Origin of the sequence: Pantoea sp. JGM49 (assembly GCF_018257655.1) — a bacterium.
Taxonomy (GTDB): Bacteria; Pseudomonadota; Gammaproteobacteria; order Enterobacterales; family Enterobacteriaceae; genus Pantoea; species Pantoea communis.
Genome location: NZ_JAERJM010000002.1, coordinates 173,015 through 228,447, shown reverse-complemented (window position 1 = coordinate 228,447; position 55,433 = coordinate 173,015). Strand labels below are relative to the sequence as shown.

The 55,433-nt window shown below is 55.7% G+C and carries 58 protein-coding genes, 1 other RNA gene and 1 other annotated feature (2 of these 60 running past the window's edge); of the genes, 32 read left to right on the top strand and 27 right to left on the bottom strand.

Annotated elements, in window-relative coordinates; genetic code table 11:
* Positions 1-374, top strand: partial view of a bifunctional methylenetetrahydrofolate dehydrogenase/methenyltetrahydrofolate cyclohydrolase FolD gene (gene folD / locus JK231_RS04230; RefSeq protein ID WP_211728064.1) — the 3' end only. Its footprint begins 493 nt before the window's first position; 374 of the gene's 867 nt are visible here — the last part of the coding sequence; its start codon lies off the left edge, out of view; the stop codon is at positions 372-374.
* The gene (gene ybcJ, locus JK231_RS04225) at positions 374-586 is read left to right on the top strand and encodes a ribosome-associated protein YbcJ (protein ID WP_058960844.1); all 213 of its coding nucleotides are present in this window, start codon (positions 374-376) and stop codon (positions 584-586) included. Before folD ends, ybcJ begins: the two co-directional genes overlap by 1 nt.
* A 174-nt stretch (positions 587-760) precedes the next feature.
* Here the strand turns inward: ybcJ and cysS are convergent, their stop codons facing one another.
* The gene (gene cysS, locus JK231_RS04220) at positions 761-2,146 is read right to left on the bottom strand and encodes a cysteine--tRNA ligase (RefSeq protein WP_034828229.1); all 1,386 of its coding nucleotides are present in this window, start codon (positions 2,144-2,146) and stop codon (positions 761-763) included.
* Between the two features lie 218 nt (positions 2,147-2,364).
* Between cysS and ppiB the strand changes: the two genes are divergently transcribed.
* From ppiB to purK, 4 genes are all read left to right on the top strand, one after another.
* On the top strand, positions 2,365-2,859 hold the full coding sequence (ppiB, locus tag JK231_RS04215; RefSeq protein WP_034828227.1) for a peptidylprolyl isomerase B: 495 nt from the start codon (positions 2,365-2,367) through the stop codon (positions 2,857-2,859).
* Entirely contained in the window at positions 2,859-3,575 is a 717-nt protein-coding gene (gene lpxH / locus JK231_RS04210) for a UDP-2,3-diacylglucosamine diphosphatase (protein ID WP_211728063.1), read from the top strand. The genes ppiB and lpxH overlap by 1 nt, the downstream gene beginning before the upstream one ends.
* A gap of 201 nt (positions 3,576-3,776) precedes the next feature.
* Positions 3,777-4,286 carry a 5-(carboxyamino)imidazole ribonucleotide mutase gene (gene purE, locus JK231_RS04205; protein ID WP_034828223.1) on the top strand — a complete coding sequence of 170 codons (510 nt, stop codon included), beginning with the start codon at positions 3,777-3,779 and terminating at the stop codon, positions 4,284-4,286.
* Positions 4,283-5,347, top strand: a complete 1,065-nt coding sequence (gene purK, locus JK231_RS04200; RefSeq protein WP_211728062.1) for a 5-(carboxyamino)imidazole ribonucleotide synthase — start codon at positions 4,283-4,285, stop codon at positions 5,345-5,347. Before purE ends, purK begins: the two co-directional genes overlap by 4 nt.
* A gap of 44 nt (positions 5,348-5,391) precedes the next feature.
* Here purK and ybbP read toward each other — a convergent pair whose 3' ends face one another.
* A complete protein-coding gene (ybbP, locus tag JK231_RS04195; RefSeq protein WP_211728061.1) occupies positions 5,392-7,809 on the bottom strand; it encodes a putative ABC transporter permease subunit YbbP in 2,418 nt (805 codons plus the stop codon).
* Positions 7,806-8,492: a putative ABC transporter ATP-binding protein YbbA gene (gene ybbA / locus JK231_RS04190; RefSeq protein WP_160867904.1), complete on the bottom strand. Its 687-nt coding sequence runs from the start codon at positions 8,490-8,492 to the stop codon at positions 7,806-7,808. Before ybbA ends, ybbP begins: the two co-directional genes overlap by 4 nt.
* Between ybbA and tesA the strand changes: the two genes are divergently transcribed.
* The 5 genes from tesA (at position 8,460) to JK231_RS04165 (ending at position 12,261) form a co-directional block, all read left to right on the top strand.
* Positions 8,460-9,086: a multifunctional acyl-CoA thioesterase I/protease I/lysophospholipase L1 gene (gene tesA, locus JK231_RS04185; protein WP_224934094.1), complete on the top strand. Its 627-nt coding sequence runs from the start codon at positions 8,460-8,462 to the stop codon at positions 9,084-9,086. The two genes, ybbA and tesA, sit on opposite strands and share 33 nt — an antisense overlap.
* 31 nt (positions 9,087-9,117) lie before the next feature.
* Positions 9,118-9,891, top strand: a complete 774-nt coding sequence (locus JK231_RS04180; protein ID WP_211728060.1) for an SDR family oxidoreductase — start codon at positions 9,118-9,120, stop codon at positions 9,889-9,891.
* A gap of 79 nt (positions 9,892-9,970) precedes the next feature.
* Entirely contained in the window at positions 9,971-10,825 is an 855-nt protein-coding gene (locus tag JK231_RS04175; RefSeq protein WP_211728059.1) for a co-chaperone YbbN, read from the top strand.
* A 63-nt stretch (positions 10,826-10,888) separates the two neighbouring features.
* Positions 10,889-11,803 carry an SPFH domain-containing protein gene (locus JK231_RS04170; RefSeq protein ID WP_034828210.1) on the top strand — a complete coding sequence of 305 codons (915 nt, stop codon included), beginning with the start codon at positions 10,889-10,891 and terminating at the stop codon, positions 11,801-11,803.
* Positions 11,803-12,261, top strand: coding sequence for an NfeD family protein (locus tag JK231_RS04165; protein ID WP_211728197.1), 459 nt, complete (start codon positions 11,803-11,805; stop codon positions 12,259-12,261). Before JK231_RS04170 ends, JK231_RS04165 begins: the two co-directional genes overlap by 1 nt.
* Here the strand turns inward: JK231_RS04165 and cueR are convergent.
* The gene (gene cueR, locus JK231_RS04160) at positions 12,237-12,653 is read right to left on the bottom strand and encodes a Cu(I)-responsive transcriptional regulator (protein WP_058960852.1); all 417 of its coding nucleotides are present in this window, start codon (positions 12,651-12,653) and stop codon (positions 12,237-12,239) included. The two genes, JK231_RS04165 and cueR, sit on opposite strands and share 25 nt — an antisense overlap.
* Positions 12,654-12,763: 110 nt before the next feature.
* Between cueR and copA the strand changes: the two genes are divergently transcribed.
* From copA to ybaK, 4 genes are all read left to right on the top strand, one after another.
* Positions 12,764-15,262 (top strand): copper-exporting P-type ATPase CopA, encoded by a 2,499-nt coding sequence (gene copA, locus JK231_RS04155; RefSeq protein WP_211728058.1) that lies wholly within the window; start codon positions 12,764-12,766, stop codon positions 15,260-15,262.
* A gap of 71 nt (positions 15,263-15,333) precedes the next feature.
* Positions 15,334-16,134, top strand: a complete 801-nt coding sequence (locus tag JK231_RS04150; RefSeq protein ID WP_166933757.1) for a TraB/GumN family protein — start codon at positions 15,334-15,336, stop codon at positions 16,132-16,134.
* Between the two features lie 201 nt (positions 16,135-16,335).
* Positions 16,336-16,512 (top strand): hypothetical protein, encoded by a 177-nt coding sequence (locus tag JK231_RS04145; RefSeq protein ID WP_211728057.1) that lies wholly within the window; start codon positions 16,336-16,338, stop codon positions 16,510-16,512.
* A gap of 24 nt (positions 16,513-16,536) precedes the next feature.
* Complete coding sequence (ybaK, locus tag JK231_RS04140; RefSeq protein WP_045816347.1) at positions 16,537-17,016, top strand: Cys-tRNA(Pro)/Cys-tRNA(Cys) deacylase YbaK; 480 nt, start codon at positions 16,537-16,539, stop codon at positions 17,014-17,016.
* Here the strand turns inward: ybaK and JK231_RS04135 are convergent.
* Positions 17,013-17,882, bottom strand: a complete 870-nt coding sequence (locus tag JK231_RS04135) for a LysR family transcriptional regulator (protein ID WP_034828200.1) — start codon at positions 17,880-17,882, stop codon at positions 17,013-17,015. The two genes, ybaK and JK231_RS04135, sit on opposite strands and share 4 nt — an antisense overlap.
* A gap of 90 nt (positions 17,883-17,972) precedes the next feature.
* Between JK231_RS04135 and JK231_RS04130 the strand changes: the two genes are divergently transcribed.
* Complete coding sequence (locus tag JK231_RS04130; protein WP_034828198.1) at positions 17,973-18,404, top strand: multidrug/biocide efflux PACE transporter; 432 nt, start codon at positions 17,973-17,975, stop codon at positions 18,402-18,404.
* Between the two features lie 28 nt (positions 18,405-18,432).
* Here JK231_RS04130 and ushA read toward each other — a convergent pair whose 3' ends face one another.
* Complete coding sequence (gene ushA, locus JK231_RS04125; RefSeq protein WP_211728056.1) at positions 18,433-20,184, bottom strand: bifunctional UDP-sugar hydrolase/5'-nucleotidase UshA; 1,752 nt, start codon at positions 20,182-20,184, stop codon at positions 18,433-18,435.
* A 162-nt stretch (positions 20,185-20,346) separates the two neighbouring features.
* On the opposite strand from ushA, the gene JK231_RS04120 reads away from it, so the two are divergent.
* A complete protein-coding gene (locus JK231_RS04120) occupies positions 20,347-21,543 on the top strand; it encodes an MFS transporter (RefSeq protein ID WP_211728055.1) in 1,197 nt (398 codons plus the stop codon).
* A 220-nt stretch (positions 21,544-21,763) separates the two neighbouring features.
* Positions 21,764-23,452 (top strand): YbaL family putative K(+) efflux transporter, encoded by a 1,689-nt coding sequence (gene ybaL, locus JK231_RS04115; protein ID WP_034828192.1) that lies wholly within the window; start codon positions 21,764-21,766, stop codon positions 23,450-23,452.
* A gap of 140 nt (positions 23,453-23,592) precedes the next feature.
* Here the strand turns inward: ybaL and JK231_RS04110 are convergent, their stop codons facing one another.
* From JK231_RS04110 to JK231_RS04095, 4 genes are all read right to left on the bottom strand, one after another.
* The gene (locus JK231_RS04110) at positions 23,593-24,894 is read right to left on the bottom strand and encodes an inosine/guanosine kinase (RefSeq protein ID WP_211728054.1); all 1,302 of its coding nucleotides are present in this window, start codon (positions 24,892-24,894) and stop codon (positions 23,593-23,595) included.
* 57 nt (positions 24,895-24,951) lie between these two features.
* Positions 24,952-25,911 (bottom strand): ferrochelatase, encoded by a 960-nt coding sequence (hemH, locus tag JK231_RS04105; protein WP_211728053.1) that lies wholly within the window; start codon positions 25,909-25,911, stop codon positions 24,952-24,954.
* Between the two features lie 117 nt (positions 25,912-26,028).
* A complete protein-coding gene (adk, locus tag JK231_RS04100; protein ID WP_211728052.1) occupies positions 26,029-26,673 on the bottom strand; it encodes an adenylate kinase in 645 nt (214 codons plus the stop codon).
* 151 nt (positions 26,674-26,824) lie between these two features.
* Positions 26,825-27,655 carry a DUF6024 family protein gene (locus JK231_RS04095; RefSeq protein ID WP_211728051.1) on the bottom strand — a complete coding sequence of 277 codons (831 nt, stop codon included), beginning with the start codon at positions 27,653-27,655 and terminating at the stop codon, positions 26,825-26,827.
* Between the two features lie 191 nt (positions 27,656-27,846).
* Between JK231_RS04095 and JK231_RS04090 the strand changes: the two genes are divergently transcribed.
* The gene (locus JK231_RS04090; RefSeq protein WP_038648497.1) at positions 27,847-28,716 is read left to right on the top strand and encodes a LysR substrate-binding domain-containing protein; all 870 of its coding nucleotides are present in this window, start codon (positions 27,847-27,849) and stop codon (positions 28,714-28,716) included.
* 89 nt (positions 28,717-28,805) lie between these two features.
* Here the strand turns inward: JK231_RS04090 and htpG are convergent, their stop codons facing one another.
* The 6 genes from htpG to JK231_RS04060 all read right to left on the bottom strand — a co-directional run bounded on the left by htpG (position 28,806) and on the right by JK231_RS04060 (position 35,225).
* The gene (gene htpG / locus JK231_RS04085) at positions 28,806-30,680 is read right to left on the bottom strand and encodes a molecular chaperone HtpG (RefSeq protein WP_058962244.1); all 1,875 of its coding nucleotides are present in this window, start codon (positions 30,678-30,680) and stop codon (positions 28,806-28,808) included.
* Between the two features lie 99 nt (positions 30,681-30,779).
* A complete protein-coding gene (recR, locus tag JK231_RS04080; RefSeq protein ID WP_097117474.1) occupies positions 30,780-31,385 on the bottom strand; it encodes a recombination mediator RecR in 606 nt (201 codons plus the stop codon).
* Positions 31,385-31,714: a YbaB/EbfC family nucleoid-associated protein gene (locus JK231_RS04075; RefSeq protein ID WP_031377860.1), complete on the bottom strand. Its 330-nt coding sequence runs from the start codon at positions 31,712-31,714 to the stop codon at positions 31,385-31,387. The genes recR and JK231_RS04075 overlap by 1 nt, the downstream gene beginning before the upstream one ends.
* Positions 31,715-31,766: 52 nt before the next feature.
* A complete protein-coding gene (dnaX, locus tag JK231_RS04070) occupies positions 31,767-33,854 on the bottom strand; it encodes a DNA polymerase III subunit gamma/tau (RefSeq protein WP_211728050.1) in 2,088 nt (695 codons plus the stop codon).
* Positions 32,364-32,425 (bottom strand) — a sequence feature (DnaX frameshifting element). It overlaps the preceding gene by 62 nt.
* A gap of 285 nt (positions 33,855-34,139) precedes the next feature.
* On the bottom strand, positions 34,140-34,691 hold the full coding sequence (gene apt, locus JK231_RS04065; RefSeq protein ID WP_097117476.1) for an adenine phosphoribosyltransferase: 552 nt from the start codon (positions 34,689-34,691) through the stop codon (positions 34,140-34,142).
* Between the two features lie 153 nt (positions 34,692-34,844).
* On the bottom strand, positions 34,845-35,225 hold the full coding sequence (locus JK231_RS04060; RefSeq protein ID WP_097117477.1) for a DUF454 family protein: 381 nt from the start codon (positions 35,223-35,225) through the stop codon (positions 34,845-34,847).
* A gap of 57 nt (positions 35,226-35,282) precedes the next feature.
* Between JK231_RS04060 and JK231_RS04055 the strand changes: the two genes are divergently transcribed.
* The 3 genes from JK231_RS04055 (at position 35,283) to rsmS (ending at position 36,382) form a co-directional block, all read left to right on the top strand.
* A complete protein-coding gene (locus JK231_RS04055) occupies positions 35,283-35,795 on the top strand; it encodes a primosomal replication protein (RefSeq protein WP_166933739.1) in 513 nt (170 codons plus the stop codon).
* A gap of 173 nt (positions 35,796-35,968) precedes the next feature.
* The gene (locus JK231_RS04050) at positions 35,969-36,214 is read left to right on the top strand and encodes a membrane protein (RefSeq protein ID WP_034828157.1); all 246 of its coding nucleotides are present in this window, start codon (positions 35,969-35,971) and stop codon (positions 36,212-36,214) included.
* 12 nt (positions 36,215-36,226) lie between these two features.
* Complete coding sequence (rsmS, locus tag JK231_RS04045) at positions 36,227-36,382, top strand: pleiotropic regulatory protein RsmS (RefSeq protein ID WP_064511361.1); 156 nt, start codon at positions 36,227-36,229, stop codon at positions 36,380-36,382.
* On the opposite strand, the gene acrR is transcribed toward rsmS, so the two are convergent.
* On the bottom strand, positions 36,379-37,017 hold the full coding sequence (gene acrR, locus JK231_RS04040) for a multidrug efflux transporter transcriptional repressor AcrR (RefSeq protein ID WP_034828155.1): 639 nt from the start codon (positions 37,015-37,017) through the stop codon (positions 36,379-36,381). The genes rsmS and acrR overlap by 4 nt on opposite strands.
* A gap of 142 nt (positions 37,018-37,159) precedes the next feature.
* On the opposite strand from acrR, the gene JK231_RS04035 reads away from it, so the two are divergent.
* The 4 genes from JK231_RS04035 to ykgO all read left to right on the top strand — a co-directional run bounded on the left by JK231_RS04035 (position 37,160) and on the right by ykgO (position 42,089).
* Entirely contained in the window at positions 37,160-38,350 is a 1,191-nt protein-coding gene (locus tag JK231_RS04035; protein WP_034828153.1) for an efflux RND transporter periplasmic adaptor subunit, read from the top strand.
* A 17-nt stretch (positions 38,351-38,367) separates the two neighbouring features.
* Positions 38,368-41,517, top strand: coding sequence for a multidrug efflux RND transporter permease subunit AcrB (locus tag JK231_RS04030; protein WP_034828151.1), 3,150 nt, complete (start codon positions 38,368-38,370; stop codon positions 41,515-41,517).
* Positions 41,518-41,676: 159 nt separating this feature from the next.
* The gene (locus JK231_RS04025; RefSeq protein ID WP_211728049.1) at positions 41,677-41,934 is read left to right on the top strand and encodes a type B 50S ribosomal protein L31; all 258 of its coding nucleotides are present in this window, start codon (positions 41,677-41,679) and stop codon (positions 41,932-41,934) included.
* Positions 41,935-41,948: 14 nt separating this feature from the next.
* Complete coding sequence (gene ykgO / locus JK231_RS04020) at positions 41,949-42,089, top strand: type B 50S ribosomal protein L36 (RefSeq protein ID WP_008103894.1); 141 nt, start codon at positions 41,949-41,951, stop codon at positions 42,087-42,089.
* Positions 42,090-42,133: 44 nt separating this feature from the next.
* Here the strand turns inward: ykgO and JK231_RS04015 are convergent, their stop codons facing one another.
* The 3 genes from JK231_RS04015 to JK231_RS04005 are packed head-to-tail and all read right to left on the bottom strand — an operon-like array spanning position 42,134 to position 44,526.
* The gene (locus tag JK231_RS04015) at positions 42,134-43,012 is read right to left on the bottom strand and encodes a metal ABC transporter substrate-binding protein (protein WP_058962373.1); all 879 of its coding nucleotides are present in this window, start codon (positions 43,010-43,012) and stop codon (positions 42,134-42,136) included.
* A 21-nt stretch (positions 43,013-43,033) separates the two neighbouring features.
* A complete protein-coding gene (locus JK231_RS04010; RefSeq protein WP_097117482.1) occupies positions 43,034-43,873 on the bottom strand; it encodes a metal ABC transporter permease in 840 nt (279 codons plus the stop codon).
* Positions 43,870-44,526, bottom strand: a complete 657-nt coding sequence (locus JK231_RS04005) for an ABC transporter ATP-binding protein (RefSeq protein ID WP_034828143.1) — start codon at positions 44,524-44,526, stop codon at positions 43,870-43,872. The genes JK231_RS04010 and JK231_RS04005 overlap by 4 nt, the downstream gene beginning before the upstream one ends.
* Before the next feature lie 342 nt (positions 44,527-44,868).
* Between JK231_RS04005 and JK231_RS04000 the strand changes: the two genes are divergently transcribed.
* From JK231_RS04000 to JK231_RS03990, 3 genes are all read left to right on the top strand, one after another.
* Positions 44,869-45,222, top strand: a complete 354-nt coding sequence (locus JK231_RS04000) for a hypothetical protein (protein ID WP_211728048.1) — start codon at positions 44,869-44,871, stop codon at positions 45,220-45,222.
* Positions 45,223-45,368: 146 nt separating this feature from the next.
* Positions 45,369-45,746: an Hha toxicity modulator TomB gene (tomB, locus tag JK231_RS03995; protein WP_034828139.1), complete on the top strand. Its 378-nt coding sequence runs from the start codon at positions 45,369-45,371 to the stop codon at positions 45,744-45,746.
* A 24-nt stretch (positions 45,747-45,770) separates the two neighbouring features.
* The gene (locus JK231_RS03990) at positions 45,771-45,989 is read left to right on the top strand and encodes an HHA domain-containing protein (protein ID WP_034828137.1); all 219 of its coding nucleotides are present in this window, start codon (positions 45,771-45,773) and stop codon (positions 45,987-45,989) included.
* Positions 45,990-46,117: 128 nt separating this feature from the next.
* On the opposite strand, the gene ffs is transcribed toward JK231_RS03990, so the two are convergent.
* An RNA gene (gene ffs / locus JK231_RS03985) (signal recognition particle sRNA small type) lies at positions 46,118-46,214 on the bottom strand.
* 176 nt (positions 46,215-46,390) lie between these two features.
* On the opposite strand from ffs, the gene JK231_RS03980 reads away from it, so the two are divergent.
* Complete coding sequence (locus JK231_RS03980; protein ID WP_160867924.1) at positions 46,391-46,702, top strand: MGMT family protein; 312 nt, start codon at positions 46,391-46,393, stop codon at positions 46,700-46,702.
* Between the two features lie 390 nt (positions 46,703-47,092).
* On the opposite strand, the gene JK231_RS03975 is transcribed toward JK231_RS03980, so the two are convergent.
* On the bottom strand, positions 47,093-47,650 hold the full coding sequence (locus tag JK231_RS03975) for a YbaY family lipoprotein (RefSeq protein WP_211728047.1): 558 nt from the start codon (positions 47,648-47,650) through the stop codon (positions 47,093-47,095).
* 204 nt (positions 47,651-47,854) lie between these two features.
* Here JK231_RS03975 and tesB point away from each other — a divergent pair, with 204 nt between their 5' ends.
* Entirely contained in the window at positions 47,855-48,718 is an 864-nt protein-coding gene (tesB, locus tag JK231_RS03970; protein ID WP_211728046.1) for an acyl-CoA thioesterase II, read from the top strand.
* Positions 48,719-48,789: 71 nt separating this feature from the next.
* Here tesB and amtB read toward each other — a convergent pair whose 3' ends face one another.
* From amtB to JK231_RS03945, 5 genes are all read right to left on the bottom strand, one after another.
* The gene (gene amtB, locus JK231_RS03965) at positions 48,790-50,079 is read right to left on the bottom strand and encodes an ammonium transporter AmtB (protein ID WP_038648536.1); all 1,290 of its coding nucleotides are present in this window, start codon (positions 50,077-50,079) and stop codon (positions 48,790-48,792) included.
* A 33-nt stretch (positions 50,080-50,112) separates the two neighbouring features.
* Positions 50,113-50,451: a P-II family nitrogen regulator gene (gene glnK / locus JK231_RS03960; protein WP_007886947.1), complete on the bottom strand. Its 339-nt coding sequence runs from the start codon at positions 50,449-50,451 to the stop codon at positions 50,113-50,115.
* A gap of 259 nt (positions 50,452-50,710) precedes the next feature.
* Positions 50,711-52,486: a SmdB family multidrug efflux ABC transporter permease/ATP-binding protein gene (locus JK231_RS03955; protein WP_211728045.1), complete on the bottom strand. Its 1,776-nt coding sequence runs from the start codon at positions 52,484-52,486 to the stop codon at positions 50,711-50,713.
* Complete coding sequence (locus JK231_RS03950; RefSeq protein ID WP_211728044.1) at positions 52,479-54,248, bottom strand: SmdA family multidrug ABC transporter permease/ATP-binding protein; 1,770 nt, start codon at positions 54,246-54,248, stop codon at positions 52,479-52,481. The genes JK231_RS03955 and JK231_RS03950 overlap by 8 nt, the downstream gene beginning before the upstream one ends.
* Before the next feature lie 24 nt (positions 54,249-54,272).
* Complete coding sequence (locus JK231_RS03945; protein ID WP_034828126.1) at positions 54,273-54,734, bottom strand: Lrp/AsnC family transcriptional regulator; 462 nt, start codon at positions 54,732-54,734, stop codon at positions 54,273-54,275.
* A gap of 115 nt (positions 54,735-54,849) precedes the next feature.
* Here JK231_RS03945 and JK231_RS03940 point away from each other — a divergent pair, with 115 nt between their 5' ends.
* Positions 54,850-55,433, top strand: partial view of a PLP-dependent cysteine synthase family protein gene (locus JK231_RS03940; protein WP_211728043.1) — the 5' portion only. 457 nt of this gene lie beyond the right edge of the window; only the first 584 of its 1,041 coding nucleotides appear in the window; the start codon lies at positions 54,850-54,852; the stop codon falls past the right edge of the window.

Sequence of the window (55,433 nt, the reverse complement as noted above, 5' to 3'; positions counted from 1 at the left end):
TTGGCGCATCCAATATCGTCGGTCGTCCGATGAGCATGGAGCTGCTGCTGGCGGGCTGCACTACCACCGTCACGCACCGTTTCACCAAAGACCTGCGTCATCACGTTGAGCATGCCGATCTGCTGGTGGTGGCGGTCGGTAAACCGGGCTTTATTCCGGGTGACTGGATCAAGCCAGGCGCGGTGGTGATTGATGTTGGCATCAATCGTCTGGAGAGCGGTAAAGTGGTGGGCGATGTGGATTTTGCGAGCGCGTCTGAGCGTGCGTCTTATATCACCCCGGTTCCCGGCGGCGTTGGTCCCATGACCGTTGCGACCCTGATTCAAAATACATTAGTCGCGTGCGAAGAGTATCACGACGTGGAGGAGGCATAATGGCCAGTTTTTCTTTGGGCGAACATGCCCACGTTGATTTGTGTGACCTGCTGAAACTTGAAGGTTGGGTGCAGAGCGGTGCGCAGGCAAAAGTGGCTATCGCGGATGGCGAAGTGCGCGTGGATGGCGCAATCGAAACGCGTAAGCGCTGCAAGATTGTGGCAGGCCAGAAAGTTGAGTTCGCCGGTTATGAAATTACCGTTGTAGCTTAAGCATTCAGGCAAATAATAAAGGGGCGAACTGCGGTTCGCCCCTTTTGCTATTCTGTGGCTGGTAAATTCAGGTACGCATCAACGTGAACTCTGCGACTTGAGAATTCGAGTGCTGATGACAGCGCACCCTTCAATCTGCCTATTCGGGTGCCGATAACCGCGCACCCGACAATATTACTTACGACGCCAGCTCGAACCCTGCGGACCATCTTCGACAATCACGCCCAGCTCATTCAGCTTGTCACGCGCCACATCCGCCTGTGCCCAATCTTTTGCGGCACGCGCATCAGAACGCGCTTTGACCCAATGCTCGATCTCTGCCACTTCGTCATCATTCACCTGCGCACTGCTCTGCAGGAACTGCTCTGGATCCTGTTGCAGGATGCCGAGCACGTTCGCCAGCTGACGCAGTTTCGCGGCCAGTGCATCAGAGGCGGCTTTGTCTTCAGTTTTCAGGCGATTAACTTCACGCGCCATGTCGAAGAACACCGAATAGGCTTCCGGCGTGTTGAAGTCGTCATCCATTGCGGTGCGGAAGCGCGCTTCAAACTCTTCGCCGCCTGCTGGCGTAGCGCTGGCATCGGTGTGACGCAGCGCGGTATAGAGACGCTCCAGCGCCGCACGTGCCTGATTGAGGTTATCTTCGCCGTAATTAAGCTGGCTGCGATAGTGGCCCGACATCAGGAAGTAACGCACGGTTTCCGCATCGTAATGCGCCAGTACATCGCGCACGGTGAAGAAGTTGCCCAGTGATTTCGACATCTTCTCGCGGTCGACCATCACCATGCCGGAGTGCATCCAGTAGTTGACGTAATCGCCGTCGTGCGCACAGGTTGACTGCGCCACTTCGTTTTCATGGTGCGGGAACATCAGATCCGATCCACCGCCATGGATATCGAAGTGGGTGCCGAGCTGTTTGCAGTTCATCGCGGAACACTCAATGTGCCAGCCCGGACGACCGTTGCCCCACGGCGAATTCCACGCGGGCTCGTTAGGTTTGGACATTTTCCACAACACGAAGTCCATCGGGTTGCGTTTGATCTCGGTGATTTCAACGCGCGCGCCCGCCTGCAGCTGAGTCAGATCCTGACGCGACAGCACGCCGTAACCTTTGTCGCTCAGCACATCGAACATCACGTCGCCGTTATCGGCCACATAAGCGTGTTTGCGTTCGATTAAACGCTCAACCAGTTCGATGATTTCAGGGATATGGCGCGTGGCACGCGGTTCCAGATCCGGCGGCAGGATGCCCAGTGCGTCAAAATCTTTGTGCATTTCAGCGATCATACGGTTGGTCAGCGTTTCGATGCTCTCACCGTTTTCGTTGGCACGTTTGATGATCTTGTCTTCAATATCGGTAATGTTACGCACATATTTGAGCTGATAGCCCACATAGCGCAGATAACGTGACACCACATCAAATGCAACGAAGGTACGCCCATGACCGATATGACAAAGGTCATAAACCGTAATTCCACAGACGTACATGCCGATCTGACCAGCGTGGATCGGTTTGAATTCCTCTTTCTGACGGCTCAGGGTGTTATAGATCTTCAGCATTGAACGATTCCGTTATTAACGTTTGCGGGATACGCCTTTCCAGCGTAGCTGGGTATTGTGCCGTATTTTTCTCAGTTGTGCATCGCTCGCTTACCTTCTGTGGCTGCCTTACTGACGAGCCATCGGAATTTGTGATATAAGAGGCGTCTACAAAAATGCCCCGCCGCTTAGCAGGCGCGGCAGTTGATACTGACGACACCCGTAACAGGACGAATATAATGGTCACTTTCCAGACGAACCATGGCGACATCGTAATCAAAACCTTCGATGACAAAGCGCCGGCTACCGTGAAAAACTTCCTGGACTACTGCCGTGAAGGTTTCTACGACAACACCATCTTCCACCGTGTTATCAACGGTTTCATGATCCAGGGCGGCGGTTTTGAGCCTGGCATGAAGCAGAAAGACACCAAAGAAGACATTCGTAACGAAGCCAACAACGGCCTGAAGAACACCAAAGGTACGCTGGCAATGGCCCGTACTCAGGCGCCACACTCAGCGACTGCACAGTTCTTCATCAACGTAGCAGACAACGACTTCCTGAACTTCCGTGACGAAAGCCTGCAGGGCTGGGGTTACTGCGTGTTCGCTGAAGTGGTTGAAGGCATGGACGTGGTTGAGAAAATCAAAGCGGTGAAAACGGGCCGCAGCGGCATGCACCAGGACGTTCCGGTTGACGACGTTGTCATCCAGAAAGTGACTGTTAGCGAGTAATGTCGCGCACGCTGTTTATCGCAGATTTGCATCTGTGCACAGAAGAACCGGCAATGACTGCCGGTTTTCTGCATTTTTTGCAGGGTGAAGCGCGCGATTGCGATGCGCTTTACATCCTCGGCGATCTTTTTGAAGCCTGGATTGGCGATGACGATCCCAATCCGCTTCACCGCGAAATCGCCGCGGCACTGAAAGCCCTGCCGATCCCCACATTCTTCATCCATGGCAATCGAGACTTCCTGCTCGGTAAGCGTTTTGCACGCGCCAGCGGGATGACGTTGCTGCCGGAAGAGCAAGTGCTCAGCCTGTACGGCCATCGCGTGCTGATTATGCACGGCGATACCTTGTGTACTGACGATGAAGGCTACTTACGCTTCCGCGCCAAAGTGCATCAGCGCTGGCTACAATGCTTGTTCCTCGCCCTGCCGTTGCGCATCCGCATGCGCATTGCCGCACGTATGCGCGCCGACAGCAAGCAAGCCAATCAGCACAAGTCGATGAGCATCATGGATGTCAATCAGCAAGCCGTGATCGATACGATGACGCGCCAGCAGGTGCGGATTCTGATTCACGGGCATACCCACCGTCCGGCGGTGCATGAGCTGTTGGTGCAAGGTGAAAGCGCCCAGCGCGTGGTGCTCGGTGCCTGGCACGAAAATGGCTCAATGATTCAGGTCGATGCCGATGGCGTGCAGCTGGTCGAATTCCCGTTTTAAAATCGCATCCTAAATAGTCGGGCGCACCCGTGCTCGACACTCAGCGGGATGAAGATTCATCATCTGCCCATCCTGACGCATCATTGCCCGTTTTCCGGCTACGCAACCGTTTTCCTTGCTCTCTTCTCATGCTATTCTCTGTGCCCTTCTTTACCTGCCCGCCCGGCCAGGTTCGTTTGACTATTCACAGGAGTTGACCGCATGTCATCCAACGCCACCCCGGCTCGTATCGCCATCGTCATGGGTTCTAAAAGTGACTGGGCTACCATGCAGTTCGCCGAGGAAATTCTTAACAGCCTGGATGTTCCGTTCCACGTTGAAGTGGTCTCTGCTCACCGTACGCCAGACAAACTGTTCAGCTTTGCCGAAACCGCCGCAGATAACGGTTTCCATGTGATTATTGCCGGAGCGGGCGGTGCTGCGCATCTGCCGGGCATGATTGCTGCCAAAACACTGGTGCCGGTGCTGGGCGTGCCGGTACAAAGCGCCGCGCTGAGCGGTGTGGATAGCCTCTACTCCATCGTGCAGATGCCGCGCGGCATTCCTGTCGGCACATTGGCGATCGGTAAAGCCGGTGCGGCTAACGCTGCGCTGCTGGCGGCACAGATTCTGGCGGTGCATGACAAAGACCTGGCGGCGCGTCTCGCCACCTGGCGTCAAACCCAGACTGACGAAGTGCTGAACAACCCAGATCCGCGGGTGGATGCATGAAACCGGTTTGCGTACTCGGCAACGGTCAGTTAGGCCGTATGCTGCGCCAGGCGGGTGAACCGCTGGGCATCGCGGTGTATCCGGTAGGTCTGGATGCTGAACCTTCTGCCCTGCCGATAGCCGAAAGCGTGATCACCGCAGAGATCGAGCGCTGGCCGGAAACTGCGTTAACGCGCGAGCTGGCGTTGCATCCGGCATTTGTGAACCGCGATATCTTCCCGCGTCTGGCCGATCGCCTGACGCAGAAACAGCTGCTCGATCAGCTGAACCTGGCGACGGCGCCCTGGCAGTTTCTGGCGGATAAAAGCGAGTGGCCGCAGGTATTCAGCTCGCTGGGCGAACTGGCGATTGTGAAACGTCGCACCGGCGGTTATGACGGTCGTGGTCAGTGGCGTCTGCGCGCCAATGAAACCGATTCGCTGCCGGATGAGTGCTACGGCGAGTGCATCGTTGAGCAAGGCATCAACTTCAGCGGTGAAGTGTCGCTGGTCGGTGCGCGCGGTCAGGATGGCACCACGGTGTTCTATCCACTGACGCATAACCTGCATCAGGACGGCATTCTGCGCACCAGCGTGGCGTTTCCGCAGGCCGATGCTGCGCAACAGCAGCAGGCGGAAGCGATGCTTAGCGCGATCATGCATGAGCTGAAGTACGTGGGTGTGATGGCGATGGAGTGTTTCATCACGCCAGAAGGCCTGCTGATCAACGAACTGGCGCCGCGCGTGCACAACAGCGGTCACTGGACGCAGAACGGCGCGTCGATCAGCCAGTTTGAGCTGCATCTGCGTGCGGTGCTGGGTTTGGCGCTGCCGAAGCCGGTGGTGTTTGCGCCGTCGGTGATGGTGAATCTGATTGGCACCGACGTGAATGTCGACTGGCTGCAACAGCCGCTGGTGCATCTGCACTGGTATGACAAAGAAGTGCGTCCGGGCCGTAAGGTTGGGCACTTAAATCTCACCGATAGCGATCAGGCACGCCTCGCGGCGGCGCTGAACGCGCTGGTGCCGCTGCTACCGAAAGAGTACGCCAGCGGAATTGCCTGGGCGGTTGAGAAGCTGTAAATGAAAAAGGCCGCGCAAGCGGCCTTTGATTTTTGTGCACTAGATTAAGCCGCTTCAAACCGCCTGAACAGCGCCTTCCCTTTCAGCAGTCGCACGCCCAGCCAGCCACCGCACACTGACAACAGCAGCGCGCCACTAATCGGTAATGCCATCCACAGCGTCCAGTCCGGCTCCCAGGGGAAATCGAAGATCTTGCGCTGTAATCCCCACAGCGCCGCTTCTGCACCCAGTGCCGCTGCAATACCCGACACCACGCCGAGCAAGGCAAACTCGCACCACAGCGTGCCGCGCAACAGGCGTTTACTCGCGCCCAGCGTGCGATACACCACCAGCTCTTGCCTGCGCTGTCGCATACCGACCTGAATCTGCGCCAGCAGCAGCAGCACACCGCACACCGTCACCAATACCACCATGATCTCCAGCGCCTGACTGACCTGCGCCAGCACCAGACCGATCTGCTTCAGCATGCTGCCGACGTCCAGCAAGCTCAGCGTCGGGAAGGCGCGATTGAGCTGCGCCAGCAGCGCCGGATTGCTGTCCATGCGGAAGCTGGTGAGCCAGGTTTGCGGCTGTTGGTCCAGTGCACCCGGCGGGAAGATAAAGAAGAAGTTCGGCCGCAGGCTTTCCCAATCCACTTTGCGCAGGCTGGTGACTTTGGCGCTGAACTGTTGGGTATCACCGCTGAAGGTCAGCGTATCGCCAAGCTTCAGCCCAAGGCGATCCGCCAGCTCCACTTCCATCGACACTTCACCCGCTTTCGGTGGCCAGCTTCCGGCCAACAGCGGATTGTGATCCGGACGCTCTGCTTGCCACGTCAGATTCAGCTCGCGGTTCAGCGCGTTATCCATCTTCGGATCGGCTTCTTTGCCGTTCAGCTCCGTCAGACGCGCACGCACAATCGGATAGTAGGATTCAGGTTTAACATGATGCTGATTGAGGAAGTCGCGCACCTGCGGCACCTGTTCCTGCGTCATGTTAAGCAGGAAGTAGTTCGGCGCATCCGGCGGTAACTGCTGCTGCCAGCGATCCAGCAGATCGCCGCGCATCACCAACAGTAACGCCAGCAGCATAAAGGAGAGCGAAAATGCCGCCAGCTGACTCAGCGTCATCACCGGCTGTCGCAGCAGACGGTTGATTGCCAGACGCATCGCCAGATTGCGCACCACCAGCTTACGCAGCAGCAACAGCGTGCCCCAGCCGAGCAGTGACAGCAGCAGCGCCAGCATCACCACGCCCGCCAACAGCGCCCACAGCATTTTGCTGCCGCCCATCAATAAAGCCAGCAGGCCAACCACCACCAGCGCCATCGCAGGCAGATAAAACCGCAGCGGCCAGACGTTCGCCACCGCATCACGCCGGAGCACACGCAGCGGCTGCGTCGCCATCAGCAGCCGATAGGGGCGCAATCCCACCAGCAGCGAAATCACAAACATCGCGCCAATCGCCCACAGCCACGGCCAGAAGCTGGCGGCAGGCAAGGCGGCAGGCAGCACTGGTTTGAGCATCGCCAGCAGGATGACCTCAATCCCCTGCCCCAGCACGCTGCCCGCTATCGCCGCCAGCAGCAACACCGCCAGCCACTGGCCGATGATCAACCGTTGCAAGGCTTTGCGCGTCGCGCCCAGCGTTTTCAGCACTGCCACCAGATCGTAGCGGCTGCGGCAGTAATGGCTCATCGCCACCGCCACGGCGGCAATCGCCAGCATCAGCGTCAGCAGTGCCGATAACAGGAGAAATTGCTGGGCGCGTTGCATCGAGCGACCCAGCGCATCTTCGGAGTTCTCGACGCTGATCCAGCGCTCACCGGCTTTTAACTGCGGCTGGATCCAGCTGTCATAACGCGCCAGCGGAGCCGGATCGCCGGAGAACTTGTAGCGCCAGCTGAGTCGACTGCCGGGTTGGATGGCACCGGTTTTATCGACATCCGCGAGGTTCATCAGCAGGCGCGGCGCCGTCTGGAACGGATTAAAGCCGCCATCCGGCTCCTGAATCACTTCACCGGCAATGCGCAGCGTGGTGTCACCGACATCAACATTGTCGCCAACTTTCAGATTCAGCAGCGCAAGCAAGCGTGGCGCGGCCAGCACCGTGCCCGCCTGCGGTTTTAATCCCGGCGGATCGGTCTGCAAGGTGCCGAACATCGGATAGGCATCATCCACCGCTTTCACGTCCGCCAGCTGCGGCGTCTGATCGGCGAAGGTCATGGTCATAAAGCTGAGCTGACGACTGACAGAGAGCCCTTCATCGCGCGCTTTGTTCAGCCAGGCTTCCGGCGCGGGCGCGCTGCTGCGCAGGGTACGATCGCCCGCCATAAAATCACGGCTCTGCTGGCTCAGCCCTTTCTCCATGCGATCGCTGATCGAGCCCAGCGCCAGCACGCACGCCACCGCCAGCGTCAAAGCCAGCCAGACAATCAGCAGTGACGGCGAGCGCCATTCACGCCAGAACCAGCGCCAAATCATGTCTCCTCCCACAGCTTGCCGTCGCGCAGGCGCAGCCGACGATCGCAGCGCGCCGCCAGTTGCTCATCATGCGTCACCAGAATCAGCGTGGTGGCGAAATCGCGGTTGAGAGAGAAAAGTAAGTCGGCGATGCGATCGCCGGTTTTGCGGTCCAGGTTGCCGGTCGGTTCATCGGCGAACAGCAAACCGGGACGGCCGCTAAACGCGCGTGCCAGCGCCACACGCTGTTGTTCCCCGCCCGAAAGCTGCGCGGGCAGGTGATGCAGACGATCTTTCAGGCCAAGTTGCGTTAAGAGATCCACCGCCTGGGCGCGGCTATCGCGATCGCTGTCACCGCGCAGCAAGGCAGGCAGCTGCACGTTCTCCAGCGCATTGAGTGTTGGCACCAGCATAAAGGACTGGAACACAAAGCCGACTTCCCGCGCGCGCAACGCGGCACGTTGCTCTTCGTTCATATGATGCAGCGGCTGGCCGAGCAGATTGACCTCGCCGCTGCTGCCATCGTCCAGCCCGGCCAGAATGCCCAGTAATGTGGATTTGCCGGAACCCGATTCGCCAATCAGCGCAATGGTCTCAGCTGGTTTGACAACCAGCTCAACTCCGGTAAGGATGGTCAGCTGATGCTCTCCCTGACCGACGGACTTAGTAAGATGATGAACTGCAACAATGTTTTCCGCTGGCATTATCCCTTCCTGTTGTTATTGCTTCTGCTGGTGTCCCGCATCGCCGCCGCCGATACCTTGCTGGTACTGGGCGACAGCCTGAGCGCCGGGTATCGCATGTCCGCCACTGCGGCATGGCCCAGCCTGCTCAATAAAACCTGGCAACAGCAGCCCCAGATTATTAACGCCAGCATCAGCGGAGATACCGCCGGACAAGGGCTGGCGCGTTTGCCTGGCCTATTAAAACAGCATCAACCCCGTTGGGTGTTAATCGAATTGGGCGGTAACGATGGCCTGCGCGGCTTCCCGCCTGCCAATATCGCGCAGGATCTGAGTAAAGTGATCGACGAAGTCAAAGCGGCTAAAGCGCAGCCGCTGCTGATGCAAATTCGTTTACCCGCTAATTATGGACGTCGTTATACCGAAGCGTTTAGCGCGATTTATCCGCAGCTGGCACAGCAGTACAACATTCCTCTGGTGCCCTTCTTTATGGAGCAGGTCTATCTGAAGCCGGAATGGATGCAGCAGGACGGTATTCACCCCAATCCGGATGCGCAGCCATTTATCGCCAATCTGATGGCCAACGAACTGGCTCCGCTAGTAAAGCAGAATTAAAGCAGGCGTGTGATTTTTAACAGGTAAAGAAATGCAAAAAACAATTGTAATCACTGGCTGCTCCAGCGGCATCGGCTTAGCGGCCGCCAGCGATTTGCAGTCTCGCGGTTATCGCGTGATTGCGGCCTGCCGTCGCGCAGATGATGTGGCGCGCATGGAGGCGCTGGGCTTTATTGGCGTGCTGCTCGATCTTGATGATGAAGCCAGCGTGGATGCCGCAGCCGACCATATTCTGGAATTGTGCGAGCATCGCCTGCATGGCCTGTTCAACAACGGCGGCTTTGGTCAGTATGGTCCGTTGAGTAGCGTGTCACGCGCGCAGCTGGAAAAACAATTCTCCACCAACCTGTTTGGCACCCATCAACTGACGATGCGCCTGCTGCCTGCCCTGCAAGCCAGCGGCAATGGGCGTATTATCAATACCAGCTCGGTGCTGGGGTTGATCTCCACACCCGGACGCGGTGCCTATGCCGCCAGCAAATGGGCGCTGGAAGCCTGGAGCGATGCGCTGCGTATGGAAGTCCGCGCTTCTGGCGTGCGTGTGAGTTTGATCGAGCCCGGCCCGATTGCCACGCGCTTCACCGATAATGTGCATCAGGGCGAGCAGGATAAACCGGTGCGTAATCCGGGCATTGCCGCACGCTTTACGCTGCCGCCGGAAGCCATTTTACCCAAGCTGCGCCACGCGCTGGAAAGCAAACATCCGCGGCTGCGCTATCCGGTGACGCTGGTCGCATGGGTAATGAGCCTGCTGAAACGCCTGTTACCGGGCTGGATGCTGGATCGCATCTTGCGCAGCAACTGATCGACAAGCTAGATTTGAACTTGAAGCGGGGCAGCTTGCCCCCATATTCTCAACACACTTTCTGCAAAGAGACGTATTCATGTCACACGCTTTGATTATCGACATCAACGAATCCAATCTGCACCAGACGCTGGAACAATCCACGCAGATGCCGGTGCTGTTCTATTTCTGGTCCGATCGCAGCCAACACTGTCAGGAGCTGACGCCGGTGCTGGAGCGTCTGGCACAGGAGTATGCGGGTCAGTTCATTTTGGCCAAACTGGATTGTGATAAAGAGCAGATGGTGGCATCGCAGTTTGGTCTGCGCTCGATTCCAACCGTGTACCTGTTCCAGAACGGGCAGCCGGTGGATGGCTTCCAGGGCCCGCAGCCGGAAGAGGCGATCCGCGCGCTGCTGCAAAAAGTGCTGCCGCGTGAAGAAGAGATCAAAACCCATCAAGCGATGCAGCTGATGGAAGAAGGCAAACCGCTGGATGCGCTGCCGTTGCTGAAAGATGCCTGGGCGCTGAGCAACCAGAACAGTGAAATTGGTTTCCTGTTGGCAGAAGTGTTGATGACTTTGAACCGCAGCGATGAAGCCGAAGCCGTGCTGGCGGTGGTGCCATTGCAGGATCAGGACACCCGTTATCAAAGCCTGGTATCGCAAATCGATCTGCTGAAACAAGCTGCGGATACCCCTGAAATTCAGCAACTGCAGGAACAACTGGCAGCCGAGCCCGCGAATGCGGAACTGGCTGCTAAACTTGCATTACAGCTGCACCAGGTGGGCCGTAACGAAGAAGCGCTGGATCTGCTGTTCAGCTTCCTGAAGAGCGATCTCAGTGCCGGAGAAGGTCAGGTACGTAAGATGTTCCAGGAGATTTTGGCCGCGCTCGGCACGGGCGATGCTCTCGCCACACGCTATCGCCGCCAGCTGTACTCGCTGCTGTACTGATCGGTACCGCGCGTGCAACGGGCCGAACGACTCGGCCCGATAATCTGACAACCAGGAGGTTATATGTTGACTGTGATTCCCGTCATTATCGTGCTCGCACTCGTTACGGTATGGGCCGGTGTAAAAATTGTGCCACAAGGCTATCAGTGGACGGTGGAACGTTTTGGCCGTTACACCAAAACCCTGCCCCCCGGCCTGAGTTTAATTGTCCCGTTCATGGATCGTATTGGTCGCAAGATCAATATGATGGAACAAGTCCTCGATATCCCCTCGCAAGAAATCATCTCCAAAGATAACGCCAACGTCACCATTGATGCCGTGTGCTTTATTCAGGTGGTTGATCCTGCGCGCGCGGCCTATGAAGTCAGCAATCTTGAGCTGTCGATCCTCAATCTGACCATGACCAACATCCGTACGGTACTGGGTAGCATGGAATTGGATGAGATGCTGTCGCAGCGCGATAATATCAATACCCGCCTACTGCATATCGTCGATGAAGCCACCAATCCGTGGGGCGTGAAGATCACCCGTATCGAAATTCGTGACGTGCGTCCACCGCAGGAATTAATCGCGGCAATGAATGCGCAGATGAAAGCCGAACGTACCAAGCGTGCTGACATCCTTACCGCAGAAGGCGTGCGCCAGGCGGCGATACTGCGTGCTGAAGGTGACAAGCAGTCGCAGATTCTGAAAGCCGAAGGGGAACGTACCTCCGCCTTCCTGCAGGCCGAAGCGCGTGAACGTCAGGCGCAGGCCGAAGCAAACGCCACGCGTGCCGTATCGGAAGCGATTGCCGCAGGCGATATTCAGGCGGTGAACTACTTTGTGGCACAGAAATATACCGATGCGTTGCAGAAGATCGGTGAATCACATAACAGCAAAGTCGTGATGATGCCGCTGGATGCCAGCAGTTTGCTGGGTTCTATTGCCGGGATCGGCGAATTGCTGAAGGAGAGCCGTCAGGAGCGTAAACCGTGATCCTGATGGAACTGATTGCCCATCCGCACTGGTTCTGGCTGACGCTGGGCGGCCTGCTGCTGGCGGCTGAAATGCTCGGCACCAGCGGTTATCTGCTGTGGAGTGGATTAGCGGCGGTGCTGGTCGGTCTCATTGAATGGCTTTTCCCGTTCTCGTGGACGCATCAGGGCATTTTGTTCGCGGTGCTGACGTTGCTGTGTGTCTACTTCTGGTATCGCTGGATGCGCTACCGCGAGGTTGCTCAGCAGCACAACACCCTGAATCAACGTGGATCGCAGCTGATCGGGATGCACCTGACCCTTGATAACACCCTTAAGGATGGGTTAGGCCATGTGCGCATAGGCGACAGCAGTTGGCGAGTGCAGGCGACAGAAGATTTGCCCGCCGGAACGTCCGTGATCGTCACCGGTGTGATCGGTATCACGCTGCAGATTCAACCGCGTTTCCCTTCGCCCTGATGGCAGCAGCCCGCCAGATGATTGATGATCGGGCACTCGGCACTGTCATCGCCGGGGCAGGCTTCAGCAAGTTCCAGCAGTCGCGCGCGCATTGCATGCAATTCTTCGATGTGCGCAGCGATTTCATCCGCTTTCTGCAAGGTGCGCGCTTTGACATCCGCGCTGTGGCGTGCGGGATCGTTGAACAGCGTCACCAGCTCGCGGCATTCATCCAGCGTAAACCCGACCTGACGCGCCTGACGCAGCAGATTCAGCTCATCAATATGATGCGCGGCATAGCTGCGATAGCCATTGTCACTGCGTAACGGCGGCGTCACCACGCCCTTCTCTTCATAAAAACGGATCGCCTTGCTGGTTAGCCCGGTTTTTTTTGCCACATCGCTGATGTTCATCTTTTGTCTTCACCTCATGACCGCTTGACCTTCCCCTGAATGGAAGGTTTAGGCTCTATAACTAATGCAAAGTTTGCAGACAGTCAAACCTCTCGTTTAAGGAGTTTAAGATGTCACACACACAATTACTGGCGCTGGACGGTTTATCCTGTGGCCACTGCGTCAAACGGGTGAAAGAAGCGCTGGAGCAACGCGACGATGTAGAACAAGCGGAAGTTACCCAGCAGGAAGCGCGCGTTACCGGTGCGGCCAGCGTTAGCGATCTGATTGCGACCGTTGAACAGGCCGGCTATCACGCGGCGGTGAAAGACAGCCCAAAGCCTGAGCCGTTGACAGCAACAGAGCCGCCGCCGGAGGCGCTGACAACGGTGTCGCAACCGGCAGAAGAAAACCTTCCTGTTCACCATTTGCTGATCGGCGGCATGAGCTGCGCCAGCTGTGTGAGCCGCGTGGAACAGGCGTTGCAGAAAGTGCCTGGTGTCAGTCAGGCCCGCGTCAACCTCGGAGAGCGCAGTGCGCTGGTGTTAGGCGATGCGCAAGCCGAGGCGCTGATTGGCGCAGTGGATCAGGCGGGCTATTCCGCTGAAGTGATCGACGATGAACAGACGCGCCGTGAACGCCAGCAGGTCAGCGCACAGCAGGCGATGCGCCGCTTTAGCTGGCAGGCGGCATTGGCGCTGCTGCTCGGCGTGCCCATGATGATCTGGGGCATGCTCGGCGACAACATGATGTTGAGTGACGCCAACCAAACGTTATGGCGCTCGCTCGGCGTGATCACTTTGCTGGTAATGGTGATCGCCGGCGGCCATTTCTATCGCAGTGCGTGGCGCAGCCTACAGCACGGCACCGCCACCATGGATACGCTGGTGGCCTTAGGCACTGGCGCCGCCTGGCTCTATTCGATGAGCGTGGCGCTGTGGCCAGAATTTTTCCCGATGCAGGCGCGACATCTCTATTTTGAAGCCAGCGTGATGATCGTCGGTTTGATTAACCTCGGCCATGCGCTGGAGCAGCGGGCTCGCCAGCGGGCCTCCAAAGCCCTCGAACGGTTACTGGATCTCACCCCGGCGCAAGCCTGTGTCATCGGCGAACAGGGCGAAACGTTAATGCCGCTGAGCGAAGTGCAGCCCGGCATGCTGCTGAAACTGGTGACGGGCGATCGCGTGCCGGTGGACGGCGAAGTCGACAGCGGTGAAGCCTGGTTTGATGAAGCGATGTTGACCGGTGAAGCGGTGCCGCAGGCGAAACAGCCGGGCGATAAAGTCTATGCCGGGACACTGGTGCAGGATGGCACGCTGCGCTTCGTGGCACGCGCCACCGGCAGCCACACCACGCTGGCGCGGATCATCAATTTGGTACGCCAGGCACAAAGCAGCAAACCGGACATTGGCCGCCTGGCCGATCGCATCTCAGCGGTGTTTGTGCCGGTGGTGGTGGCAATTGCCCTGCTGGCGGGTCTGGTGTGGTATCTGGTCGGCCCGCAGCCGCAGTTGGCCTACACGCTGGTGATCGTCACCACGGTGCTGATTATCGCCTGCCCGTGCGCACTGGGACTGGCGACGCCAATGTCGGTGATTGCCGGCGTCGGTCGCGCGGCAGAACTGGGCGTGCTGGTGCGCGATGCTGATGCGCTGCAGCGTGCCAGCGAAGTCGATACCATCGTGTTGGATAAAACCGGCACGCTGACACGCGGCACCCCGCAGGTGAGCGATGTGCTGGTCTATGGCGACTGGAATCGCCAGCAGGTGCTGATTGCTGCGGCACAACTGGAACAAGGCTCGAATCATCCGCTGGCGAAAGCGATTCTGGCGGCAGCACCCGATCTCAGCGATGAGCCGACTAAGCAATTTCGTACAATACGCGGCAAAGGCGTGAGCGCTAAAGTGGCGGGCAGAACGCTGCTGCTCGGCAATCAGGCACTGCTGGATGAACAACAGATTGATTACCGCGCCGCACAACAAGATATCGACCGTTTCGCCGCGCAAGGCACTACGCCAGTGCTGCTGGCCGATCATCGTCAGTTGCTCGGCCTGATCGCCCTGCGTGACAGCCTGCGCCCGGAAAGCACGGAGGCGTTACAGCGCCTGCACCAGTTGGGCTATCGGTTAATCATGCTGACCGGCGATCACCAAAAAACCGCGCAGGTGATTGCTGCCGAAGCCGGTATTGATGAAGTGATCGCGGGCGTGCTGCCCGAAGGCAAAGCGCAGGCGATTGCGCAGTTGCAGCAGCAGGGGCGCAAAGTGGTGATGGTCGGCGATGGCATCAACGATGCACCCGCGCTGGCGCAGGCCGATGTGGGGATTGCCATGGGTGGCGGCAGCGATGTAGCCGTCGAAACCGCCGCCATGACGTTGATGCGTAACGATTTGCACTGCGTTGCCGATGCGCTGGCGATGGCAGGCGCAACACTGCGCAACATGCGTCAGAATTTGCTCGGTGCTTTTATTTATAACAGCCTGGGAATTCCGATTGCGGCGGGTGTGCTTTATCCGTTCACCGGCTTACTGCTCAGCCCGATTGTGGCAGGTGCAGCGATGGCGCTGTCATCAATTACCGTGGTGAGTAACGCGAATCGTTTGTTGCGCTTTAAGCCGGCAAAACGTTAATCGCCCTCTCTGCCCTGTTTTTCAGTGACTGAAATCGCTAGCATGGATTTTTGACTTCAAAAGGACAGGGCATGAGACGCAGTCTGTGGCACAGCTTCCAGCAGATGGCCGCCAGCCTCTTCCCGGCACGCTATACCTGGCCGGCAATGGATATCAAATTGGGCGATCGACGCCTGCATCTGGCGGGCAGTATTCATATGGGCACGCGCGATATGCAGCCTTTGCCCGCCGGTCTGTTGCGTCAGCTGAGCAAGGCCGACGCACTGATTGTCGAAGCGGATATTACCCAGGGTGCATCGCCCTTCAGCAATGATGATGCCTGTGCACCGCTGGCAATGCGTCTGGATGCCGAGGTGTTGCAGCGACTGGATGTGCTGTGCGATGAGCTTTCGCTTTCCATGGCAGTGTTCGACACGCTGCCGTTCTGGCAAATCGCCTTGATGCTGCAGGCACAACAGGCGCAGCGTCTGGGGTTACGGCCGCAATATGGCATTGATTACCAACTGCTGATGGCGGCGAAATCGGCTAATAAGCGCATTATTGAACTTGAAGGCCCGGAGACCCAGATCGCACTGCTGAAGTCGCTACCGCAAGAGGGTTTATCGCTGTTACTGGACACGCTGGAGCATTGGCACACCAACGCCCGCCTGCTGCAAACCATGATCAGCTGGTGGCTGGATGCACCGCCCACGCAGCAACCGGTGGCCCTGCCGACCACCTTTAGCAGCGATCTCAATGACACGCTGATGCGCAATCGTAATCAGCACTGGCGCGAGTTATTGCAGGCGCTGCCGAAAGGCCGCTATGTGGTGGCTGTCGGTGCACTCCATCTATATGGCGAGGATAACCTGCCAGGATTGTTGAAATCGTAACAAATGCCGTCACCGCAAGACCTTATGCATCCTCATGTCCTGAAAGCGATCAGATCGATGACGTGCGTCTCTCTGATTGTACGGAAATGTGCTTTGCCGGATGCGCGGCGGAGGGTTGGCACAGCGGATGAGCAGTGAGCCGTTGAGCCGTTGAGCCGTTGAGCCGTTGAGCCGTTGAGCCGTTGAGCCGTTGAGCAGCAGATGGCAAACAAAGCGGATGCGCGGCGAATTGCAGGCAAAAAAGAAGGCCAATATCGCTATCGGCCCGTCAAAGAGGAATTTGTTTATGATTTTGGTTATCACCAGCATTGCTGGCGCGGGCCAATTTTCGCGCAAAGTTCAGAATTTCGCCAGTATTATTCACCAAAACTGAAATAAGAATTTTCGTAGCAAGGACAGAACATGACACCCGCCGTAAAACTGCTGGAAAAACAAAAGGTCGCCTTTACCCTTCATCCTTATGAGCATGACAGCCACGAAACAAATTTTGGTGATGAGGCGGTGCGTAAACTCAATCTCGATGCACGCCAGGTGTTCAAAACCCTGCTCGTGGCGCTTAACGGCGATGCCAAAGCGCTGGCGGTAGCCGTGACGCCAGTTTCCTCGCAGCTCGATTTGAAAAAAGTGGCAAAGGCGCTGGGCGCCAAAAAAGCGGATATGGCCGACCCGCAACTGGCACAGCGCGTCACCGGCTATCTGGTGGGTGGCATCAGCCCGCTGGGGCAGAAAAAACGTCTGCCAACGGTGATCGATCAGCAGGCTGCAGAATTTGCCACCATCTTTGTCTCCGGCGGTAAGCGCGGGCTGGATATAGAACTGGCGGCGCAGGACCTGGCACGACTGCTGGATGCCACACTGGCCGACGTGGCGCGCCGCGATTAATCCGGCTGCTGGGCGCAGAGTTGATCAATCATCCAGCGCCCGGCAGGACCTGGCGGATTGCGTCGCGACCAGATTACATCCACCGCGATGCGCTGTGGCCAGCCTGGCACCGGCAACTCTTTCAACACCTGATGACCAAACTGCTCCACCAGCCAGCGCGGTAATACGCTCCAGCCAAAGCCCTGCTCCGCCATTTCCAGTAGCAATAAATAAGAAGGCGCCGACCACACTCGGCCAGCAGGCAAGGGTTCACGGTTTTGCACCCAGGTATTAAGCCGTAAATGACGCAATTCACCGAGTTGAGCTTCACTCACCTGTTTTGACTGCGCCAGCACATGCTCCTGATGCAGATAGATCGCCATTTCCGCCCCCACCTGTAAACGCGCCACCGCTAAATCAGGCGGCAGTTGCGGCTGCGCACGCACCACGCCGAGATGCACGCGACCGGCCTGCAGCAGGTCCAGCGCGTCCGCGTCCTCAGCAATCATGCATTCAAATTCAATATCCGGATAACGCGCTTCAAAGCGGTTGAGCAGATTTTCATGATGATCGGCCTGCCAGAAATCAGAAATCGCCAGACTGAGTCGCGGTTCCACGCCCTGTGACAGCCGCACCGCCAGCTCATCCAACCGCTGGCTGGCCGCCAGAATCTGCTGTACCTGCGCCAGTGCGCGCTGTCCTTGCTCGGTTAGTACCGGCTGGCGACCGCTGCGATCGAACAGGGTGAAACCGAGATCGTCTTCCAGATTCGCCACGGCGCTGCTGATGGTGGACTGGCTTTTGGCCAGCGCACGCGCCGCCGCAGAAAACGAGCCGCTGGCGACGGTCTGGACAAAAGCCTCAAGGGATTCCGGGGAGTATTTCATGGTGAACCATCGCTTTTATCGATAGGTGATCATTTTATCTTAGCATTTTGCGGTGAGAAAATGTGTCGCGTTACCTAAAAGGAGGTTTATATGCGTACCCGTTCGCTGAAAGAACGTTTTTATCATGCTGCAGGATTTGAAGTGCTGGCGATTCTCACTGTGGCTCCGCTGGCCGCCTGGATTATGGAAAAGCCGCTGTTTCAGATGGGCGCGCTGGCGATTATGTTGTCAACGGTCGCCATGCTGTGGAACATGATCTATAACACCGGTTTTGATCGCATCTGGCCGCCGCAGAGAAAACGCGGCCTCGGCCTGCGCGCCATCCACGCGCTGGGCTTTGAAGGGGGCTTTATCGTTATCGGTTTGCCGATTGCCGCCTGGATGCTGAAGATCACGCTGCTGGAAGCCTTCATGCTGGAAGTGGCGTTCTTCCTGTTCTTCCTGCCCTATACCATGGCTTATAACTGGATGTGGGATAAATTGCGCCAGCGCTGGCTGACGCAGAAATCCTGTCAGGCATAAAACAACGGCGCCCAATCGGGCGCCGTTTTTAATTGTGCAGCGCACGCGGCCAGATCCACGCCAAAATGGCTTGCGGGTAGCTGCGCTTCCTGGGTTTTTCCTGCGCTTTATCGCGCTCCTGTACCTGCTGCTCCGTTAAATGCACGATGCCGGTTGGCGCATAGTCGGCGATTTTCAGCGGTGAGTGCGCCGTGACAAAATCGCGCAGCACATCTGCATCGCGCAGTCCGGTATTGCTGAAGCCCGCATGCGCTTCGATGTTGGGATAACCATCACCGCCGCTGGCATTAAAGCTGTTGGTGGCCATGCGATAGGTTTTGTCTTTTTGCAGCGGCTCGCCATTGATCTTCACCTCACTCACCGCTTTGCCATCCGCCACCAGACTGATATTGCTGAATTGCGCGAAACCACCGGAGTTGGTCTTGATATTGGCAACCGTGGCAAGATACTTCAGCAACTCGTCCCCGCTCAGCGTGACTGACACTACCTGATTACCAAACGGCTGCACCTGCAACAGATCGCGCCAGCTCAGTTTGCCTGCGGCCAGTGAAGTGCGAATGCCACCGCCACTGATCACCGCGAAATCCGCTTGGGTCGCTGCCATCTGCGCGCGCAGAATCAGCTGCCCTAGGTTGGTTTGTTCAAAGCGCACTTTGTCGCGTTCGCCCACGAACACGCCATCACTGCTGCCAACCGTGACGTCGAGTTTCTTTGCCGCGCGCAGTTGATACGGCGTCAACAATTTCATCATTGCGCTGTTGGGTGGGATCTCTTCCTGCCAGGTAAGCCAGGAAACGCTGCCATCCAGATTCTTCACTTCGTGCTTGAGATTCACCGGGATCAGCTGATAGCTGTCCAGCGTCAATTCGCCGTTGCGGAAGGTGAAATCGCCGCGCCCGACGTATTTGCCCCACTCTTTTGCCTGCATGATCCACACGCCATTTTGGCGATCGGGCTGACAAGGCTGGCCGGGCTGATAATCTTTCACGCTGACGTTATCTTTTTCCATGCACACCGCATCCTGCGAGTGGCCGCCGATAATCACATTGATAGTGCCCGGCGGCAGGCTGCGCGCCAGTTCCACATCACCCGGCGCGTTGCTACCGTGCTGTCCATCGTCGTAATGGCCCATGTGCGTCAGCGCCACAATCACATCGGGTTTTTCACTGGCACGCAGTTCCGCCACCGCTTTTTCCGTCTCTTTCACCGGATCGCGGATGTCGATATTGGCAATATTTTCCGGATTGGAAATTTTCAGCGTATCGGTGGTGGTCAGGCCAATCACCGCGATCTTCAGCCCCATGCGATTAAAGATCGCCCACGGCTTGAACAGACGCTGGTCGCTGCCCTTTTGATAGATATTGGCAGAGAGGAAGGGAAATTTGGCCCACTTCTGTTGCTGTTGTAGCACGCTGAGCGGCTTATCAAATTCGTGATTGCCGAGCGCCATGGCATCGTAGCCGATGAGGTTCATGCCACGAATATCGGGTTCGGCATTGAGCAGATCCGATTCCGGCACGCCTGTATTCACGTCTCCGGCGGAAAGGATCAAGGCACCACCGCCTTTGGCCTGCACATCATAACGCTGTTTATCCATCAGCGTTTTCTGCGCCGCCAGACCGTATTCGCCCTGCGCATTGGTCCAGTAGCGACCGTGATGATCATTGGTGTGCAGAATACTGAATCGATAACTGCGATCCGTCTGCCATGCCTGCGCCAGCATCGGCAGCAACAGCATGATCAGCGCCAGCCAGCGCCCTCTCCGCGGGAATAACAACAAAGCCGATCTCCTTATTCTGCGTCTTTCCACTTTGCCGTGGACTTAATGTGCTTTATCACCCTTCTGTGTCGCACAGATGGCACTTTAACTCAAGACTAAAGGCTTATAGAGTCATGCGGTAGTAACAAACTGATAACGATAACCGCACTCTTCAGGATTTTTATGGCAAGTGACATCGCAACCCCGGCACGCGCACCGGGACGGACCGCTTTTGGCATTTTAGGTGCCATCAGCCTCGCGCATCTGCTCAACGATATGCTGCAATCGCTGCTGCTGGCGATCTACCCGATACTGCAAAAAGATTTTAGCCTTAACTTCGTCCAGATAGGTCTGATAACGCTAACCTTTCAGGTCACCGCTTCGCTGCTACAGCCGATCATCGGTCATTACACCGACAAATACCCAAAACCCTGGTCTTTGCCGGTGGGGATGGGCTTTACGCTGTGTGGTCTGGTGCTGCTGACGTTCTCCAGCACCTATCCGCAGGTGCTGCTCGCTGCCGCGCTGGTGGGCAGTGGTTCCTCGGTGTTTCATCCGGAATCTTCGCGCGTGGCGCGTATGGCCTCCGGTGGACGTCATGGCCTGGCTCAATCCCTGTTCCAGGTGGGCGGCAACTTTGGTAGCGCGTTAGGCCCGCTGTTGGCAGCGATGATTGTTGCCCCTTACGGCAAAGGGCATCTTGCCTGGTTCGTGCTGGCGGCACTGCTCGGCATTATCGTGCTGCTGCAGGTCAGCCGCTGGTATAGCCACCAGCAGCGCGCCAGTAAGGCAAAGGCAACGGTTGCGCCGGTTAACCCGCTGCCGCGTAAGAAAGTGGCGTTGGCGATCAGCATTTTGCTGCTGTTGATCTTCTCTAAATACTTCTATCTCACCAGCCTGAGCAGCTACTACACCTTCTATTTAATCCAGAAGTTCGGACTTTCTGTTCAGGCCTCGCAATTCCATCTGTTTGCCTTCCTCGGCGCGGTGGCTGCGGGCACCATTATTGGCGGGCCGATTGGCGATAAAATCGGCCGTAAATACGTGATTTGGGTATCGATTCTTGGCGTTGCGCCCTTCACTTTGTTGTTGCCCCACGCCAACTTAATGTGGACCAGCGTGTTGAGCGTGATCATCGGGTTGATTCTCGCCTCGGCGTTTTCTGCCATTTTGGTGTATGCGCAGGAGCTGATGCCAGGGCGTATTGGTATGGTTTCCGGGCTGTTTTTCGGTTTTGCCTTTGGTATGGGTGGGCTCGGTGCCGCCGTGTTGGGCGTAGTGGCAGACCACACCAGCATCGAATGGGTATATCAAATCTGTGCCTGGCTGCCTTTAATCGGCCTTTTAACCGCTTTCTTACCTGATAACCGCCACGCGTAAGCCACTTTTGGGGGGCAACGCTTTTTCCTCGCCCCCCTCCATTCTGCGTAAAACCTGCCGATAGTATGAGATAACTGAGGAAAATGCTGCTTAAGCTGCGTTTTCTTCTTAATTTTTCAATTTAATCGCTTTTCACCGCTCAAATGTTTAAACGTGGTTAGCGATTGTGCATTACACTAGGTTGTTACAAGCGGATACATTTGCACACAAGGAGACAGGCATGCATCACACCACACCGTTGATCACCACCATTGTCGGGGGCCTGGTCCTCGCCTTTATCCTTGGAATGATTGCCAACCGTCTGCGAATCTCCCCGCTGGTCGGTTATCTGCTGGCTGGCGTGCTCGCCGGTCCCTTTACCCCGGGCTTCGTCGCCGATACTAACCTCGCGCCTGAGCTCGCCGAACTCGGCGTTATCCTGCTAATGTTTGGCGTGGGTTTGCACTTCTCGCTGAAGGATTTGATGTCGGTAAAGTCGATCGCCATTCCCGGCGCCATCGCGCAAATCGCGGTGGCCACGCTGCTGGGAATGGGCCTGTCGTGGGCGATGGGCTGGTCGTGGATGACCGGTCTGGTGTTTGGCCTCTGTCTTTCCACCGCCAGTACCGTGGTGTTACTGCGCGCGCTGGAAGAGCGTCAACTGATTGATAGCCAGCGGGGGCAGATCGCCATTGGCTGGCTGATTGTTGAAGATTTGGTGATGGTCCTGACGCTGGTGCTGCTGCCCGCCATTGCCGGAATGCTGGAAGAAGGCAATGCCAGCCCCTCTCTGCTGTTCTGGGACCTGATGCTGACCATCGGCAAAGTCGTCGCCTTTATGGTGCTGATGATGGTGGTCGGTCGTCGCGTGGTGCCGTGGATCCTGGCGAAAAGTGCCGCCACTGGATCGCGTGAACTCTTTACCTTATCCGTACTGGCCCTGGCGCTGGGTATCGCTTTCGGTGCGGTTGAATTCTTCGATGTCTCCTTCGCCCTCGGCGCCTTCTTTGCCGGTATGGTGCTTAACGAATCCGAACTCAGCCACCGTGCCGCGCACGATACCCTGCCACTGCGCGATGCGTTTGCGGTGCTGTTCTTTGTCTCGGTCGGTATGTTGTTTGACCCGATGATTTTGATCGAGCAGCCGCTGGCGGTGCTGGGCGCGCTGGCGATCATCGTGCTCGGGAAATCCATCGCCGCCTGGCTGCTGGTGACGCTGCTCGGCCACTCGCGCCGCACCGCCATGACCATTTCAGTGAGTCTGGCGCAGATTGGGGAATTTGCTTTTATCCTTGCCGGATTAGGTATTTCACTCGGCATGTTGAGTGATGAAGGACGCAATCTGGTGCTGGCGGCTGCGATCCTCTCGATTATGCTCAACCCGATTCTGTTTACCCTTCTGGAGCGCTACCTCGATAAGACTGAAACCATCGAAGAACAGACGCTGGAAGAGGCGATTGAAGAAGAGAAGCAGATTCCGCTGGATATCTGTAATCACGCGGTCATTGTGGGTTATGGCCGCGTTGGCAGCTTGCTGGGCCAGCAGCTGATGGAAGCCGATGTGCCGCTGGTAGTGGTGGAAAATTCCCGTCCGCGCGTTGAAGCGCTGCGTGAGCAAGGGATCAAGGCGGTGCTGGGCAATGCGGCTCGCGTCGATACCATGGAGTTAGCCCGACTCGACTGTGCACGCTGGCTGCTGCTGACCATTCCAAACGGTTACGAAGCCGGGGAAATTGTCACCGCCGCGCGTGAGAAGCGTCCGGATATCGAAATTATTGCCCGCGCGCATTACGACGATGAAGTGAATTACATCATGGAACGCGGTGCCAATCGCGTGGTGATGGGCGAGCGTGAGATCGCCAACAGCATGTTGAACGTGCTGCAGGAAGAGATTGCGCAGAACCCGATTGTGCGGGAGTGCCCGATATAACAGACACCGTAGCGCCATAATTCAACTGATACCGTAGCGCCGCTATTCAACAGACACCGTAGCGGCGGGATTAATCGCGCAATTCAAGCAGCACCGCTGCCAACAAACGCGCGATAAATCGCGCCGTTACGGGTTCACTGTTACCTGTCCCAGTACGACTCTTCTAAACTGTCTTCCCGCTCAGGCAGCCCGCGCATCAGACGCGGTGAATGCTGATTCAGCACCTGATAACTCACCCGGTTGGCATACTTACACACCTGCGCCAGCGACGAATAGGTGAGATAACCGCGTGCGTGTTTACTGGAGTTCGGCACTTTCTGGCGGTGGAAATTATTGGCAGTGATGTCGTGCAGCAGCGCGGCCAGAGCACCATCGCCCGCGCCGTTGGTGTTCATGATCTTCTCAGGGCCGCCCATATAAGGCGCGATGTGCGAGAAGATGCGCAGCGGCTGCTGGCAATCCTGATGACGCATAGCGCGGCTGAACTCATATTGGTTGAACTCGGCAATTGCGCCCGGCAGCAGCGGATGATTGGTTTTGCGCTTGAATTCATCTTCGGTGAAGCCAGCCATATACAAACCGGTAGGGCCAGCAGTGCACAGCACCAGATCCACCCAGTCCAGCGCAATATTCGACGCCAGCAGCGGATCCTGCTCACCCGTCAGCGCCAGCGCCTCTTCTTCGTTCATCGCCACGATCGACACATGATCACGCAGGAAATCGCGCCAGAACTGCGGATCGTCCTGAATCACGTATTTGGTTCCCAGCGTCAGCACCACCGGCACGTTATGTTTTTTCGCGTAGTCGATGGCACGCAGCGTGGCCGCTGGCATCGGTTCACCCGGCTGGCAGCGCACCAGATAGGAAGTCAGCACCAGCGCCGACGCCCCGGCAATCACCTCTTCCGGAATGCTGTCCGCCTGCAGTTGGTTCATTAAACCCGGGCTGATGGCAAAGGTGCGTTCGCCCTGCTCACCAATCAGAGTGAAGCAGCGGCCAATCGCGCCATCCACGCCCTGCAGGAAGTTGAGATCCATACGGCTGGAGGTGTTGCACAGATAGCGATAAGCGTAGCCGCCAATCTGGATGTTGTTGCACATCACGCCGAGCAATACGGAACGGTCATCGGCCAGCACGGAATAGTTGTGCAGCGTATTACCGATGGTGCCGCCGGCAAATTGATGGCTGATCAGCGCATCGCGCATTAGCTCGTCATACAAAGCTTCTGCGGTAGCATCGTCGATCACCAGCGAGTTGCCGGCGCTCAGCCCGTAGCGTTGCAGAAAGTCATCATCAACTTTGGCCTCAATATCCACCAGCGTCTGGTCGATACCCACCACCCAACTGCCCTCTTCCTGCTCTTGAGGTGTGGCTTGCAGCAGCGGATCGCGCGCGTTAACGGGGAAATAGTGTTTGGATTTGCGTTTGCCGGGAAATTTCATCGTGGCTGCCGTAAGGGAAATCTGACAGAGAATGATATCACACTCTCTGCCAGCACTTTATCGGCGTGCGTTGACCAGCTGAACCATCATCTCGATGTGCTCGTCATCGGCGTTGAGCGCGGGAATGTATTCGAACTTCTCGCCACCGGCGTGCAGGAAGAACTCACAGTTCTGCTCGCTGATCTCTTCCAGGGTTTCCAGGCAGTCTGCGGAGAAGCCGGGACTCATCACCTGCACATGTTTGATGCCCTTGGCCGGTAAACCTTGCATGGTTTCGTCGGTGTACGGTGTCAACCATGGCTCGCGACCAAAGCGTGACTGGAAGGTCATCATGATTTTGTGCGGCGCGATGCCCAACGCGGCAGCCAGCGCCTCGGTGGTGTCTTTGCAGCGCTGCGGATAATCATCACCTTCGTCGGCAAAGCGCTGTGGGATGCCGTGATACGACAGCACCAGCAGGTCCGGTTCGCCATGCTGCGCAAACGAACGCTCAACCGAAGCCTTCAGTGCTGCGATATAGGCAGGATGCTCGGCATAATCGCGAATGAAAGCCACTTCAGGCAGGGAGCGCAGCGGTTTAAAGCTGGCGGATAATCCGTCCCAAACGGCAGCCACCGTCGAGCACGAGAATTGCGGATAGAGCGGCAACACAATCAGTTTGGTGACACCCTGGTCCAGCAAACGCTGTACCGCCCCGTCGAGGCTTGGCTGGCCGTAGCTCATGCCCAGCTCAACCGGCATATCCACGCGCTGCGCCAGCGCATCGCGCTGCTGCTTGCTGAACACCATCAGCGGAGAGCCTTCTTTCATCCACACCGAGGCGTACAGTTTCGACACGCGCGGCGAACGGAACGGCAAAATGGCGAAATTGAGAATCGGCCACCACAACCGACGCGGTGTATCCACCACGCGCGGGTCGCCAAGGAACTGTTTTAGATAGCGCTTAACGGCAGGTGTTGTAGGCGCATCAGGTGTGCCTAAATTGACCAGCAAAACCCCAGGCTTTTCTTGCCTCATTGGTATTTCCTTGATGTCAAAACGAATGGATCAAAATCAGGGGGAAATTGTAGCGGAAATCGTGGGAGGGGAAAGCAATTGCTGCAAAAGGGCCGGACAACCGGCCCCTGATCCGCATTAACCGAGAATACCGGCCAGCTGCGTGCTCACTTCAGCCACCTTACGGGTGCCGTCGATCTTGTGATACTGAGTGTTGCCGGTTTCCGCTTCTTTGCTGTAGTAAGCAATCAGCGGTGCTGTCAGCTGATGGTATTCCACCAGACGCTTACGCACGGTTTCTTCCTGGTCGTCTTTACGCGTGGTCAGCTCTTCGCCGGTCACGTCATCTTTGCCTTCCACTTTTGGAGGATTATAGGTGACGTGATACACGCGGCCAGACGGCGCATGCACGCGACGACCAACAATACGATCCACAATCAGTTCGTCCGGTACGGCAAACTCCAGCACGAAGTCCACATTGATGCCCGCGTCTTTCATGGCATCAGCTTGTGGGATAGTGCGTGGGAAGCCATCGAGCAGGAAACCGTTTTTGCAGTCTTCCTGCGCGATACGCTCTTTAACCAGCGCAATCACCAGCTCGTCTGTCACCAGTTTACCGGCATCCATGATGGCTTTCGCCTGTTGGCCCAGTTCGGTGCCTGCTTTAACTGCCGCACGCAACATGTCACCGGTGGAGATTTGCGGAATACCGTATTTCTCCATGATGAATTGAGCCTGAGTGCCTTTACCTGCGCCCGGTGCCCCGAGCAGAATAATACGCATTGCGTAATTCCCCTTGCGAATCGCATTGATCAATCTGAGAAGGCCAAGAACATACCATTATGACCCGCGCACCACAAGGAAACGGGCGCGCTTCCGGTGAAAGCTTTACTTTGACTTGCTTTAGCGCAAAACACCAGCAGAGTGCCCGTTTTTAAGAATCAAGGCTAACGCTTAACACGTCTTTCAGACGTCTCTTCAGGATCGGCGTGACGTTTTGATTTTTGTTCACACCGCCGCGCACGTTGGCATGCAGGCGCAATAGGTGAGGGGCGGGAAGCAGATGCATATCCTGCGGTAAGTCGGGCAAGGTAAGACTGACCGGCATGGGGAACAGGGCGAACGGTAAGCCGTGCTGCTGAATCGATTGCAGCTGAACCGGGGCCTCAAGCGTAATATTATCCACGCTAGCGATATTAAACGGCCGCCAGTCGCTGTTTTCCATCATTTCAAGGGTTTGATCCAGTGACGAGCCAAAGGCCAGTCCCTGCTCAAATAACCGCAATTCGCTGCGCACCAGCGTGCTGAAATCGCAGGTTTTCAATGCAATTAACACCAGGTCACTGCTTAACGCCGCATGACGATCGAGCCGCGCCACAAACAATCGCGCATCACTGATTAATCGTTTATGCAACAAGGTGGCAAAGGATTCCGAGGCGTCGGTCACGCCCTGACTTTGACACTCCGCCAGCGGACGCACCCGACCCTGCAGCATGTCGACATGCTCCACCAGCGCAATGTTACCAGCCATCATCGGCACTGCGGGTAACACACTCAGTTCACTGACCGGATATTGCGAAGCGTAACGCGTTTGATTGCGCGCCTGTTCCTGACGTAAAAACAGTTGTGAGAGCAGCACCCGCGAAATATGCAAAGAAGGTGCAAAGAAGAGGTCGTAATTTTCCAGCCGATAGTGACGTGAAAGCAAGCCGCGAAGTCGATCGCGCGCTGCCGCCGCCCTGGCAGAAGCATGTTGGTGATCCATCGCGTGAGATTTCTCTAATTATAAAGATGCTGTGTGTGTCGCAGATTGAGGGGGAACATTAGCCGCGTTAAACACAGACAACGCCATCCGTCAACCCGCCATAATCTGGGGGAAAGGTTAGGCCAATGCGGCTGGACATTAAAATGATATAAACTGACAATCCCTGTTAGGTTTTTACACAGGGGATGAGTATGACCGCGCTTCCGTCGTTACGTGCACTGCACTATTTTCATCAGGCAGCACTGCACAGCAGTTTTAGCGTGGCGGCCGAGCGTCTTCATGTGACACACAGCGCCATTAGCCATCAGATTCGACAGCTGGAAAGCTGGATGGGAAAGCCCTTATTCGTCCGTACCAATGGGCGCGTCAAATTAACCTCACACGGCGAGCGCTTGCTGGTGAGTTGTCAGAAGGCGTTTAGCGAACTCTCCACCACCTGCGAAAGCATTCGCACCGGCATGCGTCATCACCTCAGCGTCTCTTGCGCGCCCAGTTTTCTCTCGCAATGGCTGATTCCACGTATTAGCAGTTTTTATCAACGCTATCCCGATATTGAAGTGCAGTTTCAGCCGCTGGTGGAGATCGACCAGTTGCGCAGTGAACACACCGATGTGCTGATTCTCAGCTATGAGCAGTCACCGGATGAGGATATTGATGCTACGCTGATCAGCGATGACTACATCGGCCCGCTGTGCGCGCCTCAATACGCGGCACGTTTTCACAATGAGCAGGATTTAGCGTCATTGCCGCTGCTGCATGCCGATACACGACTGCACGCCTGGGCCGAGTGGGCGAAAACCAGCGGTGCGCGTGGCAATTATTGGGTCGGTAAGCATTTCGATAATCTCACTCTGGGCATTCAGGCGGCGAGAAATGGCTTAGGGGTGATCATGGCCCCGCGCTTACTGGTCAGGCAGGAGTTAAGCGACGGTACGCTTATCGCCCCATTGGGATTTGTGCGTGTGGACCGCGCCACCTGGATGATGACGAAAATGTCACGTCAGCATGATGCGGAGATAACGTTATTCCGGGATTGGCTGCGCGATCAGGCGCTGCATTAAAAAAAGGTCGGCATTCAATGCCGACCTTTTTTGTCTCTTGCCAACCCTGCCGCCGGTATTGATGCCAACCGGCGCGGGCGCTGAATGGCTTATGCCGTCAGCAGTTGGTTCATACGACGGATAAACTGGTTAGGATCGTCCAGCGTGCCGCGCTCAGCCAGCAGCGCCTGATCCAGCAGCAGCTCAACCCATTCAGCAAAATGCGCTTCGTCATGGGTATCCGCCACGCGTTTCACCAGCGTATGCTCCGGGTTGATTTCGAAGATGTACTTCACATCCGGCACTTCCTGGCCCGCAGCAGCAAACAGCTTCGCCATCTGGGTGGTCATTTCGTTGGCGTCGGTGGTGACAATCGCCGGGGTGTCGGTCAGACGATGAGTCAGACGCACCTCTTTCACACGCTCGCCCAGCAGCGTTTTCACGCGCTCAACAAACGGCTCCAGCGCTTTTTCCGCTTCCTTCTGCTCTTCGGTCTCTTCATCGGCCAGTTTGCTCAGCGACTCATCCGCTTTGCTCACTGACTGGAAGGTTTTACCGTCGAACTCGGTCAGGTAGCTCATCATCCACTCGTCGATACGATCGGACAGCAGCAGCACCTCGATACCTTTTTTGCGGAACAGTTCCAGATGCGGGCTGCTCTTCGCGGCGGCATAGCTGTCAGCAGTGATGTAGTAAATCTTATCCTGCCCTTCCACCATGCGGCTCAGGTAATCGTCCAGCGAAATGGTCTGCTCAGCGCCTTCACTCTGCGTGGTGGCAAAGCGCAGCAGTTTAGCAATCGCCTGCTGATTGGTGTTGTCTTCGGCGGGGCCTTCTTTCAGGACCAGACCAAACTCTTTCCAGAACTGCTGGTATTTTTCGGCGTCGTCTTTAGCCAGTTTTTCCAGCATCTGCAGGCTACGCTTGGTCAGCGCGGCACGCAGGCTCTGGGTGACACGGCTGTCCTGCAGGATTTCACGCGAGACGTTCAGCGGCAGATCGTTGGAATCTATCAGGCCACGTACGAAGCGCAGGTAGTTCGGCATGAACTGCTCGGCATCGTCCATGATGAACACGCGCTGCACATACAGCTTCAGGCCGTGTTTGCTGTCGCGGTTGAACATGTCGAATGGCGCACGCTGCGGGATGTACAGCAGGCTGGTGTACTCCTGCTTGCCTTCCACACGGTTGTGGCTCCAGATCGCCGGATCGCTGTAATCATGGGCGATGTGTTTATAGAACTCGTTGTACTCTTCGTCGCTGATTTCAGACTTGTTGCGCGTCCACAGCGCCTGAGCTTTGTTGATCTTCTCCCAGGTAGTGGTGTCGTTCTCTTCGTCTTTGGTCTCAATCTCAACCGGCAGCGCAATGTGATCGGAGTATTTGCTGATCACGTTGCGTACGCGCCACGCATCGAGGAAATCATCCTCGCCTTCGCGGAAGTGCAGCGTGATTTCGGTACCGCGATCGGCTTTCTCGATTTCTGCCAGAGTGTATTCACCCTCGCCCGCCGATTCCCAGAACACAGCTTCATCGGCTTTCGCACCCGCAGCACGGGTACGCACGGTGACTTTATCTGCAACGATAAACGCCGAGTAGAAGCCCACGCCAAACTGACCGATCAGCTGACTGTCTTTCGCCTGGTCTGAGCCCATGGATTCAAGGAAGGATTTGGTGCCGGACTTCGCGATGGTACCGAGGTTCTCAATCACCTCATCACGGCGCATACCGATACCGTTATCGCTCAAGGTCAGCGTACGATTATCCTTATCGACCGAGATACGCACGCGCAGGTCGCCATCGCCTTCATACAGATCCGGCGTGGACAGGGCGCGGAAGCGCAGTTTGTCGGCGGCATCCGAAGCGTTGGAGATCAGTTCACGCAGGAAAATCTCTTTGTTTGAATAGAGGGAGTGAATCATCAGGTGCAGAAGTTGTTTTACCTCTGACTGGAAGCCACGCGTCTCTTGTCCTTTCATGGTCATTGCTACCTCAACTAAATCGGGGTTGATCATAGGTTGAGAGAGAAATGGGGATGATGATGGGAATTTCAAGCCGATGTCGGTGAAGACATCGGCAAGTGATTAGAATTTAAACTTGTGGCGTCCAGCGAGCGAGTGCGACAGCGTGGTGCCATCGACCATTTCCAGCTCACCACCGACCGGCACACCGTGTGCAATGCGGCTGGCATCAACGCCATATTGCCCGCACAGCTCAGCGATGTAATTGGCCGTGGCTTCACCTTCCACCGTTGGGTTGGTGGCGAGGATCACTTCGGTCAGCGTTTCACGCTCCAGGCGCTGCTCTAACCGATCCAGACCGATATCTTGCGGACCGATGCCATCCAGCGGTGACAAGTGGCCCATCAGCACAAAGTAACGGCCGCCAAACTGGCCGGTTTGCTCAATGGCGTGGATATCGGCAGGACTCTCCACCACGCAAATCTGGCCGTTTTGTTGACGACGCGGATTGGCGCAGATGGTGCAAATTTCCTGCTCGGTGAAAGTGCGGCAATCGGCACAGTGGCCGATTTCCGACATCGCGCGGGTCAATGCCTGCGCCAGACGCATGCCACCGCTACGATCGCGCTGTAACAGCTGAAAAGCCATGCGCTGCGCCGATTTCGGGCCCACGCCCGGCAGGCAACGCAGCGACTCCATCAAAGATTCAAGCAGTGGACTGGTTTGCATCAGAACGGCATCTTGAAGCCAGGTGGCAGCTGCATACCAGATGACACAGAGGCCATTTTCTCTTTCTGCGTTTCATCAATGCGACGTGCTGCATCGTTGAAGGCTGCAGCAATCAGATCTTCCAGCATGTCTTTGTCGTCTTCCAGCAAGCTTGGATCAACTTCAACACGACGGCAGTTGTGTGCACCGTTGATGGTGACTTTGACCAGGCCAGCGCCTGATTCACCGGTCACTTCCAGCGCGGCGATCTCTTCCTGAACTTTGGCCATTTTGTCTTGCATCTGCTGGGCCTGTTTCATCAGGTTGCCCAATCCGCCTTTACCAAACATAGTCTTCTCTCTCTGCTGGGGCTGTACGCAAACGCGTTGCGACAGCGGGTGTTCAAACGGGTCGAATACTCTCTTCATCCAGATCGGCATCGAAGAATCGACGCAATGTCTGAATGTGAGTATCGCTTTCAATCGACTGGCGCGCCTGCACCAGTTTCTCTTCATAAATGGCCTGACGCCATTCCAGTGGCGTCAACACCGCAGGATTATCGTCTTCAACGATGGTCAGTTCAACCGTTTGTCCGGCTGCCTGACTGAGCGCTTCCGTCAACGCCTGTTTTGCCGACGCTGAATTCAGGTGGCGTTGACTGCTGCGCAAATGCAGCGTGACGGCGTTCTCGCCCACCTCTTTCCACGCGTTTAACGCCACCTGCTGCACCAGTTTTGGCAACGTCAGTGCGGCTATTTCGGCGGCCCACGCATCGCGCTGCTGGGCTTCTTCGGCCAGACGAAGCGCCAGCTCAGGCGTTTTCTCATGCTCCAGAGCGGAACGCAAGGCTTTTGGCGTTGCGATGGGCTCCGCTTTTACCTCGACCGTTTGCTGGGCTTTCCAGCGATAGGCTTCTGGCTTCGCGGGCGTTTTTACCGCGGGTTCAGACGCACGCTGCTGCACGCGTTCGGTGACACTGGCAAGACGTTCCAGCGCCGGGTTCGCCGGCCGCGCGGGACGCGCTGCCGGCTCACTCTTTTTTGCTTTGCCGGCTCCCTGACGCAGCAACTGCGTTCGCGCCTGTAACAGTTGGCTGGTGGAGTCGGACATATGTTCTGGCGCCGGTTGCATATCGGCGTAGTCATCAGCCATCGGCGGCGCGTCCTGCATTGGCGGCGCCATCTGCGGCTGCGCGGCAGAGGCGGTGCGAGGTGCCGAAGAAGTGGCTGCAGGTCCGGGAGCGGAAGCCGCTGGCGTTGCTGACGCTGCAGTGTTGGCTGACGAAGCTGGAGCAGTAACCTGAGCGGAAGAGGCCGGCGCAGCAACGCCTGCGGATGCAGCAGACGCTTGCGGTGCCGCCTGCGGGATCAGACTGGGCCGCGCAACCGGCTCGGCAATGGTCGCCTGCGGATGGAACGCCAGCGCGCGCAGCAGCGTCATCTCGACGCCGAGGCGACGATCCGGTGCCAGCGGCAGATCTTTACGTCCCATCAACAAAGTTTGGTAGTAGAGCTGCACATCGGCGGGCGGTAAGACGCGCGCTAAATCGCGCAAGCGATGTGCCTGATTTACATCATCCTCACCCAGCGAAGCCGGCAGCAGTTGCACCATTGCCACGCGATGCAGTAATCGCAGCATCTCGACCAGCAGCGCTTCCCACTCGACACCACGCGATGCCGCCTGATTCAGCAGTGCCATCACCTGTTCACCCTGGCCCTCCGCCAGCGCTTCAATCAGCGCCAGCGGCTGTTCGTCATCCAGCGTGCCCAGCATTTGCGCCACGGTTTCACGCGTCACGCTGCCCTGCCCCATGGCAATCGCCTGATCGGTGAGACTCAGGGCATCACGCATACTGCCATCAGCGGCACGCGCCAGCAGATGCAGTGCACGCGGCTCGGCGGCAATCTGCTCCTGCTGCAATATATGCACTAACTGCTGCTGAATTTGCTCGACGTCGAGCGCTTTAAGATGGAACTGCAGGCAACGCGACAGAATAGTGACCGGCAATTTTTGCGGGTCGGTGGTCGCCAGCAGGAATTTGACGTGCGACGGCGGCTCTTCCAGCGTTTTCAACAGCGCATTAAAGCTGTGACGCGAGAGCATGTGCACTTCATCGATCAGATAAACCTTGAAGCGACCGCGCGCCGGGGCGTACTGCACGTTATCCAGCAAATCGCGCGTGTCTTCGACTTTGGTGCGTGACGCGGCATCGATCTCAATAAGATCGACAAAGCGCCCCTGCTCGATTTCACGGCAGTTATCACACTGACCACATGGCGTGGAGGTGATACCGGTTTCGCAGTTAAGACCTTTCGCCAGCAAACGGGCGATCGAGGTTTTCCCCACGCCGCGTGTACCGGAGAAGAGATAAGCATGATGGATTCGTCCCAGTGACAATCCGTTGGCCAGCGCAGTCAGCACATGTTCCTGACCGACTACGTCAGCGAAAGCCTGGGGACGCCATTTTCGCGCAAGTACCTGATAGCTCATGTGGATTCAATCACTGGAATTTATTGAGTTGGCACAGCGGTGCGGCTAAGTGAACCGGGTTCCGCCACAAGACAAAGAGGAAAAATGCAGCTTCGCAACCCCTGTTTATATGGGCAGTAGTCTAACAGCCACAACAGGATATGCCTATACCCGCGCTGCAGGCGCTGAATTTCATCGCGCATCCGCTTGAGCGGTACGATTTATCAGATATTGATACCAAGGTACGACGGCAGGAACGCGCAATGAAATGCGCCGCGATGGCCAAGGCCAGCGGCGCACAGGGCCTTAGTGGCCGGGGAAATTCACGAGGCTGTAGCAATCAATGCCGATCGCGTTAAGGCGCGCTTCACCGCTCAGATCAAACAGGTTGATCACGAACGCAGCATCTTTCACTTCGCCACCGGCACGGCGGATCAGTTTCACTGTGGCTTCCAGCGTACCGCCGGTGGCCAGCAGATCGTCCACCACCAGCACCACATCACCTGGCTTAATGGCATCTTTGTGCAGCTCCAGCGCATCAGAACCGTACTCCAGCTCATAGCTCTCGCTGTAGGTTTCACGCGGCAGCTTGCCCGGCTTACGCACCGGCACAAAACCGACACCCAGACCCAGTGCCACCGGTGCACCAAACAGGAAGCCACGTGCTTCGGTGCCCACCACTTTGGTGATACCTTTGTTACGATAGCGTTCAACCAGAATGGCAATCGACGCGGCATAGGCCTGCGGATCTTCCATCAAACTGGTGACGTCACGGAACAGGATGCCCGGCTTAGGGTAGTCAGGGATGCTTTTGATGCTGTTTTTGATGAGTTCAAGCTGCTGAGCAGTTGCGGTCATAAGTGTTACGCCTGGAAAAATATCTAATACGCGCAGCATCCGACAGCGCCAATACCCGGAAACCGGGTTAAGCGAAGACGTTTAAAAAGGGAAGCCACGCACGAAGATGCCCAAATCTATGCAAATACCTGTCTAAATGCAACCCTGCCGCACTTAATCGCCGCTGTCAGCATTTTCTGCCACTACCGGGATACGCCACATAAACAAAAGCAGCGCGCACAACATGATGCCCAGCATAATCCGCACCCACAGCATGTTAACCAGATAAATAGAAGCGGCAAAGGTGATGACAATCAGCAACATGGCGCGGCCTTTGGCGCCGGGCGGCATGGCGCGATGCTGTTGCCAGTGGCGGATATAGCGACCAAACGGCGAGCGCCACAGCAGCCAGTGGTGAAAACGCGGTGACGAACGGGCAAAGCACCAGGCGGCCAGCAACACAAATGGCGTGGTCGGTAACAAAGGTAATACAATGCCCAGCGTGCCCAGCACAATCGCCAGCCAGCCAAGACACAGAAGAAAAATTCGTTGCATGCCTGATGCCTGATAAAATCGGAACTGCGCTACGTTAACACAGTCGGAATCAGAGTGATGCCCCAACCGCCCGCACATCAACGTCTGCTCGCCATTGTCGATCAGCTACGACAGCAAATCGCACAGCAACGCGATGGTGCCTGCCGACAGCCCCGTTTTGACGCCCAACTGTTCCATTGCAAAGGCACGCGGCTCGCTGATTATCTTGCTGAGCTGGAACAGAATTTAACCCAGCTCATCGCTGCTGATACCAACGTCATACGCCGTCAGTGGCTGGCGGAGAAAGTGCTGGACCAGATTGCCGCCCTGCAACGCGAATGCCAGAGCCAGCAACTGCGCACCCCGCGTGAGCGTCCTCGCGTTGATCCGCGCCAGTCGAAGCGCGAAGAGTATCAGGGATATGAAACGCGCTTGCTGGCGATGATCGAACAACGTGAGCAACATCTGGCGCGCGCCGAAACCCTCAGCGTGCAGCAGCAGTTGATCCGCGATATCGAAGTGCTGCACGAGCGGCTGGCACGCTGTCGCCATGCGATGCACAAACTGGAAATGTCAGGCCCGGCACGGTAATCACCGCCCACTTTCCTTTATACCCGTCATACTTCACAGGGCAGGTGCGTTGGCTACGCTCATTCCCCCCGTGTCTGCATGAGTAAGCCCCTGCGGGTTCATTCCTTTGCCACTTGCCTGCACCTGAAATTATTTAGGATATATACTCCCCCTATGAATGAAGGAGGAAAATCATGACCCTAATTATGTGGATAGCGATTGGCGTGGTGGCTGGCTGCATCAAGCGCATGGTTTTTCCCGGTCGGCCGGGTGGGTTTGTTCCGACGCTGGTGCTGGCCGTGATTGGTGCGTTAATTGGGGGTTACATCGCGACTTATTTTACAACGGGTGATTTAGCGACGTTGCATCCCGCTGGCTTTGGGGTGGCACTGCTGGGTTCCATTTTGATGCTGCTGGTGGCAGCAAAATTACGTATTTAACAAGGAGAAATCATGTCACTGGAAACTGCATCCGATGAGATCAAACTGGCAGTGGATTTGATACAACTGCTGGAAGAGAACCAGGTGCCTACCGCAACCGTGTTAGCCGCGCTGGCGATTGTCCAACGCGATTATCAGCAGAAACAGGCGGCAGAGGGCGTTAATTAACGCGCCGAAGAGAGAGTGGGACTGAGCCGCAGCATATCAATAAAGGCATCCACCAACTGCGGCGCATCTGCCGCCAGATCAAACGCCTGCGGGTTAAACAGCCAGTTTTCCATCATACCGTTGATATAACCGCACATCAGACGCGCCGATTGCAACGTGTTCAATCCCGCAGGCAACTGGCCCACTTCGATACACTCACGTAGCACCAATTCAATTCGGTCGTAACACTCAAGCAGTAAACTTTGACGCATATCCTGTAATGTCGACATTTCGCCAACGAATTCACATTTATGGAAGATAATCTCCATTAATGCGCGTCTTTGTGGATCCTTTGCTGTGGCGTCAAGGATATAGATCAACATTGAACGGATAACAGAAAGTGGATCGCCCGGGTATTTTGTCTGATACTCAAGTTCCACATCGTCAAGCCCAGCGTCACACCGAAGCCAGATTTCATGCAGAACATCGGCTTTATTTTTGAAATGCCAGTAGATGGCACCGCGCGTGACGCCGGCCGCTGTTGCGATATCTGCCAGGGATGTGGCAGCCACACCGTGTTCAGAGAAGTGTGCTAAAGCGGCATCCAGAATTTGGTTCCGCGTTTCAAGTGCTTGCGCTTTGGTTTTTCGTGCCATAGAGGACTTTTTTTACAAACTGGCAAGTTTACATACATTTGTGAATGTATGTACCATAGCACGACCCGTGTTTTAACGCAGCAATGGGTTTATCGGTTTGTGATCCATTGATCATTTGATATCGGACACTAGAGGTTTATTTATGAATAAAAACAGAGGATTAGCGCCTCTGGCGGCCGTCCTGATGCTTTCAGGCAGCTTTGTGTTAACAGGATGTGATGATAATAAATCCCAGCAAGCCGCCCAGCAGCAGCCCCCAGAAGTGGGTGTTGTGACGTTAAAAAACGAGCCTTTGAAAATTACCACCGAACTGCCAGGACGTACTTCGGCATTCCGCGTGGCAGAAGTGCGCCCTCAGGTGTCAGGCATTATTCTGAAGCGTAATTTTGAGGAAGGAACGGATATCAAAGCAGGCGTGTCCCTGTATCAGATCGATCCGGCAACTTACCAGGCGGCTTATGACAGCGCCAAAGGCGATTTAGCACAGGCGCAAGCCAATGCACACGTCGCGCAGTTAACCATCAAACGTTATAAGCCGCTGCTGGGTACTAAGTACATTAGTCAGCAGGACTATGACACCGCTGCGGCCACCGCTGCACAGACGGCTGCAGCCGTTCAGGCAGCCCAGGCTAACGTGGAAACCGCACGCATCAATCTGGCTTACACCAAAGTGACGTCGCCGATCAGCGGTCGCATTGGTAAATCGTCAGTCACTGAGGGTGCTCTGGTCTCCAGCGGTCAAACCACTGCGCTGGCAACCGTGCAGCAGCTCGATCCGATGTATGTCGATGTGACCCAATCCAGTGATGATTTCCTGCGTTTGCGCGCAGAACTGGAATCCGGTCAACTGAAACAAAATGACGGCAAAGCCAACGTCACGCTCTTGATGCAAAACGGTAACGCATACACGCAGACAGGCACATTGGAATTCTCTGATGTGACCGTGGATGAAACCACCGGCTCCATCACGCTGCGCGCCATCTTCCCGAACCCGGACCACCGCCTGCTGCCAGGGATGTTTGTGCGTGCGCGTCTGGATGAAGGCACCAACCCAACCGCACTGCTGGTACCGCAACAGGGCGTAACCCGTACCCCAACCGGTCAGGCAACCGCGATGGTGGTGGGCGCAGATAATAAAGTGGAAGTCCGTAATATCACCGCTAATCAGGCATTTGGCGACAAATGGCTGGTAACGGATGGCCTGAAAGAAGGCGATCGCGTGATCACCGTCGGTCTTCAGCGTGCCAAGCCAGGTGCGCAGGTGACACCACAAGAAGTCAAAGATGATGCCAAAGCAGCACCGGAATCACAGTCTGCTAAATCATCGTCCTAAACAGGAGCCACTGATACATGGCTAAGTTCTTTATCGATCGCCCCATTTTTGCCTGGGTGCTTGCCATCATCATTATGCTGGCAGGTACTCTTGCGATTATCAGCTTGCCGATTGAGCAATATCCCAATGTTGCGCCGCCGGCCGTTGAAATCCAGGCAACCTACCCGGGTGCTGATGCGAAAACGCTGCAGGATTCGGTAACCCAGGTTATCGAACAAAACATGAACGGCATCGATGGCCTGATGTATATGGCCTCGAGCAGTGACTCGTCCGGTACTTTAACCCTGACGCTGACCTTCCAGTCCGGTACCAACGCCGATATCGCGCAGGTACAGGTACAGAACAAGCTGCAGCTGGCGATGCCACTGCTGCCGCAGGAAGTACAGCAGCAAGGTATTCAGGTTAAAAAATCCTCCAGCAGCTTCCTGATGGTAGCGGGCTTTGTCAGTGATGACGGCAGCATGACGCAGAATGATATCTCTGACTATGTTGCTTCAAACATCAAAGACCCGATCAGCCGTACGCCTGGCGTCGGTGATACTCAGGTGTTTGGTGCGCAGTACGCGATGCGCATCTGGCTCGACCCGCACAAACTGAACAACTACCAGCTGACGCCGGTCGATGTCATCAGTGCGTTGGGCACCCAGAACACCCAGGTCGCCGCCGGTCAGTTAGGGGGTACACCGCCCGTGCCTGGCCAGCAGTTGAACGCCTCGATCATTGCCCAGACCCGTCTGACCAATACTGAAGAGTTCGGCAACATCATGCTGAAAGTGAACCAGGATGGCTCACAGGTGCGCTTGCGTGACGTGGCGAAGATTGAACTCGGTGGTGAAAACTACGAGATCATCGCCCGCTACAACGGCAAACCGGCTTCGGGTATCGGTGTGAAACTGGCAACCGGTGCGAATGCATTGGATACCGCCAAAGCGGTGAAAGATGAGCTGGCCAAACTGCAGCCGTTCTTCCCGGCTGGCATGAAAACCGTTTACCCGTACGACACCACGCCGTTCGTGAAGATCTCGATCTTCGAAGTGGTGAAAACGCTGTTTGAAGCGATCGTGCTGGTGTTCCTGGTGATGTACCTGTTCCTGCAGAACTTCCGCGCCACGCTGATTCCGACCATTGCGGTGCCGGTGGTGCTGTTGGGTACGTTTGCGATTATCAGTGCCTTTGGTTACTCGATAAACACTCTGACGATGTTCGGGATGGTACTCGCCATCGGCCTGTTGGTGGATGACGCCATCGTGGTGGTTGAGAACGTTGAGCGTGTGATGGCGGAAGAAGGCTTACCGCCGAAAGAAGCGACGAAACGTTCGATGGAGCAGATTCAGGGTGCGCTGGTGGGTATTGCCCTGGTGCTGTCCGCGGTATTTATCCCGATGGCCTTCTTCGGCGGCTCTACCGGGGTTATTTATCGTCAGTTCTCGATCACCATCGTTTCCGCAATGGCACTGTCAGTACTGGTGGCGTTGATTCTGACGCCGGCACTCTGTGCCACCATGCTGAAACCGATCAAGAAAGGCGATCACGGTAAAACCACTGGCTTCTTCGGCTGGTTCAACCGCTTGTTCGATAAGAGCACCAACCACTACGTGGATAGCGTGGGTCACATCGTGCGTAGCACCGGTCGTTATCTGGTGATCTACCTGGTGATCGTGGTCGGCATGGCGTATCTGTTCCTGAAACTGCCTACCTCCTTCCTGCCGGAAGAGGATCAGGGTCTGTTACTGGCGCAGGCGCAGTTGCCAGCCGGTGCAACCCAGGAACGTACACAGAAAGTGCTGGATCAGGTGACTGATTACTTCCTGAACAAAGAGAAAGACAGCGTTAACTCGGTATTTACCGTTAACGGCTTTGGCTTTGCGGGTCGTGGTCAGAACACCGGTATTGCCTTCGTCAGCCTGAAACCGTGGGATGAGCGTGGCGATGCCAGCCTGAAAGTGCCAGCGATTGCCGGACGCGCCATGCAGGCGTTGGGTCAGATCAAAGATGCGATGGTCTTCCCGTTCAACCTGCCAGCGATTATCGAGCTGGGTAACGCCACCGGCTTCGACTTCATGCTGACGGACCAGGGTAACCTGGGTCACGAGAAGTTAACCGCCGCGCGTAACCAGCTGTTTGGCATGATTGCCCAGCATCCGGATACGCTGGTGGGCGTGCGTCCAAACGGTATGGAAGATACGCCACAGTACAAACTGATCATCGATCAGGAAAAAGCGCAGGCGTTGGGTGTGTCGCTGTCTGACATCAACACCACGCTGGGCGCGGGCTGGGGTGGTTCGTACGTCAATGACTTCATCGACCGTGGTCGTGTGAAGAAAGTGTACGTCATGGGCCAGGCTGACTCGCGTATGTTGCCAGATGACATCAGCAAATGGTTTGTGCGTAACAGCTCCGGCACTATGGTTCCGTTCTCAGCCTTCTCTTCGGCGAAGTGGCAGTACGGTTCACCACGTCTGGAACGTTACAACGGCTTACCATCAATGGAGATTCTGGGTCAGGCTGCACCAGGCAAGAGCTCCGGCGATGCTATGAACCTGATGGAAGAGCTGGCGGGCAAACTGCCTGCGGGTATCGGCTATGACTGGACCGGTATGTCTTACCAGGAACGTCTGTCCGGTAACCAGGCCCCTGCCCTGTACGCCATCTCGCTGATTGTGGTGTTCCTGTGTCTGGCCGCATTGTATGAGAGCTGGTCGATTCCGTTCTCCGTTATGCTGGTGGTGCCGCTGGGTGTGGTCGGTGCATTGATCTTCACCACCCTGCGCGGACTCAGTAACGACGTCTACTTCGTGGTGGGGCTGCTGACAACCATTGGCTTGTCGGCGAAGAACGCCATCCTGATCGTTGAATTCGCCAAGGATTTGATGGAGAAGGAAGGGAAAGGTTTGGTGGAATCAACTCTGGAAGCAGCACGTATGCGTCTGCGTCCAATTCTGATGACCTCACTGGCCTTTATCCTCGGTGTTCTGCCGCTGGCCATCAGTACCGGTGCTGGTTCCGGCGCACAGAACGCCGTAGGTACTGGCGTAATGGGCGGCATGGTAACCGCAACTGCGTTGGCGATCTTCTTCGTGCCGGTGTTCTTTGTGGTGGTACGTCGCCGCTTTGGTAAAAACAAAGCGGAGATTGAGCAAGGCCATCCGGTCGAGCACAAACACTAAGTTGTCACCTGTTGAAAAGGCCGCGCAAGCGGCCTTTTTTATTGCCTGAACACCGCCTTCCACCCGACCGTTCAATACCCTTACTGCGATCGCGGTTGCAATCAATTCTCTGCAGGTTCATACTATTGTTATATTATAACATTACATGAGGGTGCAGTTATGAAAGCCAATATCCATCCTCATTACCGTCCCGTGGTGTTCCACGACACCTCTGTCGATGAGTATTTCAAAATCGGTTCCACCATTAAAACCGAACGCACCATTGAGTTCGAAGGTGAAGTGCTGCCGTACGTGACGCTGGATGTCTCGTCTAAATCCCACATCCACTACACCGGCAAGCAAAAAGATCTCACCAAAGAAGGCAGCGCCGCACGCTTCAACAAGCGTTTCGGCAGCTTCCTGACGCGCGGCAATTAATCAGGAGTTAACGCATGCAGGTTTTAAGTTCATTACGGTCTGCCAAGACCCGTCACAAGGATTGCAAAGTCGTGCGTCGTAAAGGTCGCATTTACGTGATCTGCAAAACAAATCCGCGCTTTAAGGCGGTTCAGGGAAGAAAAAAGAAAAGGTAGGAAAGTGTCGTGATAATTGGCCGGGATGCTCCCCGGCCTTTTTTTTACTTCATGCTCTGCAACATGATATCGACGTTGTGCTTGAACGCAGCAACATAAGTCGCAGCAGGACCGTTCGCCTCGGACAACGCTTCAGGATAGAGTTCACCACCTGGCTGTGCGCCGGTTTCGCTGGCAATCTGTTTCACCAAACGCGGATCGGTCTGATTCTCCATGAAGTAAGTCTTGATGTGCTCAGCCTTCAGCTGCTTGATAATCGATGCCACATCGCTGGCACTGGCTTCGGCTTCCGTGGAGAAACCGACTGGCGCAAGGAAACTCACACCGTAACGCTGGCCAAAGTAACCAAAGGCATCATGGCTGGTCAGCACTTTACGCTTGCTTTTCGGCACTGCAGCAAACTCCGTTTTTGCCCAGCTATCCAGTTTTTCCAACTGCTGAATGTAGCTTTCACCGCTCTTGCGGATATCCGCCGCATCTTCCGGGTCGGCTTTAATCAGCGCATTCATCACGTTGGTGGCATAAATCACGCCATTGTGCATGCTATTCCACGCGTGTGGGTCAGTCACGGTTTTGCCGTCTTCTTCCATTTTGCGTGTGTTAACGCCGTTGGAGGCGACCACAATCGTGCCTTTATAACCGGAGGCGCTGATCAGGCGATCCATCCACCCTTCCATCCCCAAACCACTCACAAATACCACATTGGCTTTAGCCAATGCCTGGCTATCCTGTGGCGTCGGTTCGAAGGTATGAGGATCGCCGTTAGGCTGCACCAGCGACTTCACGTTAACGTGATCGCCGCCCACCTGCTTAACGATATCCGCCAGCACGGTGAAACTCGCTACCACATCCACGGTTTTCGCCATGGTCAGTGGGCTAATCAACATGGCGCCAATCGCCAGACTCAACGGTAACTTCTTCATTCGTATCCCCTAATTGTATAGTTATCGACGGCGCAGCAGGCCGCCACACGGTCCTGTTAAAACAGAAAGCAAAAACAGTACGGCCGCACTCAGCACCACCGCAGGTCCGGCTGGCAGTGAGAAGTGCCAGGAAAGAATTAAACCTACCAGCGCGGCGATCATCGCCAGCAGCATGGCGATGCCGAGCATGCAGGCGAGATGGCGACTCCAGAAACGCGCGCTGGTCGCCGGTAACATCATCAATCCCACCGACATCAACGTGCCGAGCACCTGAAAACCCGCAACCAGATTCAGCACCACCAGCATCAGGAAGATGCCGTGGACGATCGGCGCGCTCCACTTGCCTTGCGCACGCAGGAAATCCGGATCGAACGCATCGATCACCAGCGGACGAAAAATCACTGCCAGCATCATTAAAGTGAACGCCGCAATGCCGCCCACCAGCAGGATGGCCGCGTTATCGACGGCCAGCAGTGAACCGAACAGCACGTGCAGCAGATCGACGCTCGATCCACGCAATGACACCAGCGTGACGCCCAGCGCCAGCGAGCCGAGATAGAAGCCAGAGAAACTGGCGTCTTCCTTTAAGGGGGTATATCGACTGACCGCACCGGAGAGCAGCGCAACGGCTAACCCCGCAATCAGCCCGCCGATGCCCATCGCCACCAGCGATAAGCCGGAAACCAGATAGCCAATCGCCGCGCCAGGCAGCACCGCGTGGGAGAGCGCATCGCCCACCAGACTCATACGACGCAGTGAAAGGAATACACCCAGCGGCGTGGCGCTCAGCGCTAATGCCACACAAGCCACTAGTGCACGGCGCATAAAACCAAATTCGATAAACGGTTGAATCAATGTCACGAAGCCACCCTGCGCAGCAGAGGAGTTTGAGCGGAGTCAGCATCGTCGAGTGACAACACATCTTTGAAGTAACGCGCGACCAGTGGGCGATCGTGCAACACCACTAATAAGGTGGTGCCGGCCTGCTGCTGCTGCTCGAGGATTGACATCAACAGCGTGACGGTTTGCGTATCGATGCCATTAAAGGGTTCATCCAGCAGCCAGACTTTACTTTGCTGCAGCATCAGGCGCGCAAACAGCACCCGTTGCAACTGACCGCCGGAAAGCATAGAAGGCTGCGCATCAGCAAAATCACGCATCTGCACGGCATCCAGTGCGGCATCGATCTCCTGTCGCATCGCACGATTGATGCCACCAAACCAGCCGCAGCGCGGCCAGCATCCCATCGCAACCAGCTCATAAACGGTAAGCGGGAAACGGGTTTCTAACTCACTACGCTGCGGTAACCAGCCAAGCGCCTTAGGCGAAATTTTTAATTCGCAAGTCCCTGCAATCGGCGGCAACAGACCGGCGATGGTTTTCAGTAGCGTGGATTTTCCGGTGCCGTTCGCGCCGATTAATGCCGTCATGCTGCCTGCCGCCAGTTCTCCGGTAACTATCGGCGTCACCGCTTGTCCCTGATAGCCGCCCTGCAAGCGGTTGAAATGCATCATTTCTGCATTCCCCAATAGATAGCCAGCGCCAGGAACGCGATAAGCAGCAGCGCGACCAGCAGGCGGCCGCTAAGTGAGAGGAGTAAACCACTGTGATTCATGGAGGGAGACCAAAAACGTTATAACATAACAATTATACTACCTGATTTTCCCCGCGCGATACCCGAGAGAAAGTGTTTCAAAAGTTAACTATTTGGCGCTTACTCTGTGGCTATCACTGGATCTGAATCGATTGAGCGATAAATCCCATCGCAACGATTACGTATTCTGCACAGAGTTAACTTGCAATATTTGGCCAGAACCCCAATGATAGATTCATCCTCCTTTTTTACCGGAAGCGAAATGCAGTCTATTATTCATTGTGATATTGCTGTGGATGAGGACGATTGCGAGAAGTTGCAGGCTATTATCCAGGGGAATATTCTCAAAATAGCCGAAGCCCTGGCAGGTGATTTACAGTGGTATTCTCAAAACGCGCAATTAGTTCCCGACAGTTTTAAGATTATTTCCATTCAACCGCACGATAACAATCGATTTAAAATGCTTTACGATTTTAAGTGGGATTTATTTAATCCTTGCCTGGATTTAAACGAAACATCTACCCAGCATGAAGAGATTTTGTTCCAGATAGTACCGGGCGCACTGGTGTTTTCAGTGATAGACAATACCCGCCCCTCGCCAGCCGACGAATTGTAATATTTAGTAATCGAGGTGAGCAAAGCTAATGAATGTGGATTATATTTAAAAAGTCGCTGAATTCTTAATATTCGTGATCGCTTCCTGATAGCTTTTCCAAATCTCGCCGCGCTGCGGTCACTGTGCAAGCTCTGGAGGGGAAAAAGATGGACGAATACTCACCAAAACGGCATGATATTGCCCAGCTTAAATTCCTGTGTGAGAACCTGTTTGACGAAAGTATGGCGACACTGACTGACAGCCATCACGGCTGGGTGAATGACCCTACTGCGGAAAGCAATTTACAGCTCAACGATTTGATTGAGCATATCGCGTCTTTCACGATGAATTACAAAATTAAGCACGTTGAAGATGAAGCGCTGATTACGCAAATCGATGAATATCTTGACGATACCTTTATGCTGTTTAGCAGTTATGGAATCAATACTCAGGATCTTCAACGGTGGCAACGTTCAGCAAGACGCTTATTTAATCTGTTTGCCGAAGAGTGCGCTTTTCTCCAACAACCCAGCCATTCCTTTTAGCATCAGAGTGAGACCGGTTTATTTATGAGCAACCAAGCCTTAACCAAAACAGACTATTTGATGCGACTGCGTCGTTGTCGCTCAATTGACACCCTTGAACGGGTGATTGAAAAAAACAAGTACGAATTATCTGACAACGAACTCGCGGTATTTTATTCTGCGGCCGATCATCGTCTCGCTGAACTGACGATGAATAAGCTTTACGACAAAGTACCGGTTTCTGTCTGGAAGTTCGTCCGCTAACTATTTTTACCCGCTGTTCGTTACGCCATCTTTTCCCTTCAGGGAATGATTCACAGGCAAAGGAGTGCCAGCGTTTCGCTGTGTACTGATTTCTTGAGGATTTTTTCGGGGAGTAGAAATGGTGGAGGCCCTGCCAGCTACATCCCGGCACACGCGTCGCCTGCTGCGGCTGCTTCCTTCCGGACCTGACCGAGTTCACAAGTTAGCGTTGCGGGAGAACCAACAGGGCCCCCATTGACGAGCTCTCTTTCGAAAGCGCAGGCATTATCAAGTAACCCCCTGGCAATTGCAAGCGCAGGCCGGGTGACCGTTGTTTTCTTGAACAGCTAGCCAGTAAAACCCTGATTCTCGCCCTCTCTGCATGCTAAAGTCAGCATTTACTCGCTGAATCAGGTGCGTGTATGAACGACACAAGTAATTTCTCCGAGCGCGTCTGGCAAATTATTGCCGCGATCCCTAAAGGCAAAGTCACCACCTACGGCGATATCGCCCTGCTTGCCGGTTCACCGCGCGCAGCCCGACAAGTCGGCGGCGTATTACGTCGCTTACCCGAGGGCAGCAAATTACCGTGGTTCCGCGTCATCAATCGCCATGGCCGCATTTCACTGCAAGGCGATGATCTCTTCCGCCAGCGTGATGCGCTGGAAGCCGAAGGCATCGAAGTCAGTGATGCCGGTGAGATTGAATTAGAGAAGTATCGCTGGGAGTACTAAGCGCAGCCATGCTGAAGTACGGGAGGGCAACACTGTGCAGCAAAGCTTCCCCGCCAAAGATGAAAGTAACGAGCAATCTGGGACAATCCGCCGATGCCACTCCACAAATTCGCGCCCATGCTGAGGTACGGGCAGTCAACACTGTGAAGTAAAACATCCCCGCCAAAGATGAAAGTGACGAGCAATCTGGAACAATCCGCCGATGTCATTCCACAAATTCGCACCCATGCTGAGGTGCGGGTAGGCAACACTGTGGAGTAAAGCGTCACACGCCAGGGATGGCGTGTGCCGAGCGATCAGGGACGAGGCAGCGACTTTACGCAACAGTGTTGCCTACCCGCACACTCCCCCGCCCTGTTTTTAAGCGTAAACTCCCCGCCCCTGCTTTTATCACATACTCGTCGGCGCAGGCACCGAAGCAGAAGGCACCACCTGCGTTGGCGACGTTGACGGCACCGTTGTCGCCGCGCCTGGCGTGGTCTGCATCGCCATATTGGTCACAGGTACCAACAGCAGTTCCGCTTTCGTACCGCCATGATTGATCACCGGCTTCACCGTATCGGTAATGAACGCCAGTTTGCCATCAATAGCGATAGCCGCACTCAACAGAATCCGCGCATTCGGCTGAATATCGGCCGGGTTAAACGGCAGCACAAACTGGAATGGCGCCTGTTTCCCTTCGGTGCGCACCACATGCTGCGCCAGCACTTTAGATGGTGCATCGGCCAGTGAAGCGTCAGACAGCGTAACGGTCAGCACCGCATCCGGCGGCAACGCAATGCGCTGGCGAATATACACCGAACCACTAACATTTGGCTGCGTAATCGCGGCCTGCTGTCCTGCAACGGCGGAACCTAACGTTGGGGTGGCTACCGGCTTACTGTGATCGGCACAGCCAGCCAATGCTGCCGCCAGCGTCACACCGCTAATAACATGCCAGAGTTTCATCGATGTCGTCTCCTTATGAACACTATGATTGTCGGCGGACAAATTGTTGGGTAGCTTTTCAACCGCCGAATGCCCTTAATTCTGGCACAAAAAACCGGATTGCGCCCAAAAGCACTGCCAGCTCGCTGAAATCACGGCAAAATCATTGACGGAAACTGGTCGGATCTTTCACACTGACGCGATTGCCCCCCAGAGGAATCTGCTATGAGCCAGGCACTGCAAAACCTGCTTAAATTACTCGATCTCGAAAAACTCGAAGAAGGCCTATTTCGCGGCCAAAGTGAAGATCTCGGCCTGCGCCAGGTGTTTGGCGGCCAGGTCGTCGGTCAGGCGTTATACGCAGCAAAACAAACCGTGCCGGAAGAGCGCATCATCCACTCGTTCCACAGCTACTTCCTGCGTCCTGGTGATAGCGAAAAAGCCATCATTTACGATGTCGAAACCCTGCGCGATGGCAAAAGCTTCAGCGCGCGTCGTGTCAGCGCGGTGCAAAATGGTCACCCCATTTTCTACATGACAGCCTCATTCCAGGCACCCGAAAGCGGATTTGAGCACCAGAACACTATGCCTCAAGTACCGGGGCCGGATAACCTCCCCTCGGAGCAGGATCTGGCACAAAAACTGGCAGCCCATTTGCCGCTCAAACTCAAAGAAAAGTTTCTCGCTGAACGTCCACTGGATATCCGGCCGGTGCAAATCCATAACCCGCTCAAGGGCCGTGTTGATGAGCCGATGCGCCAGGTGTGGATTCGTGCCAACGGTAAGCTGCCGGACGATCGCCGCATTCATCAATACCTGCTGGGTTACGCCTCGGATCTCAACTTCCTGCCCGTGGCGCTCCAACCGCACGGTAAAGGCTTTTTGGAACCTGACATGCAGGTTGCGACGATTGACCACTCCATGTGGTTCCACCGCCCGTTCGACCTCTCAGAGTGGTTGCTATACAGCGTAGTGAGCACCTCAGCTTCAGGTGCACGTGGGTTTGTACGTGGGGAGTTCTACACGCAGGATGGGACACTGGTCGCAACCACCGTTCAGGAAGGCGTCATGCGCCAACGCGACGCATAAAAAAAGGGGCGATATTATCGCCCCCTCGTCTTTTTATAATTTTAGCGCACTGCTCTTCTACCGCTCATTTCTTACTGGTTGTAAGCGTTCTCGCCGTGGCTGTTCACATCCAGACCTTCACGTTCCTGATCTTCTGGAACACGCAGGCCAACGATCATATCCGCCAGTTTGAAGCCGATGAAGGCGACAACACCTGACCAGACAATGGTCACGCCGCAGCTGAACAGCTGAACCCAAACCTGATGGCCCATGGTCACGCCTTCTGCGTAGCCCACGCCGCCCAGTGAAGAGGAGGCGAACACACCGGTCAGAATACAACCCAGGATACCGCACACGCCGTGCACACCGAACACATCACACGGGTCATCCACACGCAGCCATTTCTTCAGGGTGGTCACACCCCAGATACCTGCCAGGCCACCGGCCAGACCGATAATCAGCGCGCCGCCGACACCGACATAACCACAAGCCGGGGTGATAGCAACCAAACCGGCGATAAAGCCAGAACACGCACCCAGCAGAGAAGGTTTGCCACGCATTGCCCACTCACCGAACACCCATGACAGCACCGCACCTGCAGTCGCCACAACAGTATTCAGGAAAGCCAATGCTGCGATTTCGTTAGCTGAAGAAGCAGAACCGGCGTTGAAACCGAACCAGCCCACATACAGAATCGCAGTACCGGTGAAGACCATTGGCAGGTTGTGCGGCTTGAACGCTTCTTTACCGAAGCCAGCACGTTTGCCCACCAGATAAGCACCCACCAGACCCGCAACGGCTGCGTTGATATGAACAACGGTACCGCCAGCGAAGTCCAGCGCGCCGTCTTGCGCCAGCAGACCGCCAGCCCACACCATGTGTGCGATTGGCAGATAAGAGAGCGTCAACCAGACCACCACAAAAATCAGTACTGCTGAGAAGCGAATACGTTCAGCAATCGCGCCCACAATCAGGCCCACGGTGATACAGGCGAAGGAAGCCTGGAACGCGACGTGAATATACTGATAGAAGCTGCCCATCACTGCTTTCAGCTCGATATTTTTCAGCATCGCCCACTGGAAATTACCGAAGAAGGCGTTGCCCTCGCTGAAGGCCAGTGAATAACCGTAAATCACCCACAGCACGCAGACTAATGCGAAGGTCACGGCAACCTGGGTCAGCATCGACAGGACGTTTTTACCGCGAATCAAACCGCCGTAAAACAGGGCGATGCCCGGAATCGTCATAAACAGTACCAGAGCGGTACAGATCATCATAAAGGCGTTATCCGCTTTGTCCGCAACGGCAGGTGCTGCCGCCATGGCCAGAGACGGTAACAGTGCCAGGCTGGTGAGGCCCAACTTAGTCATCATTTTATTCATTTCTTTCCATCCCATCACAATTCAGAGCCCCAGTTACAGTGCTGCTTCGTCGGTCTCGCCGGTACGAATACGAATAACGCGCTGCAGTTCTGCGACGAAGATTTTGCCGTCGCCAATTTTGCCGGTGTAAGCGGCTTTGCTGATGACATCCACCACTTCATCGAGTTGATCGTCCGCAATCGCGATATCAATTTTAACTTTTGGCAGGAAGTTCACGCTGTACTCGGCACCGCGGTAAAGCTCTGCGTGACCTTTCTGGCGACCAAACCCCTTCACTTCGGTAACAGTCAGTCCCTGAATGCCAATGGAGGATAAAGCTTCACGCACGTCCTCCAGCTTAAATGGTTTGATTACCACGGTAACCAGCTTCATACGTTCCCCTCCAGATAATAAATTGAGTGAGTCTCGCGGACACGAGGAGATATAAGCAAACGCTGTGCCATAAATGAAAAAAGGTGAGCAGTCAGTGGCCTGGACGCGCTGTATCGCGCTTCGTTATGTAATGGGTGGCTCAGTTTGGAAACAGGACAAAAGAAAGGTGTTGCAATATTGCACCCCTTTGGTGCTTTCAGCCTCAAAGGAGTGCATCAATACAGAACAATCCGATAAATCTGCGCAAAAAAGGTGCAATTCACCCTTCTGCTTGTGCGGGGATGCTCGCCGCGAGTTCATCACCCGCCTGCTGTAGCTGATACATCTGCCAGTAACGACCCTGTTGAGCCAGCAACTGTGCATGCGTGCCACGCTCGGCAACCTTACCACGGTGCAATACCAGAATCTGATCCGCTTCGGTGATGGTAGAAAGGCGGTGTGCAATCACCACCAGCGTGCTGTGCTGGCGTAGTGCACGCAGCGCATGCTGAATCGCCTGCTCGGTGCCGGAATCGATATTGGCGGTCGCTTCGTCAAGAATCAAAATCTGTGGCAGCGAAACCAGCACCCGCGCCAGCGCCAGTAACTGTTTTTGCCCGACCGACAAATTGTTGCCCTGCTCGCCCAATCGCGTGTGGATGCCCTCCGACATCGAGCGAGCCAGCGGCGCGAGCTGCACCTTTTCCAGTGCCTGCCACACCTGCTCTTCCGGGATATCGCGTCCCAGCCGCACGTTGGCTAACAAGGTATCAGCCAGCACCACCGGATCCTGCTGCACCATCGCGACGCTTTGCCGCAACGCTTCATGCGTCAGCTGCGGTAAGGGGCGACCATCCAGCTCGATGCTACCGCGTGTCACCGGGTAATATCCCATCAGTAAATTCGCCAGCGTACTTTTGCCACTGCCTGTATGCCCCACCAGCGCCACAAAACCGCGCGCCGGCACTTCGAGGCTGATATGGCTCAGTACATCCCGATTGTCGCGGTAAGCAAAACTGACATCGTGTAAGGTAATGCGCCCAGAAGCCAACGGCTGGTTATCGCCACCGTAGCCCTGCTGTGTGGCATCCATCAGTTCAAAAATACGCTCGCCGGAAACCACCGCCTGTTGCAGCATCGATTGCTGCGTGGTGAGCTCAATCAAGGGTTCGTTCAGTCGTCCCAGGTAGGTAATAAAGGCGTAAAGCACGCCGACCTCAAACACCCCGGGCGTGGCAAAGCTGAACAGCATCAGCAGCCCACAGAGGATCATCGCCGAAAACAGACTCAACAGCGGACGCAACAAGAAACCGTCCAGTCGCAGAGTTTCCATGCGCGCCAGATAGTGTGAGCGGCTGGCCTCGCCCATGCGTTCACCAAAGCGCGCCTGCTGGCGAAACTGCTGGATCACGCTCATGCCGTTGATCACTTCATTGAAACCATTATTGATATCCGCCAGATAGCTACGCACACGACGTGCAATCGGCGTGCTGTAACGCTGATAAATCAGCATCACCGTGAGTACCAGCGGGAAGATGACAATCGCCACCAGCGCCATGCGCCAGTCGAGCGAGAACATCGCCACCAGCATTGCGCCAATCAGTGCCGCACTGCGCAGCACGGTGGCTACCACCGTGACGTAGAGATCTTTAATCACTTCAGTATCATTGGTGACGCGCGAGATAATCTGCCCCACCGGCTGGGTATCAAAGGCGCTAAGCGGCTGCCGCAGTGCCGCGTTCATTACATCCACGCGTAACTGCTGCACCACACCAATCGCCGCGCGATTAAACAGCAGCGCCTGGAAATAGTGCAAACCCGCAGCCAGCAGTTGCAGCAAAATAAAGCACACCAGCAGCCCGATGGCGATGCCCCAGGGCATCTGGTGTTTCGCCACCAGATTATCAATGAAGTAGCTAACCAGCACCGGACCGGTGACTTCTGCCGCCGCCGCAATCCAGAGCATGCCAACCGCCAGCCACAGCGATTTGCGCCAGGGTTTGCCGTACGACAGCAGGCGTTTCAGGGTTGGCCACAAACGTTGCGATTTAGCCATGATTCGCCTCCTCTGTGGCTTCGTCTTCATCCAGCGCCGCTTCGAGTTGCTGATAGCGGTACATATCGCGATACCATCCCTCTTTCGCTAGCAGGCTGTCATGATCGCCGCGCTGAGTCACCGCACCTTGTTGCAGCACCAGAATTTCACTGGCCTCGGTCAACGCCGATAAACGATGAGCACTGATGATCAATGTGCGGCCTTTGCCCCACTGCCGCAGGTTGTGCAGGATTTCATGCTCTGTGCGACCGTCCACCGCGGATAGTGCATCGTCGAGGATCAGGATTTCCGCATTCAGCAACAGCGCGCGGGCAATGGCAATACGCTGTTTTTGACCACCGGAAAGCATCACACCGCGCTCACCCACTTCGGTGTCATAGCCCTGCGGCAGACGGAGAATGTCATCGTGTACACAGGCCATGCGCGCCACGCGCTCAATTTCTTCCTGAGACGCATTCGGACGCCCCAGTGCCAGGTTATTGGCCACGGTATCGGAGAACAAAAACGGCGTCTGGCTCACCACCGCCAGCCGACTGCGCCAGCTATCAAGTCGCAGCTGCGTGAGCGGCAGGTTATGGTAGCGAATATCACCCTGGTCGATGTCGAAATGACGTTGAATCAGACTCAACAGCGTGCTTTTACCACAGCCGGTTGGACCGCACAGCCCCAACATTTGCCCCGGTTTCAGTTGAAAATTAACATGGCTCAGCGCCGCGCCTGCGTTGGCGGGATAATGAAATTCACGAATGGCGACCTGTAAATCTCCGGCGTCGGCGGGCAGGACTTTCTGCCCATCCTCCACCGCCGGCGCTTCCGCCAACAGCGCGCGAATGCGACTCCATGCCGCGCTCCCGCGTTCAACGATATTGATCATCCATGCCAGCGCCAGCATCGGCCAAATCATCAGCCCGAGATACATAACGAAGCTGGTGAGCTGACCCAGCGTCAAACTACCGTGCCACACCATCCAGCCACCACCGGCAATCGCCAACAGGTTAGAGAAACCCACGGCGATATAGATGATGGGATCAAAGCGTGCATCAACCCGCGCTACATGCAGGTTCTTTTTACCCGTATCGCGGGCAATGTCTGCAAACTGCTGGGATTGATGATCTTCCAGACCAAACGCTTTGATCATGCGGATGCTGGTGAGGCTCTCCTGCGTTTGATCGTTCAGGCTGGAGAAGGCGGCCTGCGCCACTTTAAAGCGCTGGTGCAGACGCGAACCATCTTTCTGAATGGCAATCGCCATCAGCGGCATCGGGATCAGCGCCAGCAGCGTCAATTCCCAGCTGATTTGCACGCTCATCACTACCAGCACCACTAAGCCCATCACCAGCGAATCCACCAGCGTCAGGACGCCTTCACCGGCGGCAAACACCACGCGATCCACATCATTGGTGGCGCGTGCAATCAAATCACCAGTTCGATGACGCAAGTAGAACGCCGGATGCTGGCGACTCAGCTGGCGATAGAAATCTTCGCGTAATTCAACCGCGAGTTGGTAGGACGCACCGAACAGCAGCACGCGCCAGACATAGCGCAGCAGATAGACGATGACCGCCGTCACCAGCATCACGCCGATCCACATGAAAATTTTGCCGCTGCTTAAAGTGTGTTGCGTCACGCCATCGACAATCACGCCGACCACATGCGGCGGCAGCAGTTGCAATAACGCAATCACAATCAGCAAGCTGACGGCACCCAGATATCGCCGCCACTCGCGCAGGAAATACCAACTTAATTGGCTAAATAATCGCACAAGACACTCTCTTTCTGTGCCCGATCAGGGCGCTACCGGCAACGCGGTGGTGTATTTAATCTCTTCCATGGCGAAACTGGAGGTCACATCAATCAGGCCTGGCACGCCATTCACCAGACGTTTGTAAAATGCATCGTAACTTTTCATATCGGCCACCTGGATGCGCAGCAGATAATCGTACTCTCCGGCCATGCGATAGAATGCCATCACTTCAGGCATCTGCTGTACCACGGCAACAAATTGCTGAAACCAGTCGCTGCTGTGCTGTTGTGTTTTGACAAACATGAAAGCGGTGAGAGAAAGGCCCATCTTCTCCCCATCCAGCAAAGCCACGCGCGCACGAATAATGCCATCATCTTCCAGCTTTTTCAGGCGTTTCCAGCACGGCGTGGTAGTGAGATTCACCGCATCCGCCAAGGCCTGCAGTGATAACGTGCAATCCTGTTGCAATATCGCCAGCAAAGTGCGGTCAGTTTTATCTAGCATTCGGCGCTCCGGGAGAAAAATTTTCTCTTATTCGGGCATTATACCCGGATTAAAGCAACCTTATTTTCCTGCCAGTGCCTTACACTGTGCACAATAATGATTACGGATTCGTCACATGCAAACGCCCTGGGTTCGCCACGCCATCAATGAAATTAACGCCGATTTTCAACGCTCTGCGGATACGCATCTTATTCGCTTTGCGCTGGAGGATTTTCCGGGCATCCGCTTTTACCTCAAAGATGAAAGCACCCATCCGAGTGGCAGCCTGAAGCATCGCCTGGCGCGGTCGCTGTTCCTGTATGGGTTGGCCAATGGCTGGATCCGCGATAATACGCCTATCATTGAGGCGTCATCCGGTAGCACGGCGGTGTCAGAAGCCTATTTTGCGCGTTTGTTGGGTCTGCCATTTATTGCCGTGATGCCCGCCAGCACGGCGAAACGCAAAATTGAAATGATCCGTTTTTACGGCGGCGAGTGCCATTTCGTTGCCGATCCTTGTCAGCTGTATAGCGAATCGGAACGTCTGGCGCGTGAACTCAACGGTCATTTTATGGATCAATTCACCTATGCCGAGCGCGCGACTGACTGGCGCGGCAACAACAACATCGCAGAAAGTATTTTCCGTCAGATGGCGCATGAGCCTTTCCCGGTGCCGCATACCGTGGTGATGAGCGCGGGAACCGGCGGGACTTCGGCCAC

What these genes read in the sequence shown, in the direction of transcription:
- ybcJ (WP_058960844.1), top strand. Translation starts at nt 374, where the DNA reads ATGGCCAGTTTTTCTTTGGGCGAACATGCCCACGTTGATTTGTGTGAC.
- cysS (WP_034828229.1), bottom strand. Translation starts at nt 2,146, where the DNA reads ATGCTGAAGATCTATAACACCCTGAGCCGTCAGAAAGAGGAATTCAAA.
- ppiB (WP_034828227.1), top strand. Translation starts at nt 2,365, where the DNA reads ATGGTCACTTTCCAGACGAACCATGGCGACATCGTAATCAAAACCTTC.
- lpxH (WP_211728063.1), top strand. Translation starts at nt 2,859, where the DNA reads ATGTCGCGCACGCTGTTTATCGCAGATTTGCATCTGTGCACAGAAGAA.
- purE (WP_034828223.1), top strand. Translation starts at nt 3,777, where the DNA reads ATGTCATCCAACGCCACCCCGGCTCGTATCGCCATCGTCATGGGTTCT.
- purK (WP_211728062.1), top strand. Translation starts at nt 4,283, where the DNA reads ATGAAACCGGTTTGCGTACTCGGCAACGGTCAGTTAGGCCGTATGCTG.
- ybbP (WP_211728061.1), bottom strand. Translation starts at nt 7,809, where the DNA reads ATGATTTGGCGCTGGTTCTGGCGTGAATGGCGCTCGCCGTCACTGCTG.
- tesA (WP_224934094.1), top strand. Translation starts at nt 8,460, where the DNA reads ATGATGAACTGCAACAATGTTTTCCGCTGGCATTATCCCTTCCTGTTG.
- ybbA (WP_160867904.1), bottom strand. Translation starts at nt 8,492, where the DNA reads ATGCCAGCGGAAAACATTGTTGCAGTTCATCATCTTACTAAGTCCGTC.
- JK231_RS04180 (WP_211728060.1), top strand. Translation starts at nt 9,118, where the DNA reads ATGCAAAAAACAATTGTAATCACTGGCTGCTCCAGCGGCATCGGCTTA.
- JK231_RS04175 (WP_211728059.1), top strand. Translation starts at nt 9,971, where the DNA reads ATGTCACACGCTTTGATTATCGACATCAACGAATCCAATCTGCACCAG.
- JK231_RS04170 (WP_034828210.1), top strand. Translation starts at nt 10,889, where the DNA reads ATGTTGACTGTGATTCCCGTCATTATCGTGCTCGCACTCGTTACGGTA.
- cueR (WP_058960852.1), bottom strand. Translation starts at nt 12,653, where the DNA reads ATGAACATCAGCGATGTGGCAAAAAAAACCGGGCTAACCAGCAAGGCG.
- copA (WP_211728058.1), top strand. Translation starts at nt 12,764, where the DNA reads ATGTCACACACACAATTACTGGCGCTGGACGGTTTATCCTGTGGCCAC.
- JK231_RS04150 (WP_166933757.1), top strand. Translation starts at nt 15,334, where the DNA reads ATGAGACGCAGTCTGTGGCACAGCTTCCAGCAGATGGCCGCCAGCCTC.
- JK231_RS04145 (WP_211728057.1), top strand. Translation starts at nt 16,336, where the DNA reads ATGGCAAACAAAGCGGATGCGCGGCGAATTGCAGGCAAAAAAGAAGGC.
- ybaK (WP_045816347.1), top strand. Translation starts at nt 16,537, where the DNA reads ATGACACCCGCCGTAAAACTGCTGGAAAAACAAAAGGTCGCCTTTACC.
- JK231_RS04135 (WP_034828200.1), bottom strand. Translation starts at nt 17,882, where the DNA reads ATGAAATACTCCCCGGAATCCCTTGAGGCTTTTGTCCAGACCGTCGCC.
- JK231_RS04130 (WP_034828198.1), top strand. Translation starts at nt 17,973, where the DNA reads ATGCGTACCCGTTCGCTGAAAGAACGTTTTTATCATGCTGCAGGATTT.
- JK231_RS04120 (WP_211728055.1), top strand. Translation starts at nt 20,347, where the DNA reads ATGGCAAGTGACATCGCAACCCCGGCACGCGCACCGGGACGGACCGCT.
- ybaL (WP_034828192.1), top strand. Translation starts at nt 21,764, where the DNA reads ATGCATCACACCACACCGTTGATCACCACCATTGTCGGGGGCCTGGTC.
- JK231_RS04110 (WP_211728054.1), bottom strand. Translation starts at nt 24,894, where the DNA reads ATGAAATTTCCCGGCAAACGCAAATCCAAACACTATTTCCCCGTTAAC.
- hemH (WP_211728053.1), bottom strand. Translation starts at nt 25,911, where the DNA reads ATGAGGCAAGAAAAGCCTGGGGTTTTGCTGGTCAATTTAGGCACACCT.
- adk (WP_211728052.1), bottom strand. Translation starts at nt 26,673, where the DNA reads ATGCGTATTATTCTGCTCGGGGCACCGGGCGCAGGTAAAGGCACTCAG.
- JK231_RS04095 (WP_211728051.1), bottom strand. Translation starts at nt 27,655, where the DNA reads ATGGATCACCAACATGCTTCTGCCAGGGCGGCGGCAGCGCGCGATCGA.
- JK231_RS04090 (WP_038648497.1), top strand. Translation starts at nt 27,847, where the DNA reads ATGACCGCGCTTCCGTCGTTACGTGCACTGCACTATTTTCATCAGGCA.
- htpG (WP_058962244.1), bottom strand. Translation starts at nt 30,680, where the DNA reads ATGACCATGAAAGGACAAGAGACGCGTGGCTTCCAGTCAGAGGTAAAA.
- recR (WP_097117474.1), bottom strand. Translation starts at nt 31,385, where the DNA reads ATGCAAACCAGTCCACTGCTTGAATCTTTGATGGAGTCGCTGCGTTGC.
- JK231_RS04075 (WP_031377860.1), bottom strand. Translation starts at nt 31,714, where the DNA reads ATGTTTGGTAAAGGCGGATTGGGCAACCTGATGAAACAGGCCCAGCAG.
- dnaX (WP_211728050.1), bottom strand. Translation starts at nt 33,854, where the DNA reads ATGAGCTATCAGGTACTTGCGCGAAAATGGCGTCCCCAGGCTTTCGCT.
- apt (WP_097117476.1), bottom strand. Translation starts at nt 34,691, where the DNA reads ATGACCGCAACTGCTCAGCAGCTTGAACTCATCAAAAACAGCATCAAA.
- JK231_RS04060 (WP_097117477.1), bottom strand. Translation starts at nt 35,225, where the DNA reads ATGCAACGAATTTTTCTTCTGTGTCTTGGCTGGCTGGCGATTGTGCTG.
- JK231_RS04055 (WP_166933739.1), top strand. Translation starts at nt 35,283, where the DNA reads ATGCCCCAACCGCCCGCACATCAACGTCTGCTCGCCATTGTCGATCAG.
- JK231_RS04050 (WP_034828157.1), top strand. Translation starts at nt 35,969, where the DNA reads ATGACCCTAATTATGTGGATAGCGATTGGCGTGGTGGCTGGCTGCATC.
- rsmS (WP_064511361.1), top strand. Translation starts at nt 36,227, where the DNA reads ATGTCACTGGAAACTGCATCCGATGAGATCAAACTGGCAGTGGATTTG.
- acrR (WP_034828155.1), bottom strand. Translation starts at nt 37,017, where the DNA reads ATGGCACGAAAAACCAAAGCGCAAGCACTTGAAACGCGGAACCAAATT.
- JK231_RS04035 (WP_034828153.1), top strand. Translation starts at nt 37,160, where the DNA reads ATGAATAAAAACAGAGGATTAGCGCCTCTGGCGGCCGTCCTGATGCTT.
- JK231_RS04030 (WP_034828151.1), top strand. Translation starts at nt 38,368, where the DNA reads ATGGCTAAGTTCTTTATCGATCGCCCCATTTTTGCCTGGGTGCTTGCC.
- JK231_RS04025 (WP_211728049.1), top strand. Translation starts at nt 41,677, where the DNA reads ATGAAAGCCAATATCCATCCTCATTACCGTCCCGTGGTGTTCCACGAC.
- ykgO (WP_008103894.1), top strand. Translation starts at nt 41,949, where the DNA reads ATGCAGGTTTTAAGTTCATTACGGTCTGCCAAGACCCGTCACAAGGAT.
- JK231_RS04015 (WP_058962373.1), bottom strand. Translation starts at nt 43,012, where the DNA reads ATGAAGAAGTTACCGTTGAGTCTGGCGATTGGCGCCATGTTGATTAGC.
- JK231_RS04005 (WP_034828143.1), bottom strand. Translation starts at nt 44,526, where the DNA reads ATGATGCATTTCAACCGCTTGCAGGGCGGCTATCAGGGACAAGCGGTG.
- JK231_RS04000 (WP_211728048.1), top strand. Translation starts at nt 44,869, where the DNA reads ATGCAGTCTATTATTCATTGTGATATTGCTGTGGATGAGGACGATTGC.
- tomB (WP_034828139.1), top strand. Translation starts at nt 45,369, where the DNA reads ATGGACGAATACTCACCAAAACGGCATGATATTGCCCAGCTTAAATTC.
- JK231_RS03990 (WP_034828137.1), top strand. Translation starts at nt 45,771, where the DNA reads ATGAGCAACCAAGCCTTAACCAAAACAGACTATTTGATGCGACTGCGT.
- JK231_RS03980 (WP_160867924.1), top strand. Translation starts at nt 46,391, where the DNA reads ATGAACGACACAAGTAATTTCTCCGAGCGCGTCTGGCAAATTATTGCC.
- JK231_RS03975 (WP_211728047.1), bottom strand. Translation starts at nt 47,650, where the DNA reads ATGAAACTCTGGCATGTTATTAGCGGTGTGACGCTGGCGGCAGCATTG.
- tesB (WP_211728046.1), top strand. Translation starts at nt 47,855, where the DNA reads ATGAGCCAGGCACTGCAAAACCTGCTTAAATTACTCGATCTCGAAAAA.
- amtB (WP_038648536.1), bottom strand. Translation starts at nt 50,079, where the DNA reads ATGAATAAAATGATGACTAAGTTGGGCCTCACCAGCCTGGCACTGTTA.
- glnK (WP_007886947.1), bottom strand. Translation starts at nt 50,451, where the DNA reads ATGAAGCTGGTTACCGTGGTAATCAAACCATTTAAGCTGGAGGACGTG.
- JK231_RS03955 (WP_211728045.1), bottom strand. Translation starts at nt 52,486, where the DNA reads ATGGCTAAATCGCAACGTTTGTGGCCAACCCTGAAACGCCTGCTGTCG.
- JK231_RS03945 (WP_034828126.1), bottom strand. Translation starts at nt 54,734, where the DNA reads ATGCTAGATAAAACTGACCGCACTTTGCTGGCGATATTGCAACAGGAT.